Source organism: Rhizobium esperanzae, from assembly GCF_002204185.1.
Lineage (GTDB): Bacteria > Pseudomonadota > Alphaproteobacteria > Rhizobiales > Rhizobiaceae > Rhizobium > Rhizobium esperanzae.
In genome coordinates, this window is the sequence record NZ_MXPU01000018.1 from 1 (window position 1) to 57,671 (window position 57,671).

General features: G+C 61.0%; 46 protein-coding genes and 3 pseudogenes. 29 read left to right on the top strand and 20 right to left on the bottom strand.

Annotation, left to right across the window (positions count from 1 at the left end):
• The 3 genes from B5E41_RS23365 to B5E41_RS23375 all read right to left on the bottom strand — a co-directional run.
• The coding region (locus tag B5E41_RS23365; protein WP_088396257.1) for an electron transfer flavoprotein subunit beta/FixA family protein at positions 1 to 493 on the bottom strand (493 nt) is incomplete at its 3' end.
• A 93-nt stretch (positions 494 to 586) separates the two neighbouring features.
• Entirely contained in the window at positions 587 to 1,192 is a 606-nt protein-coding gene (locus tag B5E41_RS23370; RefSeq protein ID WP_088396258.1) for a dimethylsulfoniopropionate lyase, read from the bottom strand.
• Positions 1,193 to 1,252: 60 nt separating this feature from the next.
• Positions 1,253 to 3,289: an NADH:flavin oxidoreductase gene (locus tag B5E41_RS23375; RefSeq protein WP_088396259.1), complete on the bottom strand. Its 2,037-nt coding sequence runs from the start codon at positions 3,287 to 3,289 to the stop codon at positions 1,253 to 1,255.
• Positions 3,290 to 3,436: 147 nt separating this feature from the next.
• On the opposite strand from B5E41_RS23375, the gene B5E41_RS23380 reads away from it, so the two are divergent.
• From B5E41_RS23380 to B5E41_RS23410, 7 genes and pseudogenes are all read left to right on the top strand, one after another.
• Positions 3,437 to 4,066 carry a TetR/AcrR family transcriptional regulator gene (locus B5E41_RS23380; RefSeq protein WP_064812848.1) on the top strand — a complete coding sequence of 210 codons (630 nt, stop codon included), beginning with the start codon at positions 3,437 to 3,439 and terminating at the stop codon, positions 4,064 to 4,066.
• 10 nt (positions 4,067 to 4,076) lie between these two features.
• A complete protein-coding gene (locus tag B5E41_RS23385) occupies positions 4,077 to 4,871 on the top strand; it encodes a pyrroline-5-carboxylate reductase family protein (protein WP_088396260.1) in 795 nt (264 codons plus the stop codon).
• Positions 4,872 to 4,939: 68 nt separating this feature from the next.
• Complete coding sequence (locus tag B5E41_RS23390) at positions 4,940 to 5,941, top strand: ABC transporter substrate-binding protein (RefSeq protein ID WP_088396261.1); 1,002 nt, start codon at positions 4,940 to 4,942, stop codon at positions 5,939 to 5,941.
• Positions 5,942 to 6,033: 92 nt separating this feature from the next.
• Positions 6,034 to 6,921 carry an ABC transporter permease gene (locus B5E41_RS23395; protein ID WP_064812854.1) on the top strand — a complete coding sequence of 296 codons (888 nt, stop codon included), beginning with the start codon at positions 6,034 to 6,036 and terminating at the stop codon, positions 6,919 to 6,921.
• Positions 6,914 to 7,993 (top strand): quaternary amine ABC transporter ATP-binding protein, encoded by a 1,080-nt coding sequence (locus B5E41_RS23400; protein WP_088396262.1) that lies wholly within the window; start codon positions 6,914 to 6,916, stop codon positions 7,991 to 7,993. The genes B5E41_RS23395 and B5E41_RS23400 overlap by 8 nt, the downstream gene beginning before the upstream one ends.
• A gap of 63 nt (positions 7,994 to 8,056) precedes the next feature.
• A pseudogene (locus B5E41_RS23405) lies at positions 8,057 to 9,969 on the top strand (oxidoreductase); the annotation flags it as partial.
• Between the two features lie 782 nt (positions 9,970 to 10,751).
• Positions 10,752 to 11,750 (top strand): AraC family transcriptional regulator, encoded by a 999-nt coding sequence (locus B5E41_RS23410; RefSeq protein ID WP_088396263.1) that lies wholly within the window; start codon positions 10,752 to 10,754, stop codon positions 11,748 to 11,750.
• A 55-nt stretch (positions 11,751 to 11,805) separates the two neighbouring features.
• Here the strand turns inward: B5E41_RS23410 and B5E41_RS23415 are convergent, their stop codons facing one another.
• The 3 genes from B5E41_RS23415 to B5E41_RS23425 all read right to left on the bottom strand — a co-directional run bounded on the left by B5E41_RS23415 (position 11,806) and on the right by B5E41_RS23425 (position 16,367).
• Entirely contained in the window at positions 11,806 to 12,081 is a 276-nt protein-coding gene (locus tag B5E41_RS23415; protein WP_088396264.1) for a hypothetical protein, read from the bottom strand.
• Entirely contained in the window at positions 12,078 to 14,372 is a 2,295-nt protein-coding gene (locus B5E41_RS23420) for an FdhF/YdeP family oxidoreductase (protein ID WP_088396265.1), read from the bottom strand. Before B5E41_RS23420 ends, B5E41_RS23415 begins: the two co-directional genes overlap by 4 nt.
• Positions 14,373 to 14,453: 81 nt before the next feature.
• Positions 14,454 to 16,367: a diguanylate cyclase gene (locus B5E41_RS23425; protein ID WP_176439467.1), complete on the bottom strand. Its 1,914-nt coding sequence runs from the start codon at positions 16,365 to 16,367 to the stop codon at positions 14,454 to 14,456.
• A gap of 244 nt (positions 16,368 to 16,611) precedes the next feature.
• Between B5E41_RS23425 and B5E41_RS23430 the strand changes: the two are divergent.
• From B5E41_RS23430 to B5E41_RS23450, 5 genes and pseudogenes are all read left to right on the top strand, one after another.
• Positions 16,612 to 17,639, top strand: a pseudogene (locus tag B5E41_RS23430) (aldo/keto reductase).
• 177 nt (positions 17,640 to 17,816) lie between these two features.
• Entirely contained in the window at positions 17,817 to 18,167 is a 351-nt protein-coding gene (locus tag B5E41_RS23435; RefSeq protein ID WP_088396267.1) for a DUF488 domain-containing protein, read from the top strand.
• Between the two features lie 98 nt (positions 18,168 to 18,265).
• The gene (locus B5E41_RS23440) at positions 18,266 to 18,787 is read left to right on the top strand and encodes a DUF4142 domain-containing protein (protein ID WP_088396268.1); all 522 of its coding nucleotides are present in this window, start codon (positions 18,266 to 18,268) and stop codon (positions 18,785 to 18,787) included.
• A 7-nt stretch (positions 18,788 to 18,794) separates the two neighbouring features.
• Positions 18,795 to 19,115, top strand: coding sequence for a cupredoxin domain-containing protein (locus B5E41_RS23445; protein WP_088396269.1), 321 nt, complete (start codon positions 18,795 to 18,797; stop codon positions 19,113 to 19,115).
• Between the two features lie 36 nt (positions 19,116 to 19,151).
• The gene (locus B5E41_RS23450; RefSeq protein WP_088396270.1) at positions 19,152 to 19,862 is read left to right on the top strand and encodes an RNA polymerase sigma factor; all 711 of its coding nucleotides are present in this window, start codon (positions 19,152 to 19,154) and stop codon (positions 19,860 to 19,862) included.
• A gap of 725 nt (positions 19,863 to 20,587) precedes the next feature.
• Here the strand turns inward: B5E41_RS23450 and B5E41_RS23455 are convergent.
• Complete coding sequence (locus B5E41_RS23455) at positions 20,588 to 23,077, bottom strand: sensor domain-containing protein (protein ID WP_245303137.1); 2,490 nt, start codon at positions 23,075 to 23,077, stop codon at positions 20,588 to 20,590.
• A 481-nt stretch (positions 23,078 to 23,558) separates the two neighbouring features.
• On the opposite strand from B5E41_RS23455, the gene B5E41_RS23460 reads away from it, so the two are divergent.
• The 4 genes from B5E41_RS23460 to B5E41_RS23475 all read left to right on the top strand — a co-directional run bounded on the left by B5E41_RS23460 (position 23,559) and on the right by B5E41_RS23475 (position 26,382).
• Positions 23,559 to 23,720: an ABC transporter substrate-binding protein gene (locus tag B5E41_RS23460; protein WP_088396354.1), complete on the top strand. Its 162-nt coding sequence runs from the start codon at positions 23,559 to 23,561 to the stop codon at positions 23,718 to 23,720.
• 184 nt (positions 23,721 to 23,904) lie between these two features.
• A complete protein-coding gene (locus B5E41_RS23465; RefSeq protein WP_088396271.1) occupies positions 23,905 to 25,269 on the top strand; it encodes a TadE/TadG family type IV pilus assembly protein in 1,365 nt (454 codons plus the stop codon).
• Entirely contained in the window at positions 25,266 to 25,796 is a 531-nt protein-coding gene (locus tag B5E41_RS23470; RefSeq protein WP_088396272.1) for a TadE/TadG family type IV pilus assembly protein, read from the top strand. The genes B5E41_RS23465 and B5E41_RS23470 overlap by 4 nt, the downstream gene beginning before the upstream one ends.
• Before the next feature lies 1 nt (position 25,797).
• Positions 25,798 to 26,382, top strand: a complete 585-nt coding sequence (locus B5E41_RS23475; protein ID WP_088396273.1) for a TadE/TadG family type IV pilus assembly protein — start codon at positions 25,798 to 25,800, stop codon at positions 26,380 to 26,382.
• 77 nt (positions 26,383 to 26,459) lie between these two features.
• Here the strand turns inward: B5E41_RS23475 and B5E41_RS23480 are convergent, their stop codons facing one another.
• From B5E41_RS23480 to B5E41_RS23490, 3 genes and pseudogenes are all read right to left on the bottom strand, one after another.
• Positions 26,460 to 27,299: a hypothetical protein gene (locus B5E41_RS23480; protein WP_088396274.1), complete on the bottom strand. Its 840-nt coding sequence runs from the start codon at positions 27,297 to 27,299 to the stop codon at positions 26,460 to 26,462.
• A gap of 107 nt (positions 27,300 to 27,406) precedes the next feature.
• Entirely contained in the window at positions 27,407 to 28,408 is a 1,002-nt protein-coding gene (locus tag B5E41_RS23485; protein ID WP_088396275.1) for a proline racemase family protein, read from the bottom strand.
• A 17-nt stretch (positions 28,409 to 28,425) separates the two neighbouring features.
• A pseudogene (locus B5E41_RS23490) lies at positions 28,426 to 29,024 on the bottom strand (transporter substrate-binding domain-containing protein); the annotation flags it as partial.
• Positions 29,025 to 29,224: 200 nt separating this feature from the next.
• Between B5E41_RS23490 and B5E41_RS23495 the strand changes: the two are divergent.
• The 4 genes from B5E41_RS23495 to B5E41_RS23510 all read left to right on the top strand — a co-directional run bounded on the left by B5E41_RS23495 (position 29,225) and on the right by B5E41_RS23510 (position 32,661).
• Positions 29,225 to 29,944: a GntR family transcriptional regulator gene (locus B5E41_RS23495; RefSeq protein WP_088396276.1), complete on the top strand. Its 720-nt coding sequence runs from the start codon at positions 29,225 to 29,227 to the stop codon at positions 29,942 to 29,944.
• Between the two features lie 4 nt (positions 29,945 to 29,948).
• The gene (locus tag B5E41_RS23500; protein WP_088396355.1) at positions 29,949 to 30,734 is read left to right on the top strand and encodes a pyrroline-5-carboxylate reductase; all 786 of its coding nucleotides are present in this window, start codon (positions 29,949 to 29,951) and stop codon (positions 30,732 to 30,734) included.
• A 5-nt stretch (positions 30,735 to 30,739) separates the two neighbouring features.
• The gene (locus B5E41_RS23505; protein ID WP_088396277.1) at positions 30,740 to 31,186 is read left to right on the top strand and encodes a DUF5086 family protein; all 447 of its coding nucleotides are present in this window, start codon (positions 30,740 to 30,742) and stop codon (positions 31,184 to 31,186) included.
• Between the two features lie 287 nt (positions 31,187 to 31,473).
• Positions 31,474 to 32,661, top strand: a complete 1,188-nt coding sequence (locus B5E41_RS23510; RefSeq protein WP_088396278.1) for a hypothetical protein — start codon at positions 31,474 to 31,476, stop codon at positions 32,659 to 32,661.
• Between the two features lie 88 nt (positions 32,662 to 32,749).
• Here B5E41_RS23510 and B5E41_RS23515 read toward each other — a convergent pair whose 3' ends face one another.
• Complete coding sequence (locus B5E41_RS23515) at positions 32,750 to 33,298, bottom strand: cupin domain-containing protein (protein ID WP_088396356.1); 549 nt, start codon at positions 33,296 to 33,298, stop codon at positions 32,750 to 32,752.
• A 142-nt stretch (positions 33,299 to 33,440) separates the two neighbouring features.
• On the opposite strand from B5E41_RS23515, the gene aptA reads away from it, so the two are divergent.
• Positions 33,441 to 34,775, top strand: a complete 1,335-nt coding sequence (aptA, locus tag B5E41_RS23520) for an omega-aminotransferase AptA (RefSeq protein ID WP_088396357.1) — start codon at positions 33,441 to 33,443, stop codon at positions 34,773 to 34,775.
• A 48-nt stretch (positions 34,776 to 34,823) separates the two neighbouring features.
• On the opposite strand, the gene B5E41_RS23525 is transcribed toward aptA, so the two are convergent.
• Positions 34,824 to 35,306 (bottom strand): Lrp/AsnC family transcriptional regulator, encoded by a 483-nt coding sequence (locus B5E41_RS23525; RefSeq protein WP_245303138.1) that lies wholly within the window; start codon positions 35,304 to 35,306, stop codon positions 34,824 to 34,826.
• Between the two features lie 106 nt (positions 35,307 to 35,412).
• Here B5E41_RS23525 and B5E41_RS23530 point away from each other — a divergent pair, with 106 nt between their 5' ends.
• Genes B5E41_RS23530 through B5E41_RS23540 form a run of 3 tightly spaced genes read left to right on the top strand, consistent with a single transcriptional unit; the run spans position 35,413 to position 39,025 of the window.
• On the top strand, positions 35,413 to 36,624 hold the full coding sequence (locus B5E41_RS23530) for a diaminopropionate ammonia-lyase (RefSeq protein WP_088396280.1): 1,212 nt from the start codon (positions 35,413 to 35,415) through the stop codon (positions 36,622 to 36,624).
• Positions 36,621 to 37,868 carry a Zn-dependent hydrolase gene (locus B5E41_RS23535; RefSeq protein WP_088396281.1) on the top strand — a complete coding sequence of 416 codons (1,248 nt, stop codon included), beginning with the start codon at positions 36,621 to 36,623 and terminating at the stop codon, positions 37,866 to 37,868. Before B5E41_RS23530 ends, B5E41_RS23535 begins: the two co-directional genes overlap by 4 nt.
• On the top strand, positions 37,865 to 39,025 hold the full coding sequence (locus B5E41_RS23540; protein ID WP_088396282.1) for a M20 aminoacylase family protein: 1,161 nt from the start codon (positions 37,865 to 37,867) through the stop codon (positions 39,023 to 39,025). The genes B5E41_RS23535 and B5E41_RS23540 overlap by 4 nt, the downstream gene beginning before the upstream one ends.
• Positions 39,026 to 39,463: 438 nt before the next feature.
• On the opposite strand, the gene B5E41_RS23545 is transcribed toward B5E41_RS23540, so the two are convergent.
• From B5E41_RS23545 to alr, 3 genes are all read right to left on the bottom strand, one after another.
• Complete coding sequence (locus tag B5E41_RS23545) at positions 39,464 to 40,483, bottom strand: helix-turn-helix transcriptional regulator (protein WP_088396283.1); 1,020 nt, start codon at positions 40,481 to 40,483, stop codon at positions 39,464 to 39,466.
• 79 nt (positions 40,484 to 40,562) lie between these two features.
• Complete coding sequence (locus B5E41_RS23550) at positions 40,563 to 41,831, bottom strand: D-amino acid dehydrogenase (protein WP_088396358.1); 1,269 nt, start codon at positions 41,829 to 41,831, stop codon at positions 40,563 to 40,565.
• 30 nt (positions 41,832 to 41,861) lie between these two features.
• Positions 41,862 to 42,995, bottom strand: a complete 1,134-nt coding sequence (alr, locus tag B5E41_RS23555) for an alanine racemase (RefSeq protein ID WP_088396284.1) — start codon at positions 42,993 to 42,995, stop codon at positions 41,862 to 41,864.
• Between the two features lie 122 nt (positions 42,996 to 43,117).
• On the opposite strand from alr, the gene B5E41_RS23560 reads away from it, so the two are divergent.
• A complete protein-coding gene (locus tag B5E41_RS23560; protein ID WP_088396359.1) occupies positions 43,118 to 43,582 on the top strand; it encodes an Lrp/AsnC family transcriptional regulator in 465 nt (154 codons plus the stop codon).
• A 111-nt stretch (positions 43,583 to 43,693) separates the two neighbouring features.
• Here B5E41_RS23560 and B5E41_RS23565 read toward each other — a convergent pair whose 3' ends face one another.
• Together B5E41_RS23565 and B5E41_RS23570 are read right to left on the bottom strand one after the other, a co-directional pair.
• Positions 43,694 to 45,457, bottom strand: a complete 1,764-nt coding sequence (locus tag B5E41_RS23565; RefSeq protein ID WP_088396285.1) for a putative bifunctional diguanylate cyclase/phosphodiesterase — start codon at positions 45,455 to 45,457, stop codon at positions 43,694 to 43,696.
• A 109-nt stretch (positions 45,458 to 45,566) separates the two neighbouring features.
• Positions 45,567 to 47,444, bottom strand: coding sequence for a HAMP domain-containing methyl-accepting chemotaxis protein (locus B5E41_RS23570; RefSeq protein ID WP_088396286.1), 1,878 nt, complete (start codon positions 47,442 to 47,444; stop codon positions 45,567 to 45,569).
• A 691-nt stretch (positions 47,445 to 48,135) separates the two neighbouring features.
• Here B5E41_RS23570 and B5E41_RS23575 point away from each other — a divergent pair.
• The 4 genes from B5E41_RS23575 to B5E41_RS23590 all read left to right on the top strand — a co-directional run bounded on the left by B5E41_RS23575 (position 48,136) and on the right by B5E41_RS23590 (position 51,996).
• Positions 48,136 to 49,449 (top strand): CmpA/NrtA family ABC transporter substrate-binding protein, encoded by a 1,314-nt coding sequence (locus B5E41_RS23575; protein ID WP_088396287.1) that lies wholly within the window; start codon positions 48,136 to 48,138, stop codon positions 49,447 to 49,449.
• Between the two features lie 56 nt (positions 49,450 to 49,505).
• The gene (ntrB, locus tag B5E41_RS23580; RefSeq protein ID WP_088396288.1) at positions 49,506 to 50,399 is read left to right on the top strand and encodes a nitrate ABC transporter permease; all 894 of its coding nucleotides are present in this window, start codon (positions 49,506 to 49,508) and stop codon (positions 50,397 to 50,399) included.
• 10 nt (positions 50,400 to 50,409) lie between these two features.
• The gene (locus B5E41_RS23585) at positions 50,410 to 51,207 is read left to right on the top strand and encodes an ABC transporter ATP-binding protein (protein WP_088396289.1); all 798 of its coding nucleotides are present in this window, start codon (positions 50,410 to 50,412) and stop codon (positions 51,205 to 51,207) included.
• A 69-nt stretch (positions 51,208 to 51,276) separates the two neighbouring features.
• Complete coding sequence (locus B5E41_RS23590) at positions 51,277 to 51,996, top strand: 4'-phosphopantetheinyl transferase family protein (RefSeq protein ID WP_088396290.1); 720 nt, start codon at positions 51,277 to 51,279, stop codon at positions 51,994 to 51,996.
• On the opposite strand, the gene B5E41_RS23595 is transcribed toward B5E41_RS23590, so the two are convergent.
• The 3 genes from B5E41_RS23595 to B5E41_RS23605 are packed head-to-tail and all read right to left on the bottom strand — an operon-like array spanning position 51,969 to position 57,550.
• Entirely contained in the window at positions 51,969 to 53,327 is a 1,359-nt protein-coding gene (locus tag B5E41_RS23595; RefSeq protein WP_088396291.1) for a lysine N(6)-hydroxylase/L-ornithine N(5)-oxygenase family protein, read from the bottom strand. The genes B5E41_RS23590 and B5E41_RS23595 overlap by 28 nt on opposite strands.
• Entirely contained in the window at positions 53,324 to 57,313 is a 3,990-nt protein-coding gene (locus tag B5E41_RS23600; RefSeq protein ID WP_088396292.1) for a non-ribosomal peptide synthetase, read from the bottom strand. The genes B5E41_RS23595 and B5E41_RS23600 overlap by 4 nt, the downstream gene beginning before the upstream one ends.
• 18 nt (positions 57,314 to 57,331) lie before the next feature.
• The gene (locus B5E41_RS23605) at positions 57,332 to 57,550 is read right to left on the bottom strand and encodes an MbtH family protein (protein ID WP_020919454.1); all 219 of its coding nucleotides are present in this window, start codon (positions 57,548 to 57,550) and stop codon (positions 57,332 to 57,334) included.
• Positions 57,551 to 57,671: the final 121 nt, after the last annotated feature.

The following is a 57,671-nucleotide window of genomic DNA, read 5'->3' on the forward strand; positions in this document are numbered from 1 at the left end:
TCTGCAGGCCGCCATCGACCTCGCGAGTGACCTGCGCCTTGCCATCCCCGATCTCGATCTTCGAGGCGAAGGTCGCCTGGGCCGAACCGAGCAGTGCCGCCAGCATCTGGCCGGTCTGATTGCTGTCGTCGTCGATCGCCTGCTTGCCGACGATGACAAGCCCCGGCTGTTCGGCATCGGCCACACCCTTGAGGATCTTGGCGACGGCGAGCGGCTCGACTTGCTCGTCGGTCTCGACCAGGATCGCCCGGTCGGCGCCCATGGCGAGCGCCGTCCGCAGCGTCTCCTCGGCCTTGGCAGGACCGATCGACACCACCACCACTTCTTCCGCCTTGCCGGCCTCCTTCAGCCGCAGCGCCTCTTCCACCGAGATCTCGTCGAACGGGTTCATCGACATCTTCACATTGGCAAGCTCGACACCCGAACCATCCGGCTTCACCCGGATCTTCACGTTGTAGTCGACAACCCGCTTGACGGGCACGAGAATCTTCATTTGCAATCCCCTTTGTTATTCCGAATGTTGGGCCCTTACAGCGCCGGCGTCTTGCCAGACAAGCTAAGGACACCGCGAGACCTGTGCCTTGCGCTAGTGCGGCCGATCAGAAAGCAATGCCCAGAAGGCAAAGAGCGGTGTGTCGACCGACCTCATGGCGTGTTTGATACCCGGGATATTATAGAACGATCCGCCGATGCCAGGCGAAAACCAGTTCCCCTCCCCCTGCTTGAACTCCCCCTCGGAAAGCACGAGATAGATCTCCTCCGGCGCATGATCATGATCGGGATAGCGCACATGCGGCGCCATCAACGTCACACCGAGCCACAGGTCGCTCCGCTCCTCCAGTCCGCCGGGGCCGATGATCATCGCATTGGCATGCCCATCGGCAAAATTGTCGCTCGCCGAGTGGTCATACTTGGTGCGCCGACGCCATTCAAGCATTGGCTCGATGCCTTTGAACGCCTCGACCAATCGCCCCAGCGAAGGATCATAGGAGGTATCAATCGCGAGCGCCACATCAAGGTGAGCGCAGACCGGCAACCGGCTCCCGTCCCCCGCCCGTGCGGTCCCCGGCTGCTCCAGCCTTGCGAGAAACTGTCGGAGCGAGCGCCGGGCCTGCGGGGCTGTCGCAAATGTCTGGAAAGCCTGAGACGCAGCGTCCAAGAAAAGCTGCAGGCTCTCCCCGCGTAAACTCATGCCATCCCCTCCCTAGAACTGGACGATTTTAGCCCGGCCAGCCAGTGGCCTCTCCTGCAATCATATATCTTTCGCGAGACGCAGGCCGTCATAGACGGCGGCATGCGTGTTGCGCGCAGCGACAGCGTCGCCGATCCGGAACAGCTGGAATTTGCCCTCGGGATTGCGAACGACCGACTGCGGTTCACCGGCCAGAAGCTGGTCGTGCGATATCTCGCCGAGGTTGCTCGAATTGGGCTTCAGCTCGAAATAGAGCTCATCGAGCGCAATGGTCCCGTGATTGACGATGATCTGGTCGTAGCTGCTCTGCCTGGCAATCCCGCCGTAATCGCTGCCGACATGAGCGACGAGTTGATTGCCGCTCTTCTCGACCGCCTCCAGGCGATAGGTGACGGTGAAGGTCACGTCATGCTTCTGAAGGGAGCGCATATAGGGCACGAGGTTCATCGCCATGACCTCCGGCGCGAAGGACCGGTCGGGCGTCATGATCTCGACCTTGGCGCCCGCCTTGGCGAGAAATTCCGCCGCCTGAAGGCCGGCATGGTCGCCGGCATCGTCGAAAATCAGGACGTTGGTGCCAGGCTTCACGTCACCGGAGATGATGTCCCATGAGGAGACCACCAACTCATTGCCTCTCGAGAGAACTTCGGTATGCGGCAGGCCGCCGGTCGCGATAATGACGACATCGGGATTTTCGGCTTCGATCGTGTCGGCTTCCGCCCAGGTGTTGAAGTGGAAGGTCACGTCGTATTTCTCGCACTGGCTCATGCGCCAGTCGATGATGCTGATCATCTCCCTGCGGCGTTCGCTCTGGGCGGTGAGGCGGATCTGGCCGCCGGGATTGTTCGCCGCTTCGAAAACGACGACCTTGTGGCCGCGTTCCCCGGCCACCCGCGCCGCCTCAAGACCGGCCGGACCGGCGCCGACGATAACGACCTTCTTCTTCACATCGGCCTTATCAAGGATATGCGGCATGGTCAGTTCGCGACCGGTGGCGGCATTGTGGATGCAATAGGCGGCGCCGCCCTGATAGATGCGGTCAAGACAGTAATTGGCGCCGACGCAGGGGCGGATATCCTCTTCCCGCTTCTCGATAATCTTGCGCACGATGTGCGGGTCGGTCATGTGGGCGCGGGTCATGCCGACCATGTCGACCTTGCCGGCGGCGATCGCGTGGCGCGCCGTGGCGACGTCAGGGATCTTCGCCGCATGGAAGGTCGGAAAATCGGTCGCGGCGCGGATTTCGCCGGCGAAATCGAGATGCGGGGAATTCGCCATGCCCTGGATCGGGATCACGTCTGTCAGACCGGCGTCGGTATCGATATGGCCACGGATCACATTCAGGTAATCGATGAGGCCGCTCTCCTTCAGGCGCTTGGAGAATTCGATGCCTTCGGCCTTGCCCGTGCCGCCGGGAAGACACTCGTCGGCCGTATAGCGCAGGCCGAGAATGAACTCGTCGCCCACCCTTTTCCGGATCGCCTTGAACACGTCGAAACAGAAGCGCAGACGATTGTCGAGCGAACCGCCATAGGGGCCATCGAGCTCATTGGTGAGCGGAGACACGAACTGGTCGATCAGGTGGCCGTAGGCCTCGAGCTCGACACCGTCCATGCCGCCCGCCTTCATGCGCTCGGCCGCGTCGGCGAAATCCTTGATGATGCGCTCGATATCCCAGTCTTCCATCTTCTTCGGGAAGGCGCGGTGCGAAGCCTCGCGATGGTGCGACGGCGCCACGACCGGCAGCCAGTCGCCCTTGTCCCAGCGCGTGCGCCGGCCGAGATGGGTGAGCTGGATCATGATCGCCGCCCCCTCTTCGTGGACGGCGTCCGTCATTTCCCTGATCCAGGGTACGATCTCGTCCTTATAGGCCAGCAGGTTGTTGAAAACAGGCGGACTATCCCTGGAAACCGCGGCTGAGCCTGCCGTCATCGTCAAGGCCACCCCGCCTTTTGCCCGCTCCACCGTATAGGCCCGATACCTCTCCTTCGGCATGCCGTCCTCGGGATAGGCCGGCTCGTGCGAGGTTACGATGATACGGTTACGCAGCATCAGATGCTTGAGCTGGTAAGGCTGAAGAAGAGGATCGTTCGACATGGGCCGTGGTTCCGGATTAAAATATCGAAGCAAACGCTAAGGGCAATGTACATATGTGTCAACATTGAAAACATGAAAGTCATTGTTGACGACACTAATGTACATTTTTTCTTGTGCCAAGCTGCGGAAGTTGATAGGAGATGATGCATGGACCAGGCTTTGAACGACACCGGCTGGCGCGGATCGCAGGAGGGTTGGCTGGAAGCAGCCTACCAGTCACTGTTGGAATCTGGCGTGGAATCGGTGAAAATTCTGCCGCTCGCAAAGAAGCTCAATCTCTCGCGAACGAGTTTTTACTGGTTTTTCAAGGATCGAGAGGAACTGTTGAGCGCGCTGGTGGCGCGTTGGCGCGATAAAAACACCGGCAATATCGTCAAGCAGTCCGAAGCCTATGCGGAGTCGCTGGCCGAAGCGATGCTCAACGTTTTCGATTGCTGGCTGAACACCGATCTCTTCGACGCCAAGTTCGAATTTGCCGTGCGCAGTTGGGCCCTGCAGTCGGACGAGCTTCTGGCCGAGGTCCACAAGGCCGATCAGATCCGGCTGGAGGCGCTTAAACGAATGTTTATGCGGTTCGGGGTACCAGAAACGACATCAGATGTCAGAGCGCGGACAACTTATCTCGTTCAGATCGGCTATATCTCCATGCAGTCGAAGGAGGAACTCGCCATCCGCATGAAACGGATTCCGGAATATATTGCGATCTACACGGGCGAAGTGCCGCAGCAGAGGGAGCTCGATCGCTTCTTCGCGCGGCATAGCTATAGGCCCGGCTGAGGAAGCCGAGATGAGCGTTTCCTTGAGGATCGGTATAATTGGTGGTGGCGGCTGGCTCGGCGGGGCCATTGCCGGCTCGATCCTCGAATCCGGCCTGATCGACCCTCGAAATCTCTGCCTCTCCTATCGCAGCCGGCAGCCCGACCGTTTCCCGGATTCCTTCTGGACCACCGACAGCCAGGAACTTGCCGACCGCTCGGATGTGATCCTTCTCTCCATCCGCCCCGATGACTGGTATCCGCTCGCGCTCGATGCTTCCGACAAGCTCGTGATTTCGGTCATGGCCGGCATTCGCCTGGGCGTCCTCTCGGAGCGCCACAAGACAGGCCGCGTTGTCCGCGCTCTGCCGAATGCCGCTGCCGAAGTGGGGAGATCCTATACCCCCTGGATCGGCGCTGGCGGTGTCACGGCAGACGACCGGGCCATTGTCGGCGCCATTTTCGAGGCTTGCGGATCACAGGACGAAGTCGCGAGCGAAAGCGACATCGACTACCTCACGGGCCTTTCCGGATCCGGTCCGGCATTTCCGGCGCTGCTCGCTGCCGCCATGATGAGCGACGCCGTCGCCCATGGCCTTTCGGCCGAGACTGCACGCCGCGCCGTCAATACGGTGCTGATCGGCGCCGGCCACCTGCTGGAACGTCGCGGCGAATCTCCTGACGATACCGTTGGGGCCTTTCTCGACTATCGCGGCACCACGGCGGCAGCCATCGAAGGCATGCGCGCCGCCGGGTTCGACGCTGCGGTGACAGAAGGACTATCGGCAGCATTCAAGAAATCGGTGAGTATGGGAGCTGTTTCCTGACGACCGTTGAGGGCGGGTACTGCGGCACCCCGTCTAGCTAGATCAGCCGCTAAATAGAGGGAACGAGAATGAAGAAACTACTTGCATCGACATGTTTGACGTTCGGCCTGCTCGGCGGCGCGTCCTTCGCCAGCGCCGCCGAATGCGGCAGCGTCACCATCGCCAGCATGAACTGGCAGAGCGCCGAAGTTCTCTCCAACCTGGACAAGTTCATCCTGAACGAAGGTTACGGCTGCAGCGCCGACATCACCGTTGGCGACACCGTCCCGACGATCACCTCCATGGCCGAAAAGGGTCAGCCTGATATCGCCCCGGAAGCCTGGATCGATCTGCTGCCGGATGTCGTCAAGAAGGGCACGGAAGAAGGCCGCATCGTCCAGGTCGGCTCGCCGCTGCCGGATGGCGGCGTACAGGGCTGGTGGATACCGAAATATCTCGCCGATGCTCATCCCGACATCAAGACCATCGGCGACGTGCTGAAGCATCCGGAACTCTTCCCTGATCCAGAGGACGCGAAGAAGGGCGCCATCGTCAACGGCCCGCAGGGCTGGGGCGGCACGGTCGTCACCTCGCAGCTATATAAGGCGTTCGGAGCCGAGAAGGCGGGCTTCACCCTCGTCGACACCGGCTCTGCTGCCGGCCTCGACGGTTCGATCGCCAAGGCCTACGAACGCAAGGAAGGCTGGGTCGGTTACTACTGGGCGCCGACCGCGCTACTCGGCAAGTATCAGATGGTCAAGCTCGAAGCCGGCGTGCCGGAAGATGCTGCCGAATGGAAGCGCTGCATCACCGTCGCCGACTGCCCCGATCCGAAGCCGGCGGCATGGCCAGTCGATCACGTCGTGACTCTCGTTGCCAAGCCTTTCTCCGAAAAGGTTGGACCTGAGGTCATGGACTATCTGAAGAAGCGCTCCTGGAGCAACGACACCGTCAACAAGCTGATGGCCTGGATGACGGACAATCAGGCGACCGGCGAAGACGGCGCCAAGCACTTCCTGGAAGAAAACAAGGACATTTGGACCAAGTGGGTCTCGCCTGAGGCAGCCAAGAAGATCGAAGCTGCTCTCTAAGCCAAAATTGCGGTGCGCCAAAAGCGCACCGCTTCTCACGCGCCGACAAAATCAAAAGACTGCCACGGCTGTTTGACGAAAGGGGAACCGAGATGGAATGGTTTTATAAATTCCCGCACATGAACGACGACGCGCTTCGCAACCTGAAGAAAGCGATCGATGACGGCTTTCGCGGATTTACCCGCAGCTATGGCGACGGCATCGAAAGCCTGTTCGTCCCGCTGCAGCACTTCCTCATCGCTGCCGAGCGATTCATGACGCAAACGCCGTGGCCGATCATTACCCTGATCATCCTGGTCATTGCCTGGTTTGCCAGCCGCAGCTTGAAGATCGTTGCCGGCTGTCTGGTGACCCTGATGCTGATCGGCTATTTCGACATGTGGGACGACACGATGCGGACGGTCTCGATGATCTTCGTCTGCACGGTGCTTTCCATCGCTATCGGCATTCCGATCGGGATCCTGATGGCCCGCTCCGACCGGCTGCAGCGCATCGTCAATCCGATCCTCGACGTCATGCAGACGATGCCGAGCTTCGTTTATCTTATCCCGGTCGTCATGCTGCTCGGCATCGGCAAGGTGCCCGGTCTGATCGCCGTCGTCATCTACGCCATTCCGCCGATGATCCGGCTCACCGATCTCGGCATCCGGCTCGTCGACAAGGACGTGCTCGAGGCCGCAGATGCCTTCGGCACCTCCAGAGCGCAGAAGCTTTTCAAGGTGCAGCTGCCACTGGCGCTTCCCACCATCATGGCCGGCATCAACCAGACGATCATGATGGCGCTCGCCATGGTAGTCATCGCTTCCATGATCGGCGTCCAGGGCCTCGGCCAGCCGGTGCTGAAAGCAATCGCCAACCAGTACTTCACGCTGGGCATTTTCAACGGCCTTGCCATTGTCGGCATCGCCATCATCTTTGACCGGGTCAGCCAGGCATATGGCAAAAGGCTCCAGAAGCATCGGGAGACTGTCCATGGCTGAGAATCATTTCGGCGGTATCAAGATCCGCAACCTCTACAAGATCTTTGGGCCCAACCCCGCCGCCCATGTCGATGCGGTGCAGAAGGGCCTGACGAAGACCGAGCTCAATCAGAAGTACGGCCACGTGCTCGGCCTCCGGGATATCAATCTCGAGATGCCCTCCGGCTGCATCCAGGTCGTCATGGGCCTTTCGGGATCGGGCAAGTCGACGCTGATCCGCCATATCAACCGGCTGATCGACCCAACTGCCGGCGAGGTGCTCGTCGACGGCGTCGATGTCGTAAAGATGAACGAAACAGAATTGCGGACGTTCCGCCGGCAGCAGACGGCTATGGTCTTCCAGAAGTTCGCGCTTCTGCCGCACCGCAACGTTCTCGACAACACCATGTTCGGTCTCGAAGTGCAGGGTATGGAGCGCGCGAAGGCCGTCGACGTCGCCATGCGCTGGATCGAGCGCGTCGGGCTGAAGGGCTTCGAGCAGAAATACCCCAATCAGCTTTCCGGCGGCATGCAGCAGCGCGTCGGTCTGGCGCGGGCGCTCTCCAACGACGCACCGGTGCTTCTGATGGACGAGGCCTATTCGGCCCTCGACCCTTTGATCCGCACCGATATGCAGACGGTCCTTCTCGACATTCAGAAGGAGATCAAGAAGACCATCGTCTTCATCACCCACGATCTCGACGAGGCTTTGCGGCTGGGCGATCAGATCGCGATCCTGCGCGACGGCGAGGTCATCCAGCAGGGCACCAGCCAGGATATCGTGCTGCGCCCTGCGGACGACTACATCGCCAACTTCGTCAAGGAGGTCAATCGCGGCCGGGTCGTCCACGTCGAAGCCGTCATGACGCCCCTCCATTCCGCCGCGGCGGCAAACGGGCCTACGATCGCAGCCGGCACGACGGTCGAAGAGGCCGTCCGGATGCTGGCCTCGACGCCGGACGACAATGCCAGGGTGGTGTCGCCTTCGGGGGAAACCTTGGGGCTCGTCACCTTCCGCCAGCTCGCCGGCGCGATGGTGAACTCGCAGGAGGTGGCCACCCGGCACGATAGCCCTCTTTCGGTCGCGCTCTGAAGCTCCGCGCGGCCTCTCGCGGCTTGGCCGGCGACACCGACTGAAGGTGTTACCGCGCCATTCTTCGGGGCGCATACGGCAAACATGGCTAGGGACTGCGTGCCGGGTGACCAGCACGTCGCCTATTATGCCGAGCGCGCCATCGGCGGCGCCGGGATGATCGTGGTCGAGCCGATGCCGGTTCATCCCGCCGCCGTACTCACACGCGGAAACTTTCGTCCCGGCGACGATAGCGTCGTTCCTCATTTCAAAAAGGTGACGGCCGCAATCAAGCAAAATGGTGCGATCGCGATCCAGCAGCTCTACCATGTCGGCGCACATGGCGATTCCGACAATTCGTACCACCCGCATTGGTCTCCCTCCGGCATGGCGAGCTATCACGACAGCGATGGCTCGCATTCGATGAGCGAGGCCGAGGTCTCAGAAACCATCGACGGTTTCGTACATGCCGCGCGCCGCTGTCGCGAGGCCGGCTTCGACGGCGTGGAAGTCTGGGCGGCCTATCTCGGGCTCATCGAACAATTCTGGACCCCCTGGTCGAACCGGCGCGAGGATCGATGGGGCGGTTCGCTGGAAAATCGGACCCGCTTTTCCCGAGAAATCATGAGCCGTATCCGCTTGGTATGCGGTCAGGACTTCATCATCGGGCTGGCAATCAGCGATGCCGCCGACCAAAGCGTCGCACTCGGGCGGGACGAACTTGCCGAAATCGTCGCATTGCATGACGATCTTGGCCTTGTCGACTATGTGACCTGCGGTTCTGGCGGCTATCTCGACTTCGAGAAGCTGATGCCGACGTTCCTCTACCAGGAGAAGCTCGGCGCAGATCTCGCCGCGACGATCAAACGATCCGTCAAGCATGCGCTCGTCATCGTCGAAAGCCACATCAGAACCCCGGAAAACGGCGAAACTGTTCTTGGAGAAGGTGCGGCCGACCTCGTCTCGATCGTGCGTGGCCAGATCGCCGATCCTCACCTCGCCCGAAAAGCCGGAGAGGACCGCCCGGAGGATGTTCGCGGCTGCATTTCGTGCAACCAGATGTGCTGGGGCCGGCGTTCGCGCGATTATTGGATAAGCTGTCTGATCAACCCTTCGGCCGGGCGCGAATACCAATGGGGCGGCGACCGCTTCACGGCGGCGGCCGAGCCGAAGACGGTGCTGGTGGTGGTGCCGGGCCGGCCGGCCTGGAAGCCGCCCGCACCGCTGCCGAGCGAGGTCACAAAGTCATTCTGGCGGAAGCGTCGAGCCGCCTTGGCGGCAATTTCCTGCTTGCCGGAATGCAGCCCCGCCGGGCACAGGTCCTCGACCTCATCGGCTGGTACGAACGGCAGCTGACAAAGCTCGGAGTCGATATCAGGCTTAACTCCTATGTCGAGGCATCGGATGTCGAAGCCTTCGGCGCGGATGCCATCATCCTCGCCACCGGTTCCTATTCCCCCGAAACCGGCTTCCAGAAGGCTCTGCCGGCTGTGGAGACTCTACCAGGCATCGAAAAGGGAAATGTCTTTACGGTCGAGGCGGTCATGGCCCGGCAGGCAAGGCCCGGCAAACGGGTTTTCTTGCTGGACGAAGGAGGCGGATGGCGCGGCTGCGGCACCGCCTGGAAGCTGGCTGAGGATGGGCACCTGGTGACGATGCTTTCACCCGATCCCTTCATCGGCAAGGAGCTTCAGCGCACGACCGCCGACGTACCGCTGCGCCGGACCCTGAAGAGGCTGGGCGTCAAATGGCTTCTGGAGGTCAGGGTGCTGGAATGGCACGGCAGTGGGGTCACGCTGCTGGATCACAGTACAGGTGAACGCTTTTTCGAGGAAGGCGACAGCTTGGTGCTCTCCACCACCAATGCGGCGGCCAGCGCGCTGGGCGAGGAATTGCGCTCGCAGGGTATCGACGTCGTCGAGATCGGCGACTGCGCCGCGCCGCGCCAAGCCCCCTATGCCTTCTACGAGGGGCGGCGAGTCGGACTGGAGGTCTGATGCCGGCGCCGAAAAGGTGGTGCGGGAAGCGTCAACCTATACATATTGCGCAGGTCCAGTCCAGACTGCGTCACGAAAAGCCGATTGCCACAGAATATCGGCACGCGCCAATTGCTCCATCGCCGGGGAACACTAAACTCAGGCCGACCGGGACCATGATGGTCCATGGTCTGCAAGCCACCGCTCCATCGATCACCCCATATGATGGACGGGGATTATATCCATACGCACTCCATCCCGTGCGTATGCCAACTGCCTGTCAGCCTGCCGAAGGCTATCTCGAGCGGTCCACTTCAGAACCTTCGGCAGGCGACTTTTGGATGGCGCCTTGAATATGCCCTATGCGCACGCTGGCTAATCGTTTCATCACCGGATCACCATCAAGGCAGCAGTTCCAAGGCCTTGCCAAGTGCAGCCGGTTCTGTCAGTTCCTGCCACCTGGCCAGGAAGATCCGACGGATGAGAATTATCGATAAATCATTTAAAAGGCTTGCGTTTCCGACGCACCCCACGCGCGAGCTCTGCCTGGATCGGCTTGCCCCGGCCAGCAATACCGACGCCCGGATCACGTTGAAACTTACCCGTCTGGCTGCCGCTTACTGCGCTCCGGCTTGTTATCCGCTAATATATGGCCAAGCCTTGTTCGTCATGCCCTGGCAAGCGTGAGGAGAAAGATGACGCTCGGTGACGTGGGAACAAAAAGAGGGACGTACTTCATTCTGATGTTGAGGTGGCCGAGGTGTCACACCGTGCGCGACGCCAGATGAAATAACGGGGACAGCATGACGGAAAACAGCGCTCAGCCATTCTCCTTCCGATTCCACGGTTCGTCTTTCGACAACATGGTGGAAACTCTCGGCGGTGCCTTCGGCGCGTTTGATGCCGAGCCTGTCGGCCGCGCCAAGGATTTTCATTGGGGATTGGATTTTTCCGTGGCCGAGAGCGCCGTCCTGCTGACGGGCTATCATGAGGCGGAGTTCCAATTCAACGTCGAGCCGACGGTCAACACGGCAGAGTATCTGTCGCTCGTGGTGCCGCGTCGTGGCGGCATGGGAGTTACCTATGGGGCGCGCAAGGCCGAGGCCGGGCAAGGCAAACTGCTTCTCTACAATAATTTCGAACCCGACAGCGTTCTCATGCACGGGCAGGGGAACGTCATCGACGAATTGCTGATCAACTGGCCCGTCATCCTCCAGACGATCGGCCAGACGTTCGAAATGCCGTTCAGCGGCTCGCTCGACCTTCTGCCCGAACTGGATCTGTCGACGCCGGCCGGCCGGACGATCGGCAACCTCACCGAAACGATCATATCGGGGATGCGCGACAACGGCCCGCTGCTGCAGTCGCCGATCGCCATGGCGCACATGACACAGGCGCTCGCCGATCTCGTCGTGCGCATGGTGCCGCACCGGCTGTCGCATTTCCTTGAAAAGGGAACCGCTCTGATTGCTCCGAAGCATGTGCGCAGGGCGATCGAGTTCATGCAGGCCAATATCGATCAGCCGATCACCAAGCCGAAGGTGGCGGAAGCGGCCGGCGTCTCCAGCAGAGCGCTCGAAACCGGTTTCCGCGCATTCAAGGGAACGTCCCCCGCCGCTTACCTGCTGACGCTTCGTCTGCGCGCGGCGCGCCGGGATCTGCTGGATCCCGAGTGCAGGGAGACGATGAAGGCCATCTGTCTCAAATGGGGATTTTTTCATTTCGGCCGCTTTTCCGCGGTCTACAAGGCGACATATGGCGAATACCCCTCCGATACGAGAAAGCGCATGGGCCGCCGGTAACTTGCATCTGAAGCGCACAGCGATCTTTCAGCTTCGCTCTTTGCGCCCTCTGTCTTTAAAGCACGGCCAACTTGTAGTGCACTCGCATCGTCCTCGGATCCCGCTTGACGATTTCAAGCATATCACCACGCTCCGCCAACCCGCTGAGATCCCGCAACACAAGGGCATGCCCGATCCCCAGCATGCGCGCAAAGGAGCGGCTGTCGGAGGCGATGCCGAGCTCGGCGGCGACGAGCAGACCAGCCTGTATGGAGGTCAATCCGATGTCCCTATCCTGCGCCGCAGCGACAAGGGCAAGAAACCGGTCTGCGCCGATAGCCTCATTACTCACGCGGCGTCTCGCTTGCGCAAGGAAACCATGATCGATTTCGAGGTCGGCGTATCGCTTTCCTCGCCGGCGCTGCCAAGCGGCACGAGCACGTTCAGCTCCGGGTAATAACCGGCAATGCTGCCCTGCGGAATATCATAGGGCACGAAGCGGAAATCCCGCGCGATACGCTCGATGCCGTCATCGTACTCGCCGATCACGTCGACACGGTCACCGGCCTCGGCATTCATCGCCCTCAGATCCGCCGGATGAATGAAGATGACCTGCCGCTCTCCGTAGACACCGCGATATCGGTCATCGAGACCATAGACCGTCGTATTGTATTGGTCGTGCGACCGGAACGTCTGCAGAGCGAAACGCCCCTCGCCCCTGCGCGCACGCTGGTGCACGGTTTCCGCAGGAAACGGCTGGCAAGAGAATGATGCCCTGCCTGCCGGCGTCTGCCACTCCCGATGGGCGGCCGGATTGCGCAGATGGAAACCGCGCGGCTTGCGCAGGCGGGCATTATAGTTTTCAAAGCCGGGAATGGTCGCCTCGATATGATCACGGATGCGGTCGTAGTCGTCGGTCAGTTCTGCCCAGTCGGCCACGGAGGAGCCGACCGTTGCCTGCGCAATGCCGGCAATGATGGCGACTTCCGAGAGGAGATGCGGCGAGGCCGGACGGTTGATGCCGGCTGATCCATGCACCATGCTCATCGAATCTTCGACACTGACGAGTTGAGAATTGCCGGCAGCGTTCAGATCCATCTCGGTACGCCCGAGGCAGGGCAGAATGAAGGACGCCTCGCCGGGCATCAGATGTGAATGATTGGGTTTGGTGGCGATGTGCACTGTCAGCTTCAGCTGGCGAAGCGCTTTTTCGACCAGTGCGCTGTCGGGCGTCGCACGGGCAAAATTGCCGCCAAGCCCGATGAAGGCCTCGGCCGAGCCGTCGAGCATCGCCCCGATCGCGGCAAGAACATTGTGGCCATGGTCACGAGGCACGGAGAAGCCGAAATGCTTTTCCAGCGTGTCGAGGAAATCGTCCGAAGGCTTTTCATTGATGCCGACGGTCCGGTCACCCTGGACGTTGGAATGGCCGCGAACCGGGCAAAGACCGGCGCCAGGCTTGCCAATATTGCCACGCAGGAACATGAAGTTGGCGATCTCCTGGATCGTCGCCACCGAATGCAGGTGCTGGGTCACTCCCATTGCCCAGGTGCAGATGACCCGTTCGGCCCTGATATAGACATCGGCGGCCTGTTCGATTTCCTGTCGGCTCAGTCCCGATTGGTCTTCGATATCAGCCCAGGCCGTCGCCTCGACTAATGCCCGGTATTGCGCAAACCCGGCGCAATGGTCGGCCAGAAACGCATGATCGAGAACCGGCGGCAGACCGGCGGCAACCGCAGCGTCTTCCGCGGCCAGCACCGCCTTTGCCATTCCCCGCACAGCGGCCATGTCGCCGCCGAGCTGCGGTTGCAGATAGAGGCCGGCGATATCGGTCGCGCCGCCGCGCAGCATCTCGATCTTGTCCTGCGGATCGGAGAAACGCTCCAGCCCGCGCTCGCGGATCGGATTGAAAACGACGATCCGCGCGCCGCGCATCGCCGCCCGGCGCAGGTCGCCGAGCATTCGGGGATGATTGGTGCCGGGATTCTGGCCGATCACAAAGATCGCATCGGCCTCCTCGAAGTCCTCCAGAAGCACGGTGCCCTTGCCGACGCCGATCGCCTGGTTCAGCGCGATTCCACTTGCCTCGTGACACATGTTGGAACAATCGGGAAAATTGTTGGTGCCGTAGATGCGCACGAACAGCTGATAGAGGAAGCCAGCCTCGTTGCTGGCGCGGCCGGACGTATAGAACTCCGCCCGATTGGGATTATCGAGGCCCTTCAGAATGCTGCCGATCTCGGCAAAGGCATCCTCCCACGCCACCGGCAGGTAACGGTCGCTCGCAGTATCGTAACGCATCGGATGCGTGAGGCGGCCATTGAGTTCCAGTTCGTAATCCGACAACCGGCGAAGCTCAGAGACCGTATTCGTCGCAAAGAAGGCGGGTGTCGCCCGCTTTTCCGTGGCCTCCCAGGCGACGGCCTTCACGCCGTTCTCACAAAATTCGAACGACGATGCGTGTTCCGGATCGCCCCAGGCGCAGCCCGGGCAATCGAAGCCGTCCGGCTGGTTCGCCTTCAGCATCGTCCGCGCCCCCGAGACCGGCATGCCGCTTTGCAGCAATTGTTTGCCGCAGCTTTTCAGAGCGCCCCAGCCGCCGGCTGCCGCCGATTTCTTGCCGATAAATTTTGTGTCCATGCGCCCTGTATTGATAAAGGGCGCTAAACATCAAGGGCGTACGAACGATGGCTCGATAGAAGAAACCTATCGGATGCGGACCTAGCCGGTTTCCCTAAGGGCATGCCCGTTCTCGCGGGAATGCGCCAGAATACGGTTTCGGCCTTGCGTCTTGGCCTCATAGAGCGCGGCGTCGGCCTCGGCCAGCAGCCGGTTCGGGCTGGTCCGCAGGGTCGCGCCTGTGGCGCAGGATATGCCGATGCTGGCGGTGACCCGCGCGAATTCGCTGCCGGAATGAGTGATATTCTCCTGGGCCAGGCGACGCGCGAATTGTTCGGCGACGATCATCGCCCCCTTGGCGCTGGTGTCGGGAAGGAACACGGCGAATTCCTCTCCGCCGTAGCGCGCAACGATGTCCGCCGGCCGACTGACGGACTGGCGCAGACACTTGCTGACGACGCGCAGGCATTGGTCGCCGGCGGGATGGCCATAGGTATCGTTATAGGCTTTGAAGCGGTCGATATCGACCATCAGAAGGCTGAAAGGCGTATTCTTCGTGGCGCTGCCCGCCGTCTCACGCGCGAAGGCCTCGTCGAAAGCGCGGCGATTGACAATGCCGGTGAGCCCGTCGGTCTCGGCAAGATTCCTCAATTGCTCCGCCGACAGCCTGAGCGCGATCTCCGCCTGTTTCGTCGCCGTGATGTCCGAGACGACGGCCATCGCCGTGCCGTCTCCGGCAATCCTTGTGCGGATGCTGCGCCAATCACCGTTGTGAAGCTGAACCTCCTCATCCTTATTGCTGTGCAGAGTCGCGCTGGCGGTCTTGATCCACTCTTCCAGATCACCCTCTGCGATAGCAGGCCGCTCGCCGGTTTCGACGACGCGGCGCAGGATGTCGCCGATATGCGCGCCGACCACGCGGGCATCTCCGGAGAGCGGAAAGGCGTCGCGGTACTGTTCGTTGCAAAAGACAAGAAAGCCTTTGCTGTCGTACATGGCGATGCCATCGGACATGTTCGCCATCGCGTGCGACAGCAGGTTCTTGCTTTCGCGCAGCTCCCGCTCCAGCGCCGTGCGCTCGGTCACGTCGCGTGTCACGCCGGCAAGACCGATGATCCGTCCCTGCTTGTCCCTGAGCGGCACCTTGGAAGCAAGCAGGAAGCGGCCTTCGATCCGCTCGTTGGAGTCGATCAGCGGCGTCCCTGTCTCCATCACCTGCTGCTCAAGATGATACAATTCTTCAGCGAGCGGCTGCGACATCAGATTGAAATCCGACAATCCGGTCATCTCCGCCGTCGTTCTGAAACGGAAGAGGCGCGTCATGTTTTCATTGACGGTGATGAACCGGCTGTTTCGGTCCTTCACATAGAGATAGTCGGGCGACTGCGAAAATGCCGTCACCAAAATGCTGCGTTCCAGCTCCCATTGCTGCGTTTTCAAGAGCACGAAGCCGCCCAGCACGGTGGCCAGACAATTCAAAGCCGTCAGGGGAAAACCGACGCCGGCCAGCACATGAGCGGTCACCAGAGTGGGAAGCAGAGCCATCGATGCGACCAGCGCGCCGCCAAGGGCGAGGCTCAGCAACGCAACGTCCATGAGCACCGGAGATCTCTTGCGGGTCCAGAAATGGCCGGCCACGCCGATGCCTGCGGCAGCGGCCATCGTGACGATCCCGTCGAGCATGGCCGTGCCGCCGACGGCAAAGCGAAAGGCCATCGCCAGCGATGCCGCAACAGCCGCCGCGATCGGCCCACCGAACATGCCGGCCAATGCAAGCGGCGAAAATCGCAGATCGATATAGATGCCCGGATGAAACTCAACGGCCAGCAATATCGATCCGATGGAGGCGCCGCCGGCTATGATTCCGAAGGCGATCCTCTCCTGCATGAAGGACCGGCGCTGAAACTGAATCGAAAAGAGCGCCCAGAGCGACATTGCCAGGGATACGAAGGAAAGGTTGCCGCCGAATTGCGTCCAGATGCCATTCACTGCGTTGGATCCACCTTCCCAAACCATGTCACGAACCTGTTATACGACGAACTGGTTTGAGCTTCGTTAAATCGGGCAGCTGGATGCGCCATTCACCGGCTAATGCACCGGATATCGCGCTCTTCTACGGATGCTCGCTGGGTTGGTACCCTTGCCCGGGCCATCGCAGACCAAGGTTTGTCATTTTAGCTTCGTTTCCACCCAGAAGCGTTATTGGTTAGAATGCAGTGTCGGCCACGAACGGTAAACGAATGGGATGCGGGTACTTGACATGAAGACGCGACATTGGGATCGCAGGGGAGACGGCGGGCTTACCTTTACGGAATTGGGGTTCGGCACCGCGCCGCTCGGGAATCTTTATCAGGCGATAACCGATGAGGAGGCGGCAGCGGTATTGGATGCAGCCTGGCAAGACGGCATCCGCTACTTCGACACCGCGCCGCTCTATGGACTTGGCTGGCAGAGAGGCGGGTTGGCCGCTTCCTCGCAACGAAACAGCGTAAAGACTTCGTCGTGTCGACAAAAGTCGGCCGGCTCCTCAAGGTCTGCCGACCCGAACAGCGGACCGGCATCGGCAAATTCTTCGATACTCCCAATCGCCGAGAGGTATTTGACTATAGCTACGATGGCATCATGCGATCTTTCGAAGCCTCTTTCGAGCGCACCGGGCTCGACAGCTTCGATATCCTATTCGTGCACGATCTGGATGTCTTCAATCACGGCACCCCGGCGGCCTGCGACCATTATGTCGATCAATTCATGAGCGGTGGGTATCAGGCGATGACCTCACTACGCGACCAGGGAGTGGTGAAAGCCATTGGTGGCGGGATAAACGAGTGGGAGATGTGCCAGACGCTTGCCGAGCGTGGCGACTTCGATCTGTTTCTTCTTGCTGGACGATATACTTTGCTCGAGCAGGAGGCGTTGGAATCCTTTCTCCCCCTGTGCGTCGCCCGCAATATCGGCATCGTGCTCGGCGGGCCCTATAATTCCGGCATACTCGCGACAGGCCCGGTTGCCGGCGCGCAGTATAATTACTCTGACGCCCCGTCACACATCCTCGATAAAGTCGGGCGCATCGAGCACGTCTGTCTGAAATACAATGTCGCCCTCTCAGACGCGGCTCTCAACTTTCCGCTCTTCCATCCGGCTGTCGTTTCCGTCATCCCGGGTGGCCAGTCGATCGATCAAGTGGCGTCAAACGAACGCGCGCGGAACACACATATCCCTCACGAGCTGTGGGAGGACCTGAAATCGCTTGGCCTGATGCGAGGTGATGCGCCTGTCGGTGAGTCATAGGGCGCGCTGACCTAAACGTACTTGGAAACGGCGGCGGTTGACGCAGTTGCACGCGAAAAATCAATTGTGACAGCTCAGAGGCAGTGCAGTGTGACTAATTGGCAACCATAGGCCATGAGTGGAACCAAATCCTGCATCCGCGCGTCGTTCGGAATTACCTTCACAGCGGATGAGCAAATGGCCTTGCACATCAAACGAGTCTACGAGCCGAAAGAAGACCGGGACGGCACGCGTATTCTGGTCGACAGGTTGTGGCCGCGCGGGTTGAAGAAGCAGGAGGCGGCCGTCGATGTCTGGTTGAAGGAGATCGCGCCAAGCCCGGCGCTGCGCCGATGGTTCGGCCACGATCCCGCCAAATGGAGCGAGTTCCAGCGCCGCTATTGCGACGAGCTCAAAAAGAACTCGTCAGCTGTGGAGGAGCTCGGACGCCGAATCGGCGAATCGGACGACGTCACACTTCTCTATGCGGCAAAAGATCCACACCACAACCACGCGATCGTGCTCCAGCGCTTCATCGGCGACAACTGAAGCGGCCCGACAACCATTTCCCTCTGCGAAAATTTCCGGGAACCTTTTCGATCGATCTGCATCCAATGCTCGCATTCATCCGACATAGGAGACAGATCATGTTCAAACGAATTCTCGGCGCAACCTTCATCGCGGCATTGATCGGCACGGTCTCGATCGCCGCCGACGCCAAGCCGACCGACCCTCAGATCGCCCACATCGCCTATACGGCGGGGCAGATCGACGTCACCGCCGCCGAGCAGGCGTTGAAGAAGAGCAAAAACGCAGAAGTCATCGAATTCGCCAAAACCATGGAGCGCGACCACAAGGCCGTCAACGACCAGGCGCTCGCCCTCGTTAAGAAGCTGAAGGTGACGCCTGAGGACAACAAGATCAGCCAGTCGCTCTCGACCCAGGCGAGCAAGGAACTGAAGACGCTTGATGCCCTCGACGGTGCAGCCTTCGACAAGGCCTACGTCGAAAACGAAGTCGCTTATCACAAGTCAGTCAACGATGCCCTTGCCAAGGTGCTGATCCCTTCGGCTCAGAACAAGGAACTGAAATCGCTGCTGGAAACGGGCTTGACCCTGTTCAAGCAACACCAGACGCATGCCGAGCATCTCGCTTCGATGATCAAGTAGGGTCGTGATGCGATTGCTGATGACATTGCCGCCGCTGTTGTTGGCGCTGCTCTGGGCAAGCAGCGGAGTCGCCTCAGCGGCGGAATATCAGGTCACCATCGCAGGCATGAAATTCGGCGCACCGCCTGCCGAGCTGCATGTCGGCGATGTGATCGTCTGGCGAAACGATGATATATTCCGGCATACGGCGACGGCTCGCGACAAGAGCTTCGACGTCGATCTGCCGCCAAAATCGGAGGCGCGGATGACGGTCGGCCGGGCGGGAGCGGTCGATTTCTATTGCCGCTTTCATCCCGCCATGACGGGCAAACTGGACGTCCGGCCGTAAGGCCGGGCTCCGATCCAAAGCAATGCGGAGATTTGCATGACAGCCATTGCGGTTCCGGTCGCGCAACGCCGGCAGAATATATCAGCGCTCCCCGATGCCGAGCTCGTGTCCCTTGCAAAGCAGGGTGACGAGCCCGCCATCCGCGCCATTGTCCAGCGTCACAATCAGCGCCTGTTCCGCACCGCGCGCGCCGTCATCCGCAACGATTGGGAAGCGGAAGACGTCGTGCAGGCGGCCTATGTCAAGGCCTTCACCAATCTGGCGACATTCCGGGGCGAGGCCGAGCTTTCGACATGGCTGACCCGGATAACGCTTAACGAGGCGCTGGGCCGCGTGCGCGCACGAAAGAACACCACCGGGCTTGAGGAAATCGACATGCAGACGACATCGCGGGGCGGCGAAGTCCTCCAGTTCCCCTCCTCGCTCTCCGCGACCGATCCGGAAAGCGAGCTGTCGCGAAGCCAGGCGCGGCATCTTCTCGAACAGGCCGTCGACGACCTTCCGGACGAATTTCGAGCCATCTTCGTGCTGCGCGAGGTCGAGGGCATGAGCACCGAGGAGGCCGCATCCTATCTCGGCATCAAGCCTGAAACCGCCAAGACCCGGCTGCATCGGGCGCGCAAGCTGATGCGCCAGTCGATCGAGAAACAGCTCTCCGGCGCATTCTCTGCGCTGTTTCCCTTCGACGGCGCTCGTTGCGCCTCCATGGGCGATCGCGTCGTCGCAGCCCTTCGCCAGACATCGTGACATCCGGCATCAGCACGCGCTTGCTTCGACGCTGCACCGCGAGGCAGGCAGGCCGTATGCCTTCTCGAAATCATCAGGCATTCCAGACGGCGGCGCTGACTGCCTCGACCTTGCCCGCGCCGACGGCGAGTTTCTGCCGTGCATGAGGCAAGGGCGGGACCGGTGAATTCCGCCGCCCGCTATCAACCTTCGATGATCAGATTGCTTAGCTCGCCGTTCAATCTATCGAGTTCATCCAACACCTTCCGAATGTGCCTGAAGCATCTGATCGATGTCTGCAGCGCCGGACGGCTCACCTGTGGTCTGCGACTCGTTGGAGCCTATCGAGAGTTTGGAAACTGAATTTGGAAAGGGAATGATTTCGGCAATTTGCATTTCATTATTTCATATTCTGGAGGACGGGAAACGCTCATGTCTCCGTATCCGATGGCTCAAGGGCTGCGGGCTGCTTCATCGCCGGTCAACCGGAACAGTTCGCCATGTATTTCAATGAGTTGCGTATTGTTCGTATGGCAGTAAACGCCGGATCGGCCTTAACAAATCCTTAATTTCGCGCGTCTCGCACCTCACTTTGCGGCTTTGCTGTGCCAACCGGACAGAGCTGCGACAATCGGATAGCGCAACCGACGACTGCAGGCTCGGCTTGCCGACCGGGGCCGGGCCTGCGGAATCAGGAGGATGACTCGATCCGGCGCCGCCGCGATGAATAGTCGATGGACGGGCGCTCACCCGCGAGGCCACATCTCGTTGGGACTGGAGCCGCCCACCGGAGAGTGCCGCCGCAGGGCGATGATATCCGCTTTCGGCACTGCCTTGCTGTAAAGGAACCCTTGCGCCGAGCCGCATCCGTTTGCGGCGAGAAAGGCAGCCTGCTCGGCGGTTTCGACGCCTTCCGCCACGACATTCTGGCCGAGACAGCGCGCGATCGAGAGGATCGCCTTCACCAGTTCCTCATTGCGCCTGTCGGCGCTGTTGATGAAGGACCGGTCGATCTTCAGCGTGTCGATCGGAAAGCGCGCGAGGTAATTCAGCGCCGAATAGCCGGTGCCGAAATCGTCGATGGCGATCGAAAATCCCATGCTGCGAAGTTCGGAGAGCGTCTGCAGCGTCTCGTCCTTCTGATCGAGGAGAAGGCTTTCGGTGATTTCGATTTCGATCCATTCGGCGCGGCAACCGGTCTCGCCGAGAATCTCGGCGATCGACTTTACCAGTCCGGCGGATTGGAATTGTTTGACCGACAGGTTAATCGCCACCTTGTGCGGCGCCTGGCTGCCGGCATTCAATTCGACCGCGGCCTGGCAGGCCTCGCGCAGCACCCATCGCCCAAGCTCGACGATCAGTCCCGTATCTTCCGCGACCGGAATGAAGCGGTCGGGCGGGATCATGCCCATCTCGGCGTGGCGCCATCTCAGCAGGGCTTCGGATCCGACCATCGCGCCGCTGTCCAGAAGCACCTTCGGCTGGTAATGCAGTTCCAGCTCTCCGCGCTCGATCGCTCGGCGCAATTCCGATTCCAGCCGCATGCGTTCCTCGGCGTTCGCCGTCAGGTCCTTGGAATAGAAGCGAAAATTGTTTCGTCCCGAGCGCTTGGCGAGATACATCGCCGAATCCGCGTATTTCACCAGGTCATTGGCGTCGGCGCTGTCACCGGGATAGAGCGCAATGCCGACACTGCAGGAAATGAAGACCTCCTTGCCATCCAGCAGGAAGCCGTCCTTGAACTTCTCGAGAATGCTGCTGGCGATGCGGCCGAGATCATCGCCTTGCCTGAGATCCGGCAGCAGGATTGCGAACTCGTCGCCGCCAAGACGGGCGACGGTGTCGTAATCGCGCACACTCGCATTGAGGCGTGCGGCCGCCTGGCAGAGCAGCTCGTCGCCGACAGGATGGCCCATCGTGTCGTTGACCACCTTGAAATGGTCGATGTCGATCAGCATCACGCCGGCGCGCTCGCCCCGCGATCCGGCCGAGGTGATCATCTGCCGCAGCCGATCGTTGAACAGCGACCGGTTCGGCAGCGCGGTCAAGGGGTCGTAGAAGGCCATCTGGTGGATCTTTTGGCGCGAGGCATTCAGCTCGGTCACGTCACGCGCCACGCCAAGAACCCCGACGACCTCTCCCGCCGCATCCATGACCGGCACCTTGCGTGTTTCAAGAAGAATGGATTGGCCATTCTCCTGCGAAACCACCCACTCCTCATCGCTGAGGATGCACTCGCCGGCCCTGATCGCCGCCTTGTCCGACTCCCGAAAAAACCGAGCCCTTTCGATATCGAAGAGGTCGAAATCCGTCTTCCCGACAACCTCGGCTTCCGCCAATCCGGTCAGCCGCTCGAAGGTGTGGTTGCACAGGAGATAGAACCCATCCATGTCCTTGACCCAGATCATGTCGGGCATGGTTTGAAGCACGCTGAGCAACTGCGTCCGCACGGAATTGATGGCGTCTTCAGCCTGTTTTCGCTCGGTGATATCTCGCGAGAATGCCAGGAGCGTGGTGGCAGCGATCGGATCGGCGCTCGGTCGTCTCGCCACGGAAAGCTCGAACCACCGCGTTTCGCCGTTCGGCAGGGCGATGCAGATGCATCGGCCGTAGGCAACGCCCTCCTGGCCAGCGGTGCGAAGAGCCTCCATCGCGATGGCTGCCTGATCGGGCGCAAGAATCTCGTTGACCGTCTTGCCGAGCAGCATCTCCTTCTGCTGAGCCAGCAGTTCCGGGCTTCTTGTCCAGACCTGGAGATAGCGGCCGTCCTCATCCATCTCGAAAAGAACATCCGGGATGGCGATGAGGATACCTTCCGCGAATTCAAGCGCCTTCTTGAGTTCCTGCTCCGCCTGCTTGTGCTCGGTAATATCGACAACGGCGCCGATCAGGCCGGCCGGAGCGCCGTTTTCCCCTGGCAACACCGCCTTGTTGAAAACGACATTCCGCACCGCACCGTTCGCGGTCAGCATCTTTCGTTCGGAACGCTGAGCTCCACCTCTTTCGCAGAGCGCGTCATTATCGAAGAAATGGAGTTCAGCCAGGTGTTTCGAACTGAGATCGAAATCGGTTTTCCCGATGATCTCTTCGCGTCGGTAGCCGCAAAAATCTTCGAAAGCCTTGTTGCAGCCGAGATAGTGGCCAAGTGGGTTCTTGTAAAAAAGCGGAAGGGGGAATGGCCCCAGCAAAGCCTCGAGAAGCGCTTCCCGGTCAATTGCAACGTACTGATCTTGCATTCCTTTTCCCTGGCCCTCTCCATCTTGCATAAGACTGACGGGCTGCCGAGGCGACTGGAACGAGGACTTCGTCATGCGTTTACTCACTATGAGTAACAACCGGATATCTCATCCACCGGCTGCGTGTTCTTCCAAGAAAGCCGCCCAAGTCATTTGAGGGGCGCGGATCCGCTACATCAAGCACGTCGCTCGACCCGGAACACTGCGGTCAGAAAATTAAGAGATCGCTCCGCCTGCGGCGGCGCTGCAATTTTCAGCGCGCGATACGGATCATCCCAGCGCAAAGTGGATAGCTTTGTCGGCAAAATCCCGCCCGCTCGGTGCCGCAGTCCTGGGACGAGATCGTCGAGGCCGCCAAAAGGAACAAGGCTGCAGGACGCGTGCCCGCGCTCGGCGGTGCGCGATGGGAGGTGTCTCTCATCTTCAACGACATGTCTATCAGAAGTCCGGACTCGACAGTTGCGGCAAGCTCGGACTGGAGATGATCAAGGCCACGAAGGGTGAAGTCAGTGCTCAATCCCAAGCCATGCCGACCCAGATGTCGGAAGGCTGGATTGCCGTGGTGGGAGACTTTTTCAACAACAGGAACATGTCTTCGCAAGAGGTTCAAAGACGCTTGCACGATCTGCTGATGCAGCGCTGAGAGAGGCTCACTCCGCACACGCGACAGCGCAGCGAATATCCATAATTCGCAACCATGTCCAATAAGCGCAACAAACGGTATGTCGGCAGAGCATCTTCTATCGGAAATTGGGAATTTAACAAACCCTCAAGTTTTCTAGCTACATCTTGCTTTTGCTATTTTTTCTCTTGCATCACGGTGTGTTTTGCAGTCGGCTTTTTCATACTCACTTGCTCGAATTACGAGCGCCCTCCGCAGTCTCGGAAGGGACAGGGGCGGCAACGTCGCGATCGTCGTCGCCCTCAGCCTCGTTCCGATGCTCGTCGCAGTCGGTGCGAGCTTCGACTATATCCGCAGCTACAATGTCCGGCAGAGGATGCAGAGCGACCTTGACGCGGCCCTGATCGCAGCGGTCAAGCAGATCAACAACACCGAGGATACCGACGCTCTCAAAGAGAAGGTTGCCGACTGGTTCCACGCACAGGTGGACAATAGCTACACACTTGGCGATATCGACATCGACACCGTGAACCACAACATCACGGCGACGGCGAACGGCACCGTTCCGACGACATTCATGAAGATCGCCAATATCGAGACCGTTCCCGTCAGCGTGGCAAGCGCCGTCAAGGGCCCTGCCACGTCCTATCTCAATGTCTATATCGTCATCGACACATCGCCGTCGATGCTGCTGGCGGCAACGACGTCCGGCCAGTCAACCATGTATTCCGGTATCGGATGCCAGTTCGCCTGCCACACGGGTGATGCGCACACTGTCGGAAAGACGAAATACGCCAACAACTACGCGTACAGCACGGCAAAGAAGATAAAGCTGCGCGCCGACGTAGCTGGCGACGCCGTCCGTGAAGTGCTCGACATGATCGACGAATCCGACGAGAATCATGAACGGATCAAAGTCGGATTATACAGCCTGGGAGATACGCTTTCGGAGGTTCTCGCCCCCACGCTGAGCACGGATACGGCGCGCACCCGCCTCGCGGACAGCAGCTACGGCCTCACCAGCGCGACCTCGAAGGCCGCCACCTATTTCGACGTTTCCCTTGCGACCCTCAAACAGAAAGTCGGTGCCGGAGGAGACGGAACCTCCTCGGGCTCGCCGCTCAAGCTGGTTCTCCTGCTGACGGACGGCGTTCAGTCGAAGCGCGAATGGGTGACCGACGGAGTAGTATGGTCGAGCGGGAAAGCGATCTCCGGCTCGTATTGGAACAAGGTGGCGCCGCTCAACCCCGATTGGTGCGGCTATCTGAAAAATCAATCCAATACGATGGCCGTGCTTTATACCGAATATCTGCCGATCACCACGGACTGGGGCTATAACGCAACCGTCGGCTCGACCATGGCGAGCGCCAATTGGAAGAGTACCTGGGGCGGCACCATGGACAGCGGCGTGTCGACCAGCATTACGAGACGCGATTATATTCCCTACGCGCTTGCCGACTGCGCATCGTCGAAGAGCCTGTTCATATCGGCATCGTCGTCGACGGAAATCACAGCAGGCCTGTCGACGCTCTTCACTCAATATCTCTCTTCCGTCCGGCTGACCCAATGACCGCACGAAACCGCTTTGCACTGCTTCGCCGCCTGCTCGGCGATCGCAAGGGGGTGGCTGCGATCGAATTTGCGATCCTGGCCCTGCCGCTCTTCATCATGATCTTCGGCATCATCGAAGTGTCATTGATGTTCTTCGTCAACTCCTCGCTGGACGCTTCCGTTCATAAAATCTCCCGGATGATCCGCACCGGCGAGGTGGCGTCATCGAACATCACACTGGCCACTTTCAAGAGCAAAATTTGCGACGACATGCTTCTGTCCTTCAGTTGCTCCAGCGGTCTCGTCGTCAAAGTCAACGTGCTTTCCGACCTGTCGTCCGCCACCGGCGCCGATCCGATCGACAACAGCGGCAATCTCGCCGTCACCGAGACTTTTGATATCGGCAAGGGCAGCGATTACATTCTGGTGCAGGCGTTTCTGCCTTGGGAAGCTTCCGTCAATTTCTTCAGCCTGTCGAGCGCCAAGCTTTCGGACGGCCGCTATCTCCTTGGGTCCTCCGCTCTGTTTCGTAATGAGCCCTTCTGACATGATCACGAAACGGAACCTCGCCCTTCTCAGCCTCACCCGGTCCTGCATCGTTCACCTCGCATGCGACCGCACGGCCGCTTCGGGCGTGGAATTCGCACTGGTGCTGCCGATCCTGATCGTGTTGCTGTTCGGCACCGTCGATCTCGGCCATGCCCTCACCGTCAGCCGCAAAATAGACGAGATCGCTTCCAGTACAGGCGACATGATCGCGCAGCAGAGCACCTGGACGAAGACCGACGTCACCAAGCTTCTTTCCGGCGCGAGCTTCATCCTGCAGCCCTATGAGACCACTGGGCTGACAATCACGGTCACGGTCAACGATATCGACAACAGCGGCAAAGCGACGGTCAACTGGTCCGCCGCGTTCAACACCACGTCGCTCGCTTCTGGCACGGCAAGCGCGATCGACATACCGGCGAAGATCCAGGAGACCGGCGTCCAGGTGGTGCTGACGCGGGTACAATACACATTGACGACACCGGTGTCGGCGTTTTTCTCGAACTTCACCGGACAGAACGGCTACAGCTTCGACCACCATTTCTTCAATCGCCCACGCGTGAGCGACACGATCAGTTACAACTAGTGCATATGCGCGAGTCGCTTCAGAGGCGATCCAGCGCTTGGCCCTGTCGCAGGCCAATTACCCGAGATCGAGCCGGCTCACCCGGCGACCTTGACGATGCCGTAGGGATTGAACTTGAACTCGTCCATTTCATAGGTTGAATCGAAGGAGAGGCTTGCGCCCCGCGCCTTGAGCGTCCGATCGAGACCCTGCTTGCCGATCTCGTCGGCAACTGCATCGATGATGGCGACGACCTGCCTTTCGCTGCCCGCCGTCTCCGGCACATAGACCTCCGGCAGCCCCACGAGATGGAAGCCGACGCTTTCCAGATAACCGCGCGCCGAGAGCGGCCGCTTTGCGAAGGCCAGACGACCGACGCGCTGCTGGGCGAGCGGATCACCGGCGTTCTGCGCTTCGACGCCTTGGCCGATCAGCTCTCTCCATCGATCCAATCCATGTGCGATGCCGGCGCTTTCGCCCTTGACGGCAACCGCTCCCGCCTCGATCAACCGCTCGACGAGGCGCAGGGCCGTCATCGACACCTCGACGGTGTCTGCTCGCGCCATGCTCGGCCCGAGGACATAGAGGACGGATTGATGATCGGCGACGGCTTTCTCGTCCGCCTCGTTCCATGCATCGGGTTCGACCCGGTCCCAGCAGACATCGAATGACCGGCTCATGCGGTCATCCGGCTCTGCCTGCGAATAATCCTCATCGACGCTGAACCCGGTGGCGAAATCACGGATCGCTTGGGCTGCCGCTACGGACAAGCGGCTGAGGTCGCGATCCCTCCCGAGAAAACAGAGGACATGCCGGGGCGTCACCGACGACGCCTCCTCCTGGGTGATCGTTTCCGGGCTGGCTTGCGCAGCGAAAGACGGTTTCCAGCCGATCATGGCCCATAGGGACCCCAACAGCGCGCGACGCAGGATATGCAAGAGCGATGCCTCCGTTCGGTCGAATCTTTACAGCTTGCGCTTGTAAACACATGACGTCCGAAACGAAAGCGGGATCATCGCCCAGGCGATGCGTCGCGCCCCTTAGCTCAGGCCCAGATGTCCCCTGGGGTGAACCCTTCGGTGAAGGGATCGTCATTGTCCAGAACGAGGGTGTTCAGGCCGAAGATCCAGCTGGTGCCGGTCAGGGTCGGGACGACGGCGGATCTATCGCCGATCCTTGCTTCTTCGACCAGCCTGCCGGTGTAGATATTGCCGAGGATCCCCTGATGCCGGAAATCCTGATTGAGCGGCAACTCGCCCTTCGCATGCAGAACGGCCATCTTCGCGCATGTGCCAGTGCCGCAGGGGCAGCGATCGAGCGCTCCCGTCCAGGTTGCGGGATCGTCCCAGGAAAGATCACCCGTCGCCATCGTCACCGTGTTCTTCCAGTCGGCGTTCGGATCATCCGTTGGTCCCGACAGCTGCGAGATCGTGATGCCGACACCGGGATAATGCGGATGGGCAACCGGCAACTGTTCGATGGCCGCCTGCCGGATCATCGCGGAAACACGCGCGATCTCCCGCCCGTGCGCCGGGATCAGTTCGAGGCCTTTGAACTGTCTGACATCCGCGATAACATAGAACATCCCGCCCCAGCCGACATCGACGGTCACCTTTCCAAGATGCGGCACATCGATGACGGCATCGAGATGGGCGGCAAAGGCCTGGACGTTCTTGAAGGTGACGTTCTTGACCGTGCCGTTGCTGCATTCCGCTTTGACGCGGATCAGGCCGGCGGGCGCCTCGAGCACCAGCTCGGTGATCGGCTCCCTCATCGGAAGCATGCCCATTTCCAAAAGCACGGTCACGACCGAAATGGTATTGCCGCCGGACATCATCGGATATTCGACCTGCTCGAGAATGATATAGCCGGCATCGGCTTCCGCGTGACAGGGCGGCACGATGATGTTGCAGCAATGGGCGGGATAGCCGCGCGGCTCGCGCAGCATCAGCTTGCGCAGCTGATCGTCGTTGCTCTCCAGCCATTTCATCTTCTCATAGACAGAATTGCCGGGAATATGCGGAATGCCGCCAGTGACCACCCGCATCGGCGTGCCCGCGTGGGTATCAGGATGTCGGCGCGCCTCGAGGTGACCGCCAGGCGGGTCTCGTCGTTGCCGGGCAGGCGCATGATCGTGGCGTTCTTGACCGCCGCGGAAATGGCCTTGTCCTGGGCCGTGCCTGACATGACCGCAAGAGTTACGCCCGCCTTGTCTATATCGGCCACCGAAGCGGCGCCGGCCGCGATCTTCGGATTGTTTTTATTGTAGGCGAGCGAGATCTGATACTCCATCGCCGGGATCGAGAACTGCACGGCCATGGCGCGCGCCGGCGTCCGGTTAAGCGCGAGCGACAGATCCCATTTGCCCGCCTGCAGACCGGCGACGATATTGTCCCAGGTCGTATCGACGAATTCAGGCTTCACCTTGAGGACGTCGGCAAACTCCTTGCAGAGATCGGCGAAGAAGCCGGTGTACTCGCCCGTCGCCGGATCGCGCATGACATAGGGCGGCGCGACAGCCGCGCCGCAGCGCAAAGCGCCTGCCTTCTGCACGCCCTGCCAATATCTCTCGGCGGTCTGGGCGTGGGCGGCGGTTGCGGAAAGACCTGCCATCAGGGCGAGCGCGGGCAGCGCCCGCAGGGGGACGTTATCAAAGAAAGCATTGGGCATTCCTCTTTTGTTGTGCGCGAAGCGCGCGGTTCCACTCGTCGGCTGTGGCCGTTTCTGCTGTTTTCTTGTCGGCTGCGTGTCGACTAGCACAAATATGTCAACAGCGTGTCGACAAAGTCAAGCCGAAAAATTACATTGCCGACACGCTGTTTTTCTGGCCCAATGGATCTGTCGTCGAGAGAAAGGGACTTAAGTGTCTGAAGAATCGGAAGTGAAACGCATCCGCGGGACCGGCTGGAAAAGCGTCTATGAAACGCTGCGCAACGAGATCCTGTCGCTCGCTCTGCCGCCCGGTCAGCTTCTCGACGAGATGACGCTGGCCGAACGTTTCGACATGTCGCGCTCGCCGGTGCGCGAAGCGCTGATCAGGCTCGGCGCCGACGAGCTGGTGGTGACGCTTTCCAACCGCAGCACGATCGTCGCGCCGATCGAAGTCGCGACCTTTCCGAAATATGTCGAGGCGCTCGACATCGCCCAGCGGATGAATACGCGGCTTGCCGCGGCGCTCCGGACGGAGGCCGATCTGAAGATCATCGCCAAGCGGCTGAAGTCGTTCGAGGCTGCGGTCAAGACAGGCAATCACCTCGCCATGTCGGAAGCCAACAAGGAATTCCACATGGCGATCGCCCATGCCGGAAAAAATCAGTATTTGGCCTCATTCTACGAGAAGCTTCTGTCGCAGGGCCAGCGCATGCTGCACCTGCATTTTGAATATCTGGAGCGGACGCACGAAGGCCATCTGCTGACCGACGAGCACACGCTGATGCTCGACGCCATCAGGGACAAGAACGTCGATCTGGCCGACGAACTCGCCCACGCCCATACGCGCCAATTCCAGGATAATTTCATCAACTTCATGCGCGAGAACTACACGACGGATGTCGCGCTGGGACCGCTGCGAGCTGCGGAGTAACGACGTGATGATCAACAGCATTGGATTCGTCGGCACCGGCGCGATCACCGAAGCGATGGTTCGCGGGCTTCTGGCCGCACCGGCCTACGCATCCGAGATCCACGTGTCGCCGCGGAGCGCACACATTGCCGCGACATTGGCCCAGGAGTTCGACGCCGTCAGGATTGCCGGGGACAACCAGACTGTCGTCGATCGCAGCGACATGGTGTTCCTGGCGATTCGACCGCAGATCGCCGAGGAGGTCGTACGGGCGCTTTCGTTCAGAACCGGCCAGGTGGTTGTCAGCCTCGTCGCAGCGACCGAGCGCCAGGCTCTTCTCGATTGGATCGGCACCGACGTCCACCTCGTCCAGGCCATCCCCCTGCCCTTCGTCGCACAGCGGCAAGGCGTCACCGCCATTCTCCCGCCCGATGCCGCCGTCGCGGCGCTGTTCGATACGCTCGGAACCGCCGTCCAGTGCCAGTCGAAAAAGGAATATGATCTGCTCGCGGCGGCGAGCGCACTGATGTCGACCTATTTCGGCATCATGGAAACCACAGCCGTCTGGCTGGAAAAAAGCGGCCTGGAAAGGCCGAAAGCAAATGCCTACATCGCGCCGCTTTTCGCAAGCCTGGCGCAGAAGGCCAACAGCCCAGGCACCGAGCCGTTCAGCGCGCTAAGCCGCGAATTCGCCACCAAGGGCGGATTGAACGAGCAGGTTCTCTCCGACGTCGACAAGAAGGGCGGCCTTGCTGCGCTGACCGCGGCACTCGACGGTGTGCTCGCCCGCATCGAGGGCCGCAGCGACTGAAGCGCATGCACCCTAAGCGAATATCCCTTACCGTCCTGTTCACAGTCGCCTCGATTTTGGGCCAGGCGATTTTAGCCCGCGCCGAACCGGTGGAGCGACCGACCATTTCCGCCATTATTCTCTCCGTCTCACCTCGGACCGTCCGTTGGGCCACCGTCCACACGGCTCCCGATCCCGGGGAAGACGATCCCTATTACCACGTCGAGGTGATCGAGAAGGAGCGACGCACGCCGCCATGGCAATTCAAACGGCTTGCCACCCATGTCGTAGTGACGGCGGATGCGTTGAACAGGAGCCGCTCGCGACAGAAAGCCAGGACCTATTTTTACAAAGATATCGAATTCCGTATCGCCTACCAGAACTGGCGCGCCCAGCCTCGCCCACAGCGGGAGGCGGGTGTTTGCCGCACCACGATCCTCGAATGCGTCGGCGTCGCCGGCAAGCCTGACTGATTTCCGCTCCGCCATCAAAAATCGCGGTTGCAATAATCGAAGAAATGCAATTTACCTCTGACGATGAGTCACGAAACTACTTTTGCTAGAGAAAATATCCTCGCCCGGCCGCCGGCGGCAGGGTGGCCGAATTTCTCCGGCCTGCCGGTTCCGGCCGATCGCGATCGCATTCCCTCCAATTAGCTGATCTGACGAACCGTGACGTCCCCGCCGCTCTGCGAGCAGAGCGGCGCCGGCGCATATTCCATGTATTCCCCCGCATCTACTTTCAACACAAGGACATCTCCATGAAGCATCTGCGCAATTTTCACCTGATGATGGCAAGCACCGCGTTCCTGACACTGGCTGGCCCGGCGCTGGCCCTCGACGGCACGGATATGATGAAGAAGCTTAGCGCCGCAACCAACGCCGGCGGCACGGTCATCACCTTCGAGAAGGCTGAAGTCGACGGCGACACGGTGAAGGCAACAGGCGTCCAGGTGGGATTTGCGAACCTGCCCGGCGACACGCTGAAGATCGGCGACCTCACCTTCGAGGGCGTCGAGGAAAAAGAAGGCGGCGCCTATTACGCCAAGACACTTTCCTTCCCGGATGTCGATATCAGCCAGGACGGCGGACGCTTTTCCGCCAAGGAGATTCTGTTCACCGGCCTGACGATTCCCGCCAATGCGACCGGCGAGACGCTGGACGATATCCTCCTCTATGAAACCGCCAGCACCGGGCCGATCGCGCTCAACATCAAGGGCAAGGATGTGCTTGCGATCGAAGGCGTCGAGGCAAATATGGGACGCCAGGACGGCGGCTTTGCCTACGACGCCAACGTCGCCGGCTTCAAGGCCGACCTGTCGCAAGTCGAGGACGCGGCTGCGAAGGAGGCCATCGAGAAGCTCGGACTGACGACGCTCGACGGCACCATGACGATGAAGGGAAGCTGGGAAGTCGAAAGCGGCAAGGTTGTCCTCGACGAATATGCTTTCGATTTCAAGAATGTCGGCCGGCTGAACTTCGCCGTCGACTTCTCCGGTTATACGCTCGGCTTCATCAAGTCGCTGCAGGAGGCGGTCAAGACAGCCGAAGCCAATCCGAACAAGGAAGAGGCCAACCAGGCGGCCGGACTTGCGATGATGGGGCTGATGCAGCAGCTGACGTTCAACAGCGCCTCGATCCGCTTCGACGACGCCTCAATCACCAAAAAGGCGCTCGATTATGCCGGCGCGAAGCAGGGCGTCACAGGCGACGAACTGGCACAATCGCTGAAGGCGCTGGTTCCGATGATGATGGCGCAACTCAACGTGCCGGAACTGCAAAGCCAGATATCGGCAGCCCTCAACACCTATCTCGACGGGCCGAAGAGCCTGACGATCAGCGCCGCTCCGGAAAAGCCCGTTCCCGTGCCGATGATCGTCGGAGCAGCCATGGGTGCGCCGAACACCATTCCTACGGTGCTCGGCGTCAAGGTATCGGCGAACGACTAGGTCAAGATCAACCGCCGAAGGCGTATCTTTACCGATCCGCCTTCGGGATCATCCTTCCGAAACCACTGCGAGCATTTTCTGAATTGCGTTAAAACGTCGGCGGCGTGCAGGCGCTGATAACCTCGCAGGGCACCGGTCCGACGCAGCGGAACCGATGCGGACGCCGGCTTTCGAAATAATAAGCGTCTCCCGGTCCAAGGATCCGCCGCTCGTCGTCGACCGTGACCTCGAGTCTTCCCGAGAGCACGATCCCGCCCTCCTCCCCTTCGTGAACAAGGGGAATTTTTCCGGTGTCGGCACCCGGCTGGTAGCATTCCCTGAGCATCTGCAGGCTGCGCCCGAACAGGGTTTCGCCGACTTGCTTGTAGGAAATGGCACCCTTGCCGATCTCCACCAGTTCTTCGGCGGCGTAAAAGGCCTTTTTCGGACGCTCCGGTTCGAAGGCGAAGAATTCCGCCAGCCCGATCGGAATGCCGTCGAGGATTCGCTTCAGAGCTCCGACCGAAGGATTGGAGGCATTCGATTCGATCAGCGAGATCGTCGAGTTCGGTACACCGGTGCGTTTGGCGAGCTCACGCTGGGAAAGCTTATGGGCGATGCGCAGGTGGCGAAGGCGGCTGCCGATGTCGACTGACATGATGGATCCGTTTGCGTTGTCCAGAATATCCGAAAATCTATCTCCTTCGTTGTTCAATTTCAATGACTTGCACACACAAAGAAAAGGACTTGTTTGAAGGATGGAAATTGCCATTCTCCGGGCGATTTCAAAGGAGGCCAGGATGGACCAGATCAGCAAGACGAACGCGCCCGTACTCGAAAACTTCTGGATGCCGTTCACCGCCAATCGGCAATTCAAGATCGCGCCGCGCCTCCTGGCCGCTGCCGAAGGGATGTATTACACCGACGTCGATGGAAACCGGGTGCTGGACGGCACGGCCGGGCTCTGGTGCTGCAACGCCGGCCACGGCCGCAAGAAGATCGCCCAGGCGGTCGAGCGGCAGCTTGCCACCCTCGACTACGCGCCGACATTCCAGATGGGGCATCCGATCGCCTTCGACTTCGCCGCGAAGCTCGCGGCAACCGCACCGGGCGGGGCTGACGCCAAGCTCGACCGGGTCTTCTTCACCGGCTCGGGCTCGGAATCGGTCGACACGGCGTTGAAGATCGCCATCGCCTATCAGCGCGCGATCGGCCAGGGTACGCGCACCCGGATCATCGGCCGGGAAAAAGGCTATCACGGCGTCGGCTTCGGCGGCATTTCCGTCGGCGGTCTCGTCAATAATCGGCGGGTCTTCCCGCAGATACCGGCCGACCACATGCGCCATACGCTCGACGTCGAGCGCAACGCGTTTTCGAAGGGGCTTCCCGCCCATGGCGTCGAACTGGCCGACGATCTCGAACGCCTGGTGCAGCTGCACGGCGCCGAAACCATCGCCGCCGTCATCGTCGAGCCGATGGCGGGATCGGCAGGCGTTATCCTGCCGCCGAAGGGCTATCTGGAGAAGCTGCGCGCGATCGCCGACAAGCACGGCATCCTGCTGATCTTCGATGAAGTCATCACCGGCTTCGGGCGTCTCGGCACAGCTTTCGCGGTGGATTATTTCGGCGTCGTGCCCGATCTGGTCACCACGGCGAAGGGCCTGACCAACGGCGCCATCCCCATGGGCGCAGTCTTTGCCAGCCGTAAGGTCCATGACGGACTTATGGTCGGACCTGACAATGCGATCGAACTCTTCCACGGCTATACCTATTCCGGCCATCCGGTTGCCTGCGCCGCGGGGCTCGCGACCCTCGAAATCTACGAGGAAGAAGGGCTGCTGACGCGTGCATCCGACCTGGCCGAGTATTGGCAGGACGCCCTCCATTCGCTGAAGGGGCTGCCTGGTGTGGTCGACATCCGCAATCTCGGACTGGTCGGCGCAATCGAACTCGCTCCGCGTGACGGGGCACCGGGAACCCGCGCCTACGACGTCTTCGTCGATTGCTTCAAGAAGGGCCTGCTGATCCGCGTGACCGGCGATATCATCGCGCTTTCTCCGCCGCTGATCGTCGAGAAAGACCAGATCGACACGATCGTCTCGACGATCGGCGATGCACTGAAGCGCGCGGCATAATCCCTCCGTTTCCTGCCGATGCGGTGGCGACCCGGCCGCCGCATCGGCTTACTCCAGAGGCACGCCAAGCCCGACCTTGACCCGGTCCATCGCAACAAAGGTGCGGAAGCGCTTGACATTGTTGTTGCCGAAGAAGAGCCGCCGGGTGAGTGCCTCGTAATCGGCCATCGACGGCACGACGATGACAAGGATGAAATCCGCTTCGCCCGTGACGTAATAACATTGCTGGATTTCCGGCGCGGCTGCGAACTCCGTCTTCGCCCGCTCGATCTGATCGGCGGTTTCGCTGATCACCTCCACCTCGACGAAGATCGTGATCGACTGCCCGACAGCCTCCGGCGCGACAACCGAGACATCCGCTCGGATCACTCCCTCCTCCCGCATCCGCTTGATCCGGCGCTGAACGGCCGGCGCGGACAGGTTCACCGCATCTCCGATCGTACGCTGCGGGGTCATATTGTCCCGCTGGAGAATGGCGAGGATCTTGCGATCAAAGACATCGAGCGGCGAGTGCTGAACGCGCTTGTTCAAACGGGGGCTCCCACGAAACAAAATTGCAAGCCGACGGCCTGATATCAGCGCCTTTTTCGTGAGCGATGCAATAGAGTTCAGCAACCGCACGAAATCGAGGTTTGCCATGTTTCTGTTGAACACAACCGCCGACTATCGTCTGCCGCTTGATCCACGCGATGAGAAGACGCTCGGCATCGCCGCCGCCGAGGAGGTGGAGCGCTACCTCAGCTTCCGTGAAGACCATGCGATAACACCGCTCGTCGCCCTGCCGGGATTGGCACGCGAGATCGGCGTTGCCGCAATCCACGTCAAGGATGAAGGCCATCGCCTCGGTCTCGGAAGCTTCAAGGCGCTCGGCGGCGCCTATGCGGTGATCCGCCTCGTTCTTCAAGAGGCGGAGCGGCGGCTTGGGCGCGCAGTCGATATGGCCGAGCTGCATGCGGAAGAAGTCCGCGCCATTGCGCGCGGAATGACCGTCGCCTGCGCCACCGACGGTAATCATGGCCGCTCCGTTGCGCAGGGAGCGCAGCTCGTCGGGTCGCGAGCCGCAATCTTCGTCCACTCCGGCGTCAGCGACGAGCGGGTCGCCGCCATCGCCCGCTTCGGAGCCGAGATGATCCGGGTTGCGGGAACCTATGACGACTCGGTCCGCGAGGCGGCCCGCGTGGCCGAGGCGAAGGGCTGGACTATTGTTTCCGACACTTCCTGGCCGCGCTACGAACGCATCCCTGGCTTGGTGATGCAGGGTTATACCGCGCTCGTCCGGGAAGCGCTCCGGCAGATGCCGGAGCCGCCGACACATGTGTTCATTCAATCCGGCGTCGGCGGCATTGCCGCGGCGGTCGCCGGACATCTGGCGATCGCGCTCGGCGAGCGGCGTCCCGTCTTCACCGTCGTCGATCCCGCCCGCGCGGCATGCCTCTTCGAGACGGCCCGTGCCGGACATCCCGTGACGATCGCCCGTGGCGAGCCAACCGTCATGGCGATGCTCGAATGTTACGAGCCCTCCCTCGCCGCGTGGCGGATCCTTTCCCGCGACGCCGACGCTTTCATGACGGTGGACGAGACGGATGCGACCGCGATGATGAACCGCCTTGCCCGTCCCGTTGCCGGTGATCCTGCCATCGTCGCCGGCGAAAGCGGCGGCGTCGGCCTCGCAGCCGCTATCAAGGCCGCCGCCGATCCCGCGATCAAGGCGGCGCTCTCAATCGAGAGCCGCTCCCGCATCTTCGTCGTCAACACGGAAGGCGCGACCGACCCCGGCAAATATGAAGAGATCACCGGACTGCCGCCCGCGGCAGTCGCCGCCGAGAACCGCGAAGGAGCCTTGATATGACCAGGCCATCCATCGACGCCGCGCGTCTTCTCGGACGTATCAGAACGCTCGGCGAAATCGGCCGGGATAGCGACGGCCGGCTCGTGCGGCTGGCGGCTTCCGATACGGAAAAGCTCGGCCGCGACCAATTCGTGGCATGGATCAGGGAGGCAGGGCTCGAGGTCGCCGTCGATCGCATCGGCAACATTTTCGGCATCTGGAAGCCTGACGGCGTGGCGAACAAAGCCCCCATTCTGCTCGGCTCGCACATCGACACCGTCATCGGCGCCGGCATCTATGACGGCTGTTACGGCACGCTTTCGGGGCTCGAGGTCATCGAGATGATGAAAGCGGAGGGCCTGGCGCCATCCCGGCCGATCGCCGTGGCCGCCTTCACCAACGAGGAAGGCGTGCGCTACGCGCCCGATATGATGGGATCTCTGGTCTATGCGGGAGGCCTTGATATCGATGCGGCGCTTGCCACCATTGGCACCGATGGAACGATCCTTGGCCGCGAACTCGAGCGGATCGGCTACGCCGGCGAGCATCAACCGGGTTTCCTTAAGCCGCACGCTTATATCGAGCTGCATATCGAGCAGGGACCGGTCCTTGAGCGCGAGGGCATTCCGGTCGGCGCCGTCGAAGATCTTCAAGGCATTTCCTGGCAGCGGGTGACCATTACCGGCGACGCCAACCACGCGGGAACGACACCGATCTCCATGCGCCGCGATGCGGGTCATGCCGCAGCTCGGGTCGTCACCTTCCTGCGTGAGCGGGCGAAAGCGTCCAATACGCCGACCGTTGCCACGGTCGGCTGCATGAGTTTCGAACCGAACGCGATCAATGTGATCCCGTCGCGGGCGATCTTCACGGTCGATCTCCGCGATCCCGACGAAGATCGGCTGAGAGAAGAGGAAGCGGCACTTGCAACCTTCCTCGACACGCTATCGACCGAGGAGCAGGTCGGTATATCCGTGGAAAGACTTGCTCGCTTCGAGCCTGTAAAATTCGATCAGAGCATCGTACAGCTCATCGAAAAGGCCGCGCGGGAACGGGGTCTTGCCTGCCGGCGAATGACATCGGGCGCCGGCCACGATGCGCAGATGATCGCAAGGATTGCCCCGTCGGCAATGATCTTCGTCCCGAGCGCCGGCGGCATCAGCCATAACCCTAGGGAATATACGGCCGACGAAGATCTCGTCGCAGGCGCCAACATCCTGCTCGACGTCGTCCGTCGCCTCGCCACGGAAGGAGCGCCGGCATGAGCATCGACAGGAACACGCTTCATGCCGAGATGACGGCGTGGAGACGCGATCTCCACGCCCATCCCGAATTCGGTTTCGAGGAGCAGCGGACATCCTCCTTCGTTGCGGCCAAGCTGCGGGAATTCGGCTTCGACGAGGTCGCCGAAGGCGTCGGCGGCACCGGCGTCGTCGCAACGCTGAAGCGCGGCAACAGCAATCGCGCCATTGCGCTGCGCGCGGATATGGATGCGCTGAGGATTAACGAACAATCGGACCTGCCGCACCGCTCGCGAAACCCGGACATCATGCATGCCTGCGGCCACGACGGCCACACCACGATGCTGCTCGGCGCGGCAAAGATCCTGGCTGAGGAAGGCGGTTTCGACGGTGCCGTGCGCTTCATCTTCCAGCCGGCCGAAGAATGGGGCAAGGGGGCGCTGGCGATGATCGCCGACGGGCTCTTCGAACGGTTCCCCTTCGACGAGATCTACGGAATCCACAACATGCCGGGGCTCGGCGTCGGCAATTTCCGCACGCGCCCGGAAGCGATCATGTCGGCCGAGGACAATTTCGAGATCACCTTGACCGGCATCGGCGGCCACGCCGCGCGGCCTCATTGGGGCAATGAGGTGCTCGTCGCCGCCTGCGCGCTGGTGACCAACCTGCAGACCATCGTCTCCAGGAGGCTCGATCCGGCCGATATCGGCGTCGTCTCCGTCACCGAACTGATCACCGACGGCACGCGCAATGCGCTTCCCGGTCTCGCCCGCATTCTCGGCGATGCCCGCAGCTTCCGCTCCGAGATCAGCGAGCAGATCGAAAAGCAGATGCGGGTGATCGCCGAGGGCACGGCCGCGACCTATAATGTCAAGGCCGACGTCGTCTATACCAGGGAATTCGTCCCCCTGATGAACGACCCTGCCCTGACGGAGGAAGCGCTTACCGTCGCGCGCGATCTCTACGGCGCGTCGAATGTCGCCATCGCGAGCAAGCCGATGACGGGATCGGAAGACTTCGCGCGGTTCCTCGCGAAGGTGCCGGGCTGCTTCGTCTTCCTTGGTAATGGTGAGCACTCGCCACCGCTCCATAACCCGACCTATGATTTCAACGACGGCGGCCTCCTGCACGGCGCGAACTTCCATGCCGGAATTGCACGCCGGCGGCTTCCATCAAGCTGATCCGCGAAGGTTGTGAAGCTCGGCGTCTGAAGATCTGCGACGGCAATTGACCGAACGCCTTTCATTCGGCTGCAACAGGCCTGCCGATGGGAAACATCGACATGACAAGCTCGGGCGGCTGCGGCACACGCATGGGGAAGGAAACTACGTTCGGCGCGGCGCTGAAAGGAAGTAAATCTTTATTAACCCCGTGACCCCAAAGTGGTGGTTAATCGTTAACGCAGCAGGAGTCGGGGGCAGATGGGGTCGACCGCAGGCACGCCGAAGACCGTCACCTCTGACCGAACACTGAGCTCAGCTGTGCCCATGACCGTCCGCGGACCGCGGCTGGTTATGGGCCAGAGCGTGTTGCGCAAAAGTGCCCGCGGTTTTTCGATAACGACATGCATAAAAACAGGACCTGAAGCGCGGCAGGCGACGCGCTTCAGTCTGCTTCGATCAGGCCCTCAAGGTCTGTGACGGCAGCTGACCGAAACGCTTCTTGTATTCGGCGGCAAAGCGTCCGAGATGCGTAAACCCCCATCTGAGCGCGATATCGGCGACGGCCTGCGTCGAGTCGGCGTCCAGCAGATCACGATGGGCGGCAATCATCCTGATTTCATGCAGATAGGCGATCGGAGTGGTGTTCCTGAACTGACGGAAGCCCTGCTGCAAAGTCCGAACGCTTACCTTGGCTGCCGCCGCAATGTCGTCGAGCGAAATCGGCTCGGCAATGTGTTCCTGCATGTAGTCGATGGCCCATTTCACATGGCGCGGGGCCGGCGCCGCGGCCGCCTGCGCCAGCTCGTTCGAATAGCGATTGGGACAGGCTTCCAGGAGCAGATAGATCGCCGCGTCACAGAGCGAGTTGAAAGCCAGCGGCGATCGTCGCAGCGGTCCGTTTTCGGAAAGACCGCCATGAAGATTTGCCACGATCTGCTGCAGTACCAGCCCCGCACCTGATGTAAGATCGATATCGGGATGAATATCGAGGTCGCCGCCGATCGTCCGCTCGAACATATGCGTGAGGCGCTTGGTGATCCTCGCCTGATCGATGAACATGCAGAGGTGACTGCGAGGACCGAACATGCTGGTGCCCCTGGCATCGCCCGGCTCCAGGATCACACCTCGACCGGGCACCGAATATATCGGCTCCCATTTCCCTCCGAAGGTCATATTCCCCTCCGTCGGCAGGAATATAGCCATCCTGTCGACGACCCCGTCCCGCTTTCCGACGATCGTGCCTTCATAAGAGCAATCGGCAACGCTGACATCGTCCACCGAGATGAAATTGCAGCGATATGCAATGGGCGCATCGCCTTGCGCCGTCATCTTGATCATGGCTTTCGGCGTGGACAATGCGTCCGAGAGCTCGTCCACGTCCGTTCCGCTCCGCGCAGTTTCTCGAACCGTCATGCTCTGTAGAACCGGCTGCCGGGTTGAACTGCCGGCAATATGCCTATCGGAATCAACGGACATGCGTGCCCCCCGCAAGACGATCTACGCTTGGCATAGCCGATTTAAATTGTAATACAAATTCCTTTTTGTCCTGCCCTGCTCAGCCATATCGGCTGACTGCAAGGTCCTTGGCGTCGATTTCAGGCGAACGGCTGCTGACGAGATCGCCGATCAGCCGCGCCGAACCGGTGCTCATGGTCCAACCGAGCGTGCCGTGACCGGTATTGAGGAACAGGCCGGCGACCTTGGTCGGGCCGATGACCGGCGTGCCATCGGGCGTCATCGGGCGCAGGCCGGACCAGAAGGAAGCCTTGGAAACATCGCCGCCGGGGAAGAGATCGGTGACGGAATGTTCGAGCGTGCTGCGGCGGGCGAGACCAAGATCGTTGGTGTAACCTGATATTTCTGCCATACCGCCCACGCGAATGCGGTCGCCGAGCCGGGTGATCGCGATCTTATAGGTTTCGTCCATGACGGTCGATTCCGGTGCGCGTGACGCATCGGTGATCGGGATGGTGAGGGAGTAGCCCTTGACCGGATAGACCGGCAGGCTGATGCCAAAGGGCTTGAGCAACAGCGGCGAATAGCTGCCGAGCGCAACCACCACAGCCTCCGCGCTCATCCGCTCGTGGTCGCGATCGGGATCGCGAGCGGTGACAATCCCGCGCACGCGGCCGCCTTCGACGTCCAGCGCCTTGATCGTCGTCCCATAGGCGAAGCGGACGCCGAGCGCCTCGGCTTTGGCGGCGAGCGCATTGGTGAACTTGAAACAGTCGCCGGTTTCGTCCTTCGGCGTCAGCAGCCCGCCGACGATCTTGTCGCGCACGTGCCTAAGCGCCGGTTCGACGCGAATACAGCCGTCGCGATCCAGTACCTCATAGGGAATGCCGTCGGCGGCGAGCGGCTTGACGTCCTTGGCCGAAGCATCGAGCTGCTGCTGCGTGCGGAACAGCTGCAGGGTTCCCTGCATGCGTTCGTCATAGGCGATGCCGGTTTCGGCGCGAAGCTCGGCGAGCGCGATGCGGCTGTAATCGGCAAGGCGCAGCATGCGGCTTTTGTTGATCGCGTAGCGCTCGGAGGTGCAGTTCGACAGCATCCTCGCCATCCAGGCGAGCATGGCCATGTCCAATTTCGGTCGCAGAATGAGCGGCGCATGTTTCATGAACAGCCATTTTATGGCCTTCATCGGAATGCCGGGTGCCGCCCATGGCGAGCAATAGCCGAAGGAGACTTCGCCTGCATTGGCAAAGCTCGTCTCCAGCGCCGGCCCCGATTGCCGGTCGACGACGGTAACCTCATGGCCTGCTTTGGCCAGCTGATAGGCGGATGTGACACCGACGATGCCGGCACCCAAAACGATGACTTTCATGATGTCCCCAAGAATGAAGCCAGCCGGCACTCAGCGATATTGCCTGTGATACCGATCGCCGAGACCGGTCAGGAATTCATAAGATATGGTGTCGGCATCGCGCGCAATATCCTCAAGCGTCTGGTGCGGACCGAGCACTTCGACAAGACTGCCGAGCGTCAGCGCGCCTTCGGGCAGCGCCGACATATCGACTGTGATGCTGTCCATCGAAACGCGGCCGACGATCGGCAGGCGCGTACCCTTGTAATAGACGGCGCCGCGGTCGCTGAGGCTGCGCGGCAGGCCGTCGGCATAGCCGGCGGCAATGGTGGCGAGACGCATTTCCCGTTGCGCGACATGCGCGCCGCCGTAACCGACCTTCGTGCCCGGTGATACGCACCGCGTCTGTATGACAGCTGCATCGAGGCTGACGACCGGCTCCATCGGGTTCACGGTGGCGGCGGTCGGAGCGCCCCCGTAAAGGGCGATGCCCGGCCGAGCGAGCACGCCATGATAGGCTTTGCCGAGGAAGACGCCGCCGGAATTGGCGAAGGAAACGTCGAAGCCTGGAAATTCCTCGGCGATGCAGGACATTTCCGCCAGCTGATCGCTATTCTGCTCGCCATCGGTCTCATCGGCCGAAGCCAGATGGCTCATGATGAACAGGCCTTCGATATTGGCGCCATTGCGAAGGGCTGTCGCCAGATCCGCCCTTTCCTCCGGGGGAAAGCCCAGCCGCGACATGCCGGTGTCGAATTGCAGGACAGCCGGCAGGCAGCGCTTCAGCGCGCGCGCCGCCGCCGACCATTGCTGCCACTGGGCGAGCGAATTCAGAACCGGAACAATATTCATGTCGGCGCAGGCAATTTCATTACCCGGCTGCAGGCCGTTCAGCACGAAAATCTGCGCGTCCTGCGCAAGCATCGGCCGGAGCCTCACGGCTTCGACGAATTGAGCAACGAAGAAATGCCGGCAACCTTGGGCGTAGAGCGCTTTCGCCACCTGTTCCGCGCCGAGACCATAGGCATCGGCCTTGACGACGGCGCCTGCGCAAACCGGGGCCAGCATCGACACCAGCTTGCGATAATTGCGGCCGAGTGCAGCAAGATCGATTCCGAGATAGCCTGTGGCTCCCTGCGTGATCGCGGCAGTACGGGCATGGGAAACCAAAATATCGCTATCCATGTTCACCCTCTATTCCACGCAATGTATGAAAGAATGAGCGATATTGCCGGTTAATTCGTCTTCGATTATTGCAAGATTTGCATATTACACGCATAATCGGCGAACTTTTGGAACAATCGATCATGCCCGCCCTTGACACGACAGATCGCAACATCCTCAGGCTGCTGCGCCTTGACGCCCGCATGAGCAATGCCAAGCTGGCCGCCGAGGTCGGCCTCTCGCCATCGGCCTGCCTCAGACGCATCAAGATCATGGAAAAGACGGGCGTGATCCGCGGCTATACCGCGCTTCTCGATACGAGCAATGCGGATGCGATGATTGCCGTCATCATCAACATCACCCTCGAACGGCAGACGGAAGACTATCTCGACCGTTTCGAGGCGGCCGTCCGCCGCCATCCGGAAATCCGCGAATGTTTCCTGATGACGGGTGGATCCGACTACCTGCTGCGCGTGGAAGTCGCCAATGCCGGCGAGTTCGAACGGATCCACAAGGAAATATTGTCGGCCTTGCCAGGCGTCCTCAGGATTCACTCCAGCTTCTCGATCCGAAACGTTCTGGCGACGCGCGGCAGGGGCAAACGCTGAGCAGGGACCGGGCAGGCTTATATCAGTTCGAGCGCCGTCGCCTTGGCGACCGCTTCGCTCGTCGTCGCGACGGTCAGCTTCCGGCGCGCAGGCGCGGCGTGATCCGCCGTATCAACCCGCGCACAGGACATCGGCGTGCCCGAGCTCCAGTGCCTCCTGCTCCAGTCGCGCCGCCAGATCGGCAAACGATTGCGGCCGTCCAAAAGCATAACCCTGGAGAGTGTGGACGCCGAGATCGGCGAGCACTTTGGCATGGTCGAGCGTTTCCACCCCTTCCGCAATCACTTCCATGTCGAGCGCCCGTGCAATGTCGACCAGTGAGCTCACCAGCCGGCGACTGGGCACCGATTGCAGGATCGGCATCACAAGCTGGCGATCGATCTTGACGCGGTCCGGTCTCAATTCGAGCAGGCCCAGCAAGGAGGCATGTCCCGATCCGAGATCATCGATCTCGATGTCGATACCGAAGGACTTGATGGCCTGGATGTTCTGGCGCACCCGATCGCTCAGGCTGTCCAGGAATATCGTCTCTATCAGCTCGAAGCTCAACCGGCCGGGCGGGATGTCATAGCCGCCGAGCTTCGTTGCCAATTCCGGATCATCGAGACGATCGGCGGAAAGGTTGATGGATAGCCGGATGCCCTCCAGCAGGGATGCCGAGGATTTCATATCCGAAAGGACAGCCTTCAGGACGACTTCGTCAAGTTCTGCGACCAATCCGTTCGACGAGGCGAGAGACAGGAAATGCGCCGGCGCGAGAATTCCTCTCGTCGGGTGGTGCCATCTCGCCAACGCTTCGACGCCGTTTACCCGCAATGACCTGGCGTCGACCTGCACCTGGTAAAATGGACGGATCTGGCCGAGCGCCAGTCCGGATCGCAGATCCTGGGCGAGCTGCCTTTCGTTCGCGAGGCTCGAAGCCATCTCGTCCGAGAATATCTCGGCGCGATTCCGGCCGTTCCGCTTGGCGTGGTACAAAGCCAGGTCGGACTGGGAAAGCAGCTTGGAGAAGTCTGCGCTCATGGCGCTGGCCACGCCAATGGAGCACTGCACGCTCAGCATCTGGTCGCCACCAGGAAGCGGGCTCTCCAGACGTCGCTGAATATGATCGAGCACGGCCTTCGTCTTGTCCCGCTCGTCCTCGGTGATGACCACCGCGAACTCATCGCCGCCGAGCCGTGCCGCGACGTCACCCGCGGAAATGGCCTCCAAAAGAATCCTGCTGACATGACAGAGAACGAGGTCGCCGACCGCATGCCCGAAACGGTCATTGATCTCCTTGAAATGGTCCACGTCTATATGGAGAAGCGCAATCTTGACGCTCTCCTGCCTGGCAAGCTCGGACAGGGCGAAATCGAAGCTGCGCCGGTTCAAGAGACCGGTGAGGTGATCGTGATCGGCGGCAAACCGAGCTTCCGCCCGGCTCCTCTCCAGCTCCTTGTTGAGGAGGACGTCGTCCGTCACATCCCATTCGGCGCCGACAAAGCAAGGATCGCCGGCCGCATCGACGAAATAGCGAGCCCGCGAACGCAGATAGCGGATCGCTCCGTCCGGTCGAACAATGCGAAATTCCGATGCATAATCCGATTTGGTTTCGATCGCGCGCAGAAATATTTCATTGGTCGGCGCCAGGTCGTCGGGATGGATGCTGTCGAGCCAGACGACATCGAGCGGCGCTTTCGGAACACCATAGATCAGCTTGAGCTGCTCGTCCCAACGCGTCTGGTTTTTTGCGATATTGTGCTGCCAGATTCCAATCCCGGATGCCTCGAGAGCCAGGCCAAGCTGGCGAAGCAGGTTCTCAAGCTCGACGTTTGTTCTGGATCGTTTGCTGCTCAAGGCGCTCTCGCTGTTTCGTTCGCCCGAATGTCGCACTGAATATTTGATAGAGTGCTAATCGAGGGCAAGCTGAGGCCGTTCCGCTCCCTCTCTTAGACCGAAGCTGCAACATTCGTCTCGTCAGCGGGACTGACGGCGCCGCAAATCACCTTTGCATCGCAGGCCGCAGAGCGATCACCTGCGACTGCATGCTACTTTCCAGGGACCGCGTATTGTTCCGGCTATGCGCCGGGCTCCTGTCACCGTCCAACTGGAACTGGTTGACCAGCTCCCGCAGACGGCTTGCCTCGGAAGACAGTGAAGAGGCGGCGGCCGTGGACTGTTCGACCATTGCCGCATTTTGCTGGGTTGCCTGATCCATCTGATTGATGGCGGTATTGATCTCGGAAAGTCCGGTGGCCTGCTCGCGCGCCGAGGTGGCGATCGCGTCCATGGCTCGATTGATCTCGGCGACGCGTTCGCCGATCGATTTCAGTGACGTCCCGGTTTCGAGAACAAGCCTGACCCCGTGTTCCACTTCGGTCGACGACTTCTGAATAAGACCTTTGATTTCCTTGGCGGCTTGCGCAGCACGCTGAGCGAGTTCGCGGACTTCTTGTGCGACCACCGCGAAGCCCTTTCCTGCCTCACCTGCGCGCGCCGCCTCGACACCGGCATTAAGCGCCAGCAGGTTCGTCTGGAAAGCAATTTCATCGATCACGCCAATGATGTTTGAAATCTGCTGCGAACTGTCCTCGATGCGTCGCATGGCCTGCTCCGCCTCCGACACGACCGTTGCCGAGCGCTGGGCGCTGACATTGGCTTCCACGGAGATGTTGCGCGCCTCCTCGGTGCGCTTCGTCGCCATTGCGACATTCGACGTAATCTCGTCCAACGCGGCGGCGGTCTCCTCGAGCGAAGCCGCCTGTTGCTCCGTGCGCTTTGACAGGTCCTGGGCACCGGATGCTATTTCGGCGGTGCCATTGTCTATGCTGTGGACCGTCTGCAGAACTGCGCCAATGGTCGCACCCAATTGCCGGAGTGAAATATTGAAGTCGTCGCGGAGTGTTTCATATTCGGCGGCAAATCGCTCCGAGAGCTGGAACGATATGTCACCCGCGGCAAGGCGCTGGAGACCTCCGCCCAACGTCGTGGTCGCAAAGCGCAATTGCTCTGCTTCGCGTTCAGCGCGCTGCTGGGCTGCGGCGCGCGCCGCCTCGCTCTCACTGCGGGATTCGGCAGCCTCCTTCTCAAGCCTGACAACGTTGAGGGCATTCTGGCGAAACACTTCAACCGCGCCGGCCATTTCACCGATTTCGTCCGCGCGGCCGGCATATGGAATATCGCTGTCGAGATCTCCAGCCGACAACCGCTTCATGGCGGACGCTGTATTGCGGATCGGATTGGCAATGCCGGAAATCGCAAAGACGATACCAGCGATAGCCACGAGCAAGGCCAGCGAGGCGATCGCAGCAGTCAGCATGAAAGCGGATTTCGCGGAAGCATCACTTGCCGCTACGAAGCTTTCGGTCTGGCTGAGAATGAATGCCACCAGATCCGCTACCCCATTGTTCACCAACTCGGCCTGCGGCTCCATCTTCTCCTTGAACAGCCGGACTGCCTCAGCTGTCTTGCCGCTATCTTCGAGCGCAATCATTTGCTCCGCCAGTGCGCGATATTTGTCGAGTTCCGGCTTTATCTGATTGATCAGCTGGCGCCCGCGCTCGGTGCGCACGCCCTTTTCGTATTCGCCGACGACCGTCTCGAGCCCAGCGGCTGCAGCTGCGATAGCCTGCTTTTCGGTTTTGTCGTTCTCCGCGGTGTCTTCGAGCAAATACCGGGCGTGGGCAAGTTTCAGATCAAGAAAGTTGGCTTTGATCTCACGCGCCGTCACCAGCCGATGCACCCAGAAGGTACCGACCTGTTCAGCATTTGCGCGAAGCGAGGAAATGGTGTCCAGCGAGACATAGGACAGACCAACTATGAACATGCTGATGATGGACAGGTTCAGGATGAGAGCTTGCTTGATACTCGGGCGCTTCATGCGGGTCTCCTCTTGGGACGGTCGCTGCCGGTTAATGCGAAATCTCCCATCGGATTCGATAATTTAGTATTAACTAAACGAGGAGAGTCGTTCGGTTTTCAAAATCTCTGGTGGGCGCAATTACTTCCGCGATCAATTCGACGCCGCCTCCACTCAAAGTTACTGGAAAATAAGCAGAATTAGGACTTTGCCGGACGCGGAAATTCAGTACTGCGGGCCCCGCCAGACTGCCGCCGCGTTGCGATTCGTCAGACCGCCAACATGAGAACGGTCCGTTTGATGCCTTCGGCAGTCGACCGCACGGTGCAGCCTTCGATCGGATCTGGAGGGCTCAATTCGCGTGGCTACTTTATGTGCGCTGCACAAATTTGGCGCTTGGGGCGTGCGTCCCGCATTCGCATTCGCACAAATCGTGACCACATTCTACTTATGCACATTAAATAATCATTTCTGAAATTTCCGATTTTCTTGTTTCGCTTCCTGCTGTTACCTGCCCTCCGTTGAATTGGCACGCTGGTTGCAAGTTCCCAAACGCCCGGTCAACGGCGACTGAGGCAGAGAGGCGCGGCATAGGCGCCGATTTCGACACCGACGTCGCAAGGTTTTTGCTGTCCGGGATCTCCAATCCCGAACGCAGATGCCGGCGGCGTTTTTTTGCGTCCGAACTCAGCAAGCAGAGGGGAACCTGCAGATGAAAAAGATTTCGACGACTGGCATTACGACATCCGGCATCACTCGCCGCAGCATGCTCAAGACGACTGCGGCAGCCGCCCTGATCGGCGCCGTCAAGACTGCCTTTCCCTCCGGCGCCTTTGCAGCCGGGACGGGTCCTGAAGTGAAGGGCGTCAAGCTCGGGTTTATTGCCCTGACGGACTCCGCGCCGTTGATCATCGCCAAGGAAAAAGGCCTTTTCGACAAGCATGGCCTGCCGGAAACCGATGTCGCCAAGCAGGCCTCCTGGGGCGCGACGCGCGACAACCTGGTGCTCGGCGGCGCGGCCAACGGCATTGACGGCGCCCACATCCTCTCGCCGCTTCCCTACCTCATGCAGACAGGCAAGGTGACGCAGAACAACAAGCCGGTACCGATGGCGATCCTTGCCCGGCTCAATCTCGACAGCCAGGGCATCTCGGTCGCCAAGGAATATGCCGAAACCGGCGTGCAGCTCGATGCTTCCAAACTGAAAGCCGCTTTCGAGAAAAAGAAGGCGGAGGGCAAGGAGGTCAAGGCCGCCATGACCTTCCCGGGCGGCACCCACGACCTCTGGATCCGCTACTGGCTCGCCGCCGGCGGTATCGATCCGAACAAGGATGTTTCCACAATCGTCGTGCCGCCGCCGCAGATGGTCGCCAACATGAAGGTCGGCAACATGGACGTCTTCTGTGTTGGCGAGCCGTGGAACGAGCAGCTCGTCAACCAGGGCATCGGCTTCACCGCGGCGACCACCGGCGAGCTCTGGAAGGGGCATCCCGAAAAGGCGCTCGGCCTGCGCGCCGACTGGATCGAAAAGAATCCGAACGCCGCCAAGGCCTTGCTGATGGCCGTCATGGAGGCGCAGCAATGGTGCGAAAGCATGGACAACAAGGCCGAGATGGCCGAGATCCTCGGCAAGCGCCAATGGTTCAACGTTCCGACCAAGGACGTGCTCGGCCGCCTGAAGGGCGACATCAACTACGGCAACGGCCGCGAGGCCAAGGCCACCGACCTCTACATGAAGTTCTGGAAGGACGGCGCATCCTATCCGTTCAAGAGCCACGACACCTGGTTCATGACGGAAAACGTCCGCTGGGGAAATCTGCCCGGTACAACCGACATCAAGGCTCTGGTCAACCAGGTGAACCGCGAGGACATCTGGCGCGAGGCCGCCAAGGATCTGGGCGTCGCCGCGGCCGACATTCCCGCCTCCTCGTCGCGCGGCAAGGAGACCTTCTTCGACGGCAAGGTCTTCGATCCTGAAAATCCCTCCGCCTATCTCGACAGCCTGTCGATCAAGGCCGTTTCCTGATCCCGCCTCCGGCGCGCGCGCCGCGCCGGCCTTCCATTCCCGTGAGGAGCGCGCTGATGTCCGCCCTGGCAAATAAAGAAACTCCCTCGATAGCCGCCCCTGCCAAGCCGGCGGCGAAGGTTCTGTCATTCTCCGGCAAGCAAGGATCGCGGCTCGATTTTCGCCGTGCGGCGCTGGCCGCACTTCAAAATATCGTCCCGCCGGTCGTCGTGCTGGCGCTCGTCCTCATCCTCTGGCAGGCGCTCTGTTCATCGGCCGACGCCTCTCTGCCTTCGCCGCATCAGGTCTGGCAGGATAGCTACGATCTCATCGCCTACCCGTTTTTCAACTACGGCTCCCAGGATATCGGGCTCGGCTGGCGCGTGCTGGTTTCGCTGCAGCGCGTGGCCTATGGCTTCGGGCTCGCCGCGGTGGCCGGCGTCATCGTCGGGGCGATCATCGGCCAATCGGTGTGGGCGATGCGTGGCCTCGATCCGATCTTCCAGGTGCTGCGCACGGTGCCGCCGCTCGCCTGGCTGCCGCTGTCGCTCGCCGCTTTCCAGGATTCCAACCCTTCGGCGATCTTCGTCATCTTCATCACCTCAATCTGGCCTGTCATCATCAACACCGCCGTCGGCGTCCGCAATATTCCGCAGGATTATCGCAACGTCGCCGAGGTGCTGCGGCTCAACCAGCTCGAATTCTTCTGGAAGATCATGCTGCCGTCGGCAGCCCCTTACATCTTCACCGGCCTCAGGATCGGCGTCGGGCTTTCCTGGCTCGCCATCGTCGCGGCCGAAATGCTGACCGGCGGCGTCGGCATCGGATTCTTCATCTGGGACGCATGGAACTCCTCGCGCCTTCCCGACATCATCGTCGCGCTCGCCTATATCGGCATCGTCGGTTTTGCCCTCGACAAGCTGGTGGCCGCGCTCGGCAAACTCGTCACCCGCGGCGCCATGCCCAACTGAGGACCGTACGATGAACGCCTATCTCAAGCTCGATCATATCGCCAAGCATTTCGATCGCGGCGGCGTGCGCGCCGAAGTCCTGAAGGACATCAACCTGACGATATCGGAGGGCGAATTCGTCTCGATCATCGGCCATTCCGGCTGCGGCAAGTCCACCCTGCTCAATCTCATCGCCGGCCTGACCCCGGTTTCTTCAGGCGCCGTGCTTCTGGAAAATCGCGAAGTCAACGAACCGGGTCCGGAACGCGCCGTCGTCTTTCAGAACCATTCGCTGCTGCCCTGGCTGACGGTCTATGAGAACGTAAATCTCGCCGTCTCCAAGGTCTTCAGCCGAACGAAGACCAAGGCCGAGCGGCATGACTGGGTCATGGCCAATCTCGACCTCGTGCAGATGGCGCATGCCAGGGACAAGCGGCCCGCGGAAATCTCCGGCGGCATGAAGCAGCGCGTCGGCATTGCCCGCGCGCTTGCCATGGAGCCGAAGATCTTGCTGCTCGATGAGCCCTTCGGCGCGCTCGACGCCTTGACGCGCGCCCATCTTCAGGATGCGGTGATGGAGATCCATAGCCGGCTCGGCAATACGATGGTGATGATCACCCATGATGTCGATGAAGCGGTGCTGCTCTCCGACCGCATCGTGATGATGACCAACGGCCCGGCGGCCCGCATTGGCGAAGTGCTCGACGTCACCATGCCGCGTCCCCGCAACCGCATCGAACTCGCCTCCAGCAGGACATATCTCAAATGCCGTGAAGCCGTGCTGAAGTTCCTCTACGAACGCCACCGCTTCATCGAAGCCGCGGAATAGACCCGCGGCGTTTGCCGACATAACCCGCTGCCCGATTGCCAACGGGGCAGCGGTACGCATACTGGCCTGATGCAGCAATCAGACAATCAACCGGCCACCATAAATGTCGTGCTCTGGCAATATCCGAAGAACGGGAGCGATGGGGAACGCTGGATGCGCTTGCTTTCACCGAATGAGCGGGAGCGTGCCGCGACCTATCGGTTCGAACGAGACCGTACCTCGTTCATCGCTGGCCGGTATCTGCTGCGGCAGCGGCTGAGCACGCATACGGAAACTCCGCCTGACAAGGTCGTGTTGCTGGCGGATGCATCCGGCAAGCTGACGGTCGAGGGCCGCGACAGGCTGCAGTTCAGCCTTTCCAATGCCGACGGGCTGGTGGCGGTCGCCGTCACTTCAGAATGCGAGCGCCTCGGGATCGACTGTGAAGGCGCCGACGCCGAAATCGAAGCGGCGGCGTTGGAGAGCTATTGCAGCCTGGACGAACGGCGTTGCCTCGATCAAATGCCAGCAGGCGAACGGCTGCGTGCGGCCGTTGCCCTTTGGACGCTCAAGGAGAGCCATCTCAAGGCGCTCGGGGTGGGCCTCCGCCAGGATCCCCGCAGCGTCGCCTTTTCCTGGCAGGACGGCATTCCTGTCATGGCTCAGAGCGGCGAACCAGACCGGCAATGGCATCACCGTCTGCTCGAAAGCGGCAGCCAGCACGTCGTCGCGCTGGCCGCCCGCTCCCAGTCCGGGCTTCCCCGCATTCATCTCCGGATGTTTCAGGACGAGAGCATGCCGTCCGAATAGCCTGCGCGCAGCTGATGCGGCATGGCGGAAGCGGCCTCCGTCGCCCAGACCAGCTGCGCATTGTCGGGCTCGGCATCGAAATGCTGCCGGCCGAGAAGCGAGTTGACGATGGCTGCGCTGCGCCAGGCCATGAGGCTGAGCTGCGAGTCTGCGATGCCGTGTGAGTATCGGCCGGCATTCTGGGCAAACAACCGGTTGGTCCTCGGGCCCGTCCACTGCATCGTGTAGTCGTCGTTCAGGGTGGGATAACCGTTTCTGTCGAGGCTGATCCTTTCCCCGAGCGATCCGAGCGCATCCGGCAAACGGAACCTGTAGCCGGTTGCCAGCACCACAGCATCGGCATGCAGCACCTCGATCCCGCCGTCGAAATGGTTCCGGACGATCAGACGATAGGCATTGCCGTTCCGCTCCATCTGGATCACGTCGCGGTTCGGCGACAGAGACGCGTTGAGCGTGCCCGGTTCGAGATAACGCAGCGCATAGAGGCGGCGATAGATCGAGTGGATCGTCGAAATCGACAGGCCGTCGCTGGTCAGGATCGAGTTCTTCAGCGCCGCCTGTTTCTGCTCGCCGCTGAGCTTCAGATAGGCCTGCACATATTCCGGCGAGAAGACTTGGTTCGAAAACGGCGTGTCGTTGATCGGCTCGAAATTGTGGCGCCGGCTGATCCAGGTCAGCTCCTTCATCGCATCGGGATTGCCAAGCAGCGCTTCGACCACCTCGCCGCCGCTCTGGCCGCCGCCGACCACGACGATGCGGGCGGCGCGAAGGTCCTTGAGACGCGACTTGGCCTCGCTGTTGTGGAAGCAATCGGCGCCCAGGAAGGGTTTCGCCCAATCGGGCACGAAGGGCGAAGATCCTGTGCCGATCACCAGGTTCTTCGCTTCTTCCTGGCCGTTGTCGAAGCGCAGGACGAAACGGTCGTCGCGGTGCTCGACATCGCGAATGTCAGTTCCGTAACGCAAGCCGTCAACGCCGTTCGCGACCCAGGCGAGATAGCGCGCAAATTCCTGCCGGGGAACGGCCTCGTAATTGGCGTTCAGAAAGGCATAGAGCCGCTTATGCGCCACCAGATAGGAGACGAAGGACCAGCGGCTTGTCGGCAGGACCGGGGTGACGAGGTCCTTCAGGAAGGATGATTGCAGCTCGACGCCCGGCATCATCATGCCGGGATGCCAATCGAACGAGGCTCGCCGCTCGAAAAAGCGGCTGCGCACTTCGGGCACGGATTCCAGCAGGCAGGCAAGGCTCAGATTGGAGGGACCGATACCGATGCCGGCCAGATCGAGCGGCTCGGTGAGAGCATCCCTGCGGGTAAAAGCGACAGTCATGCGTTATCCTTCTCTGTTTCCTTGAGACGCAGGGCAAGCCTTGAGTGGAAGGCGGGAGACCCGATCATGTGCAGATGGTTGGTGCCGGTGATGATTTCGGCCGCGCGCGCCCGCGGCGACAGGCGGCGCCAATCGATCAGGTTGAGGCCGCGATTGAGGCTGTCATCGGCCGCCCAGGGATAGATCGGCACATCATGAGGAATGAGCCGATGCTTGCGGAAGATCAGAGCATTGTCGATCAGCACCCAGAAGGTGTGCTCGCGGCTGCTGATGTCAGGCCCGTCGGTGGGAAGCGGGTCCTTCTCGTCGCCGACGAAGCGCAGGAACTGCTCGTAGGTATCGGCGTCCATCGTCGACAGCAGCCGGTCCCATTCGGGCCGCATCGCCGTCTTTTGCAGCCATGCCTGCACGTCCCGGTGCAGCGTGTCGCGTTCGCCGGGCCGGAACCTCGGCTTGGCGCCGATGGCAAATTCCGATCCGAGGTCGCAGACATCGACCATCGCCATCATCCTGATGTCGACCTCGTTGGCAAGTGTGCGGGCGGCCTCGTAAGCCAGGAGCCCGCCCCAGGACCAGCCGAGGAAAGTGCAGGGCGCGCCGCCGCCGTGCTTCCTGATATAGTCGACATAGCTCTGGATGATCTCTTCAACAGGCGCCCCGACTTCCTTCTTCTCGGACAGCGAGTGGCAAATGAAGCCGGTCGCCGGCTGATCGGCGCCGAGATAGTCGACGAGCTTCACATATTCGCGGGTACTGACGAGGAGCCCCGGGAAGCAATAGAGCCGCGGCTTAGTGCCTGATTCCCGCAGCACGATCACCTCGGAGAGATCCCGCTCCTCCCCCTGCTCCATCACACCGGCAAAGGCGCGGATGGTCGGGTTGTTGAAGATATCGGCGACAGTGAGCGGGATCTTCGGCCGGCGCTGCCGGATCTGCGAAAGGATGCGGATTGCGCCCAGCGAATTGCCGCCGATCGCGAAGAAATTATCCTCGACGCTGATCGCTTCCAGCTTCAGAACCTGGCGCCAGACATACAGCACCTCTTCTTCGAGCGCGGTCGCCGGCTCGACGATTTCGCGCTTGACCGGCTGAGGTGCGGGCAGCGCGAAGCGGTCGAGCTTGCTGTTCGGATTGGTCGGCATCTTTTCGAGTTCGACCACGGCCGCCGGCACCATATAGGACGGCAGGCTACGTTCGAGGCCGGACCGAACAGTCTCGACGTCAAGCCTCTCGTCTTTCTTCAGAACGACATAGGCGACCAGCGCCTTTTCACCGGCATCGTCGTCGCGCAGCACGACCAAGGCTTCGCCGACGCCGGGCTGCTGCAGTAGCGCCGCTTCGATTTCGCCGAGCTCGATGCGGTAGCCGCGCAGCTTCACCTGATGATCGACGCGACCGACGAATTCGACGGTTCCGTCCTCGCGCCAGCGCGTCAGGTCACCGGAGCGGTAAAGCCGGCCGCCCTCTTGCGAGAAGGGATCGGGGATGAAGCGGTCCGCCGTCGTATCCGGCTTGCCGAGATAGCCGCGGGCGATGCCCTCGCCGCCGATATAAAGTTCGCCGGTCACGCCGATCGGGCACAAATTGAGGTCGGGGTCGAGCACATAGACACGCCGGAGCCCAACCGCGCGGCCAAGCGGGGCATAGACACCCTGGAACTTGGTGCCGGCCTTCACCTTCCACACCATCGGCGTCATGATGGTTTCCGTCGGGCCGTAACCGTTGATCAGCCATTCCGATTTCAGCGCCCGCGACAAGAGGTCGAAAGTCGATTGCGCCAGTCCCTCGCCGCCGAAGGAGTAAAGCCGCATCGGCGGCGCGCCGTCGGTAATGTCGGCCCATTCCGCCAGCTGCTGCAGATAGGTTGTCGGAATGCTCGCATTGTTGGCGCCATGCTTGCGCATCGCCGTCAGCGTCTCTTCCGGCGTCCAGAGCGGCTGGTCGGGCAGAATGATGCTGCCGCCTTCCATCAGCGGGTTCATCCACCGCTCATGGCCGCCATCCGAACTGAAGGGCAGGAAGGGAAGTTCGCGGGATTCCGAGCTCATGCCGTAGACGCGCGAGGTATTCTGCAGATGGTGGGTCAGCGGCCCGTGCTCGACGGCGACACCCTTCGGCAATCCGGTCGATCCCGACGTGTACATGACATAGGCGAGTTGATCCTTGTGCGTGGGAATATAGAGCGGCGTATCCGGCTCGCCGTCGAGATCGAGCTTGTCGAGTTCGACGATAATGGCATCGAGTTCGTCCGGCAGCCGATGGCGCAGCCAGCTATGGGTGAGAACGATCTTGACGCCGCCGTCGCGCAGAATGTGATGGTTGCGCACCGGCGGATGGTCTGGCTCGACGGGGATATAGGCGCCGCCAGCCTTTAACGTCGCGAGGATCCCGACGATCGCCTCCGGCGAGCGCTTGATGAAGATCGCGACCGTCACCTCGGCGCGAACGCCGAGCTGACGCAGCCGATGCCCGAGGCGGTTGGTGCTCCCCTCGAGCCAGCCATGGCTCCACTCCTCGTCGCCATAGACGATCGCAGTCTTCTCGGGCGTCCGGCGCGAATGGGCCGATATCAGCTCGTGGACCGGCCGGTCATCGTTGACGACGTCGTCCTCATAAGGCGCCGACAACCAGTCGAGCTCGTCGCTGCCGACGAGTTCGATATCTTTGATCCGGAGATTTGGCTGCGCGACGATCTGTTCGAGCACCAGGCGGAAATGCTTGGCGACGCGGGCGATCAGCGCGCCGTCGTAAAGATCCTGGGCGTAATCGATCAGCCCGAATGCGCCGCCGTCCGAATGCGCCTCGACGACCAGAGAAAGCTCGCTGTCGGCGCGCGCGCCTAATGGTTCCAGGTTCGTCGCATCTCTCGGCAGCGGATAGGGTTCGCGGAATTCGAACAGCGCCTTGACCACGGCTTCCTGGGCGGCCGCTTCGTCGACCACCAATTCCTGCGTGATGCGCTCCAGCGGCACGAGGCGGGCAAGCCCCCCCTCCGTCACCGAGGAGATCGCCGCGACGACGTCGTCGAGGGAATGCCGGGAGGCGAGCGGCAGGACGAGAGGAAGCACCTGTTCGGCGCGGCCGCGGGTGGCGAAGTGTTCCGTGCGCGGCCGCGCGATCAGCAGGCCGGTCAGCAAAGCATAGTTGCCGCTGTAGCGCGCCAGCAGCGCGCAGAAGGCGGCGTGAAGCACACGCTCGACCTGAAATCCCTTATTCCCCCCATGCCGTTCGAGCCTGCCCCAGAGGTCGGGCTCGATCGCGAACCGATGCTCAGCGCGCGCCACGCCGGCAAGCCCACCGCTGTTGAAGCGAGTGGGGAAGGTCGAGGCCGCATAGTCGAGACCAATCGTGTCGCGCCAATAGGCCAGCGCTTCGCGCGCTTCATCGGTCTCCAGCCATTCTTCCTCCCGCGTTCCGGCCGAGATGTCCGCCGAGCGCATGTCGCCGGCCGGCGCGCCGTCGAGAATGCGCGCCAGCGAGCCGGCAAGAACGGATTTTTCGTGGTCGTCTGCGATGATCGGATGCAACACGATCGTCAGCAGCGACTGGCCATCGGCAAGCCGGATGATCTGGATACGCGCGCCCGGTCCTTCCAGAAGATCGAAGCGCTTGTCGCGGAAGGCTTTTCGCGCGACCAGGGCTTCAGCCTCGGAAAGAGCGGCTCCCTCCTTGCCGAGGATTTCCGTCGGCACGGCGTTCGATGCGCCGCGATACTGCTCGACGCGGCCGCCCGCCAGCCGGCGGAAGCGGGTAGCAAGCGACGGATTCTCAGCCACGAGCGCACGGCAGGCTCCGGCAATCGTCTCGATGTCGATCGCGGCACTCAATCGCAGCCCGATGACCTGATCGGGAAAGACCGTGTAATTGCCGATCTGCTCAAGCGACCAGATGCGCTTCTGCGCGATGGTCAGCGGAAAGCTCTCGAAGACGGCGTCCACTGCGTCGGTCGGGCGGGCATCGGCGAAATTGGTGATCTGCTTGTTCATCTTGCCATCCAGACGGTTTCAGAGACGAGCGTCAGCGGCCAAGGCCGAGCGCAGGGAGAGTGGGCGGGGATCGGTCCAGATCTCGCGGATATGGGCCAGGCATTCCTGGCGCGAACCGGCAAAGCCCGCGGCCTTCCAGCTCACCGGAATCCGCTTGTCCTGCGGCCAGACCGAGTAGTGGTGCTCGGTGTCGATGACGACGATCCAGAGATCGTCGCGGGGCTCAAGATTGTCCATTCGAAACTCCTGCAGAGATGGATGTCATGCGCAAATGACGGATCCTGATGGCCGCGGTTTAGAAAATTGATGAGAATTTTTTTCTTCGCTCCACCCTAAATCGGGCCGAACGTGGATCGTC

What these genes read in the sequence shown, in the direction of transcription:
- B5E41_RS23410 (WP_088396263.1), top strand. Translation starts at nt 10,752, where the DNA reads ATGACGGAAAACAGCGCTCAGCCATTCTCCTTCCGATTCCACGGTTCG.
- B5E41_RS23470 (WP_088396272.1), top strand. Translation starts at nt 25,266, where the DNA reads ATGACCGCACGAAACCGCTTTGCACTGCTTCGCCGCCTGCTCGGCGAT.
- B5E41_RS23370 (WP_088396258.1), bottom strand. Translation starts at nt 1,192, where the DNA reads ATGAGTTTACGCGGGGAGAGCCTGCAGCTTTTCTTGGACGCTGCGTCT.
- B5E41_RS23540 (WP_088396282.1), top strand. Translation starts at nt 37,865, where the DNA reads ATGAGCATCGACAGGAACACGCTTCATGCCGAGATGACGGCGTGGAGA.
- B5E41_RS23425 (WP_176439467.1), bottom strand. Translation starts at nt 16,367, where the DNA reads ATGGTTTGGGAAGGTGGATCCAACGCAGTGAATGGCATCTGGACGCAA.
- B5E41_RS23455 (WP_245303137.1), bottom strand. Translation starts at nt 23,077, where the DNA reads ATGCAAGATCAGTACGTTGCAATTGACCGGGAAGCGCTTCTCGAGGCT.
- B5E41_RS23435 (WP_088396267.1), top strand. Translation starts at nt 17,817, where the DNA reads ATGGCCTTGCACATCAAACGAGTCTACGAGCCGAAAGAAGACCGGGAC.
- B5E41_RS23400 (WP_088396262.1), top strand. Translation starts at nt 6,914, where the DNA reads ATGGCTGAGAATCATTTCGGCGGTATCAAGATCCGCAACCTCTACAAG.
- B5E41_RS23545 (WP_088396283.1), bottom strand. Translation starts at nt 40,483, where the DNA reads ATGTCCGTTGATTCCGATAGGCATATTGCCGGCAGTTCAACCCGGCAG.
- B5E41_RS23570 (WP_088396286.1), bottom strand. Translation starts at nt 47,444, where the DNA reads ATGAAGCGCCCGAGTATCAAGCAAGCTCTCATCCTGAACCTGTCCATC.
- B5E41_RS23550 (WP_088396358.1), bottom strand. Translation starts at nt 41,831, where the DNA reads ATGAAAGTCATCGTTTTGGGTGCCGGCATCGTCGGTGTCACATCCGCC.
- B5E41_RS23445 (WP_088396269.1), top strand. Translation starts at nt 18,795, where the DNA reads ATGCGATTGCTGATGACATTGCCGCCGCTGTTGTTGGCGCTGCTCTGG.
- B5E41_RS23385 (WP_088396260.1), top strand. Translation starts at nt 4,077, where the DNA reads ATGAGCGTTTCCTTGAGGATCGGTATAATTGGTGGTGGCGGCTGGCTC.
- B5E41_RS23530 (WP_088396280.1), top strand. Translation starts at nt 35,413, where the DNA reads ATGTTTCTGTTGAACACAACCGCCGACTATCGTCTGCCGCTTGATCCA.
- B5E41_RS23560 (WP_088396359.1), top strand. Translation starts at nt 43,118, where the DNA reads ATGCCCGCCCTTGACACGACAGATCGCAACATCCTCAGGCTGCTGCGC.
- B5E41_RS23450 (WP_088396270.1), top strand. Translation starts at nt 19,152, where the DNA reads ATGACAGCCATTGCGGTTCCGGTCGCGCAACGCCGGCAGAATATATCA.
- B5E41_RS23395 (WP_064812854.1), top strand. Translation starts at nt 6,034, where the DNA reads ATGGAATGGTTTTATAAATTCCCGCACATGAACGACGACGCGCTTCGC.
- B5E41_RS23380 (WP_064812848.1), top strand. Translation starts at nt 3,437, where the DNA reads ATGGACCAGGCTTTGAACGACACCGGCTGGCGCGGATCGCAGGAGGGT.
- B5E41_RS23440 (WP_088396268.1), top strand. Translation starts at nt 18,266, where the DNA reads ATGTTCAAACGAATTCTCGGCGCAACCTTCATCGCGGCATTGATCGGC.
- alr (WP_088396284.1), bottom strand. Translation starts at nt 42,995, where the DNA reads ATGGATAGCGATATTTTGGTTTCCCATGCCCGTACTGCCGCGATCACG.
- B5E41_RS23420 (WP_088396265.1), bottom strand. Translation starts at nt 14,372, where the DNA reads ATGGACACAAAATTTATCGGCAAGAAATCGGCGGCAGCCGGCGGCTGG.
- B5E41_RS23505 (WP_088396277.1), top strand. Translation starts at nt 30,740, where the DNA reads ATGCACCCTAAGCGAATATCCCTTACCGTCCTGTTCACAGTCGCCTCG.
- B5E41_RS23575 (WP_088396287.1), top strand. Translation starts at nt 48,136, where the DNA reads ATGAAAAAGATTTCGACGACTGGCATTACGACATCCGGCATCACTCGC.
- B5E41_RS23585 (WP_088396289.1), top strand. Translation starts at nt 50,410, where the DNA reads ATGAACGCCTATCTCAAGCTCGATCATATCGCCAAGCATTTCGATCGC.
- B5E41_RS23595 (WP_088396291.1), bottom strand. Translation starts at nt 53,327, where the DNA reads ATGACTGTCGCTTTTACCCGCAGGGATGCTCTCACCGAGCCGCTCGAT.
- B5E41_RS23475 (WP_088396273.1), top strand. Translation starts at nt 25,798, where the DNA reads ATGATCACGAAACGGAACCTCGCCCTTCTCAGCCTCACCCGGTCCTGC.
- B5E41_RS23605 (WP_020919454.1), bottom strand. Translation starts at nt 57,550, where the DNA reads ATGGACAATCTTGAGCCCCGCGACGATCTCTGGATCGTCGTCATCGAC.
- B5E41_RS23510 (WP_088396278.1), top strand. Translation starts at nt 31,474, where the DNA reads ATGAAGCATCTGCGCAATTTTCACCTGATGATGGCAAGCACCGCGTTC.
- aptA (WP_088396357.1), top strand. Translation starts at nt 33,441, where the DNA reads ATGGACCAGATCAGCAAGACGAACGCGCCCGTACTCGAAAACTTCTGG.
- B5E41_RS23600 (WP_088396292.1), bottom strand. Translation starts at nt 57,313, where the DNA reads ATGAACAAGCAGATCACCAATTTCGCCGATGCCCGCCCGACCGACGCA.
- B5E41_RS23375 (WP_088396259.1), bottom strand. Translation starts at nt 3,289, where the DNA reads ATGTCGAACGATCCTCTTCTTCAGCCTTACCAGCTCAAGCATCTGATG.
- B5E41_RS23485 (WP_088396275.1), bottom strand. Translation starts at nt 28,408, where the DNA reads ATGCGGGTGGTCACTGGCGGCATTCCGCATATTCCCGGCAATTCTGTC.
- B5E41_RS23535 (WP_088396281.1), top strand. Translation starts at nt 36,621, where the DNA reads ATGACCAGGCCATCCATCGACGCCGCGCGTCTTCTCGGACGTATCAGA.
- B5E41_RS23515 (WP_088396356.1), bottom strand. Translation starts at nt 33,298, where the DNA reads ATGTCAGTCGACATCGGCAGCCGCCTTCGCCACCTGCGCATCGCCCAT.
- B5E41_RS23390 (WP_088396261.1), top strand. Translation starts at nt 4,940, where the DNA reads ATGAAGAAACTACTTGCATCGACATGTTTGACGTTCGGCCTGCTCGGC.
- ntrB (WP_088396288.1), top strand. Translation starts at nt 49,506, where the DNA reads ATGTCCGCCCTGGCAAATAAAGAAACTCCCTCGATAGCCGCCCCTGCC.
- B5E41_RS23460 (WP_088396354.1), top strand. Translation starts at nt 23,559, where the DNA reads ATGATCAAGGCCACGAAGGGTGAAGTCAGTGCTCAATCCCAAGCCATG.
- B5E41_RS23590 (WP_088396290.1), top strand. Translation starts at nt 51,277, where the DNA reads ATGCAGCAATCAGACAATCAACCGGCCACCATAAATGTCGTGCTCTGG.